At 73.1% G+C, this 55571-nt stretch carries 59 protein-coding genes, 3 pseudogenes and 1 riboswitch (2 of these 63 only partly in view); of the genes and pseudogenes, 26 read left to right on the top strand and 36 right to left on the bottom strand.

The window, feature by feature from the left end; all coding sequences use genetic code 11:
- On the top strand, positions 1 to 16 hold the final stretch of the coding sequence (locus Q5530_RS14920; protein ID WP_415362788.1) for a C39 family peptidase. It extends 839 nt beyond the left edge of the window; 16 of the gene's 855 nt are visible here — the last part of the coding sequence; its start codon lies off the left edge, out of view; it ends in the stop codon at positions 14 to 16.
- On the opposite strand, the gene Q5530_RS14925 is transcribed toward Q5530_RS14920, so the two are convergent.
- The 11 genes and pseudogenes from Q5530_RS14925 to hrcA form a co-directional block, all read right to left on the bottom strand.
- Entirely contained in the window at positions 13 to 345 is a 333-nt protein-coding gene (locus Q5530_RS14925; RefSeq protein WP_380636632.1) for a cytidine deaminase, read from the bottom strand. The genes Q5530_RS14920 and Q5530_RS14925 overlap by 4 nt on opposite strands.
- The gene (locus Q5530_RS14930) at positions 338 to 1636 is read right to left on the bottom strand and encodes a hemolysin family protein (RefSeq protein ID WP_415363063.1); all 1299 of its coding nucleotides are present in this window, start codon (positions 1634 to 1636) and stop codon (positions 338 to 340) included. Before Q5530_RS14930 ends, Q5530_RS14925 begins: the two co-directional genes overlap by 8 nt.
- A gap of 18 nt (positions 1637 to 1654) precedes the next feature.
- Positions 1655 to 2209, bottom strand: coding sequence for an rRNA maturation RNase YbeY (ybeY, locus tag Q5530_RS14935; RefSeq protein ID WP_415362790.1), 555 nt, complete (start codon positions 2207 to 2209; stop codon positions 1655 to 1657).
- Between the two features lie 5 nt (positions 2210 to 2214).
- Positions 2215 to 2580, bottom strand: a pseudogene (locus tag Q5530_RS14940) (PhoH family protein); the annotation flags it as partial.
- Positions 2581 to 2835: 255 nt separating this feature from the next.
- Positions 2836 to 3672: pseudogene (locus Q5530_RS14945) on the bottom strand (LAGLIDADG family homing endonuclease); the annotation flags it as partial.
- Positions 3661 to 4371: pseudogene (locus Q5530_RS14950) on the bottom strand (PhoH family protein); the annotation flags it as partial. The pseudogenes Q5530_RS14945 and Q5530_RS14950, both read right to left, overlap by 12 nt.
- 219 nt (positions 4372 to 4590) lie before the next feature.
- Positions 4591 to 4950, bottom strand: a complete 360-nt coding sequence (locus tag Q5530_RS14955; RefSeq protein WP_415362799.1) for a histidine triad nucleotide-binding protein — start codon at positions 4948 to 4950, stop codon at positions 4591 to 4593.
- A gap of 10 nt (positions 4951 to 4960) precedes the next feature.
- On the bottom strand, positions 4961 to 5563 hold the full coding sequence (locus Q5530_RS14960) for an alpha/beta hydrolase family protein (RefSeq protein ID WP_380636642.1): 603 nt from the start codon (positions 5561 to 5563) through the stop codon (positions 4961 to 4963).
- A 282-nt stretch (positions 5564 to 5845) separates the two neighbouring features.
- Entirely contained in the window at positions 5846 to 6580 is a 735-nt protein-coding gene (locus Q5530_RS14965; RefSeq protein ID WP_415362801.1) for a 16S rRNA (uracil(1498)-N(3))-methyltransferase, read from the bottom strand.
- A complete protein-coding gene (gene dnaJ, locus Q5530_RS14970) occupies positions 6577 to 7725 on the bottom strand; it encodes a molecular chaperone DnaJ (protein WP_415362802.1) in 1149 nt (382 codons plus the stop codon). Before dnaJ ends, Q5530_RS14965 begins: the two co-directional genes overlap by 4 nt.
- Before the next feature lie 82 nt (positions 7726 to 7807).
- Positions 7808 to 8833, bottom strand: coding sequence for a heat-inducible transcriptional repressor HrcA (hrcA, locus tag Q5530_RS14975; RefSeq protein ID WP_380636647.1), 1026 nt, complete (start codon positions 8831 to 8833; stop codon positions 7808 to 7810).
- Between the two features lie 109 nt (positions 8834 to 8942).
- Here hrcA and Q5530_RS14980 point away from each other — a divergent pair, with 109 nt between their 5' ends.
- Positions 8943 to 9677, top strand: a complete 735-nt coding sequence (locus Q5530_RS14980) for a GNAT family N-acetyltransferase (protein ID WP_415362803.1) — start codon at positions 8943 to 8945, stop codon at positions 9675 to 9677.
- Between the two features lie 95 nt (positions 9678 to 9772).
- Positions 9773 to 11107, top strand: coding sequence for a hypothetical protein (locus tag Q5530_RS14985; RefSeq protein WP_415362804.1), 1335 nt, complete (start codon positions 9773 to 9775; stop codon positions 11105 to 11107).
- A gap of 46 nt (positions 11108 to 11153) precedes the next feature.
- On the opposite strand, the gene hemW is transcribed toward Q5530_RS14985, so the two are convergent.
- Positions 11154 to 12368, bottom strand: coding sequence for a radical SAM family heme chaperone HemW (gene hemW / locus Q5530_RS14990; RefSeq protein WP_415362805.1), 1215 nt, complete (start codon positions 12366 to 12368; stop codon positions 11154 to 11156).
- A gap of 302 nt (positions 12369 to 12670) precedes the next feature.
- On the opposite strand from hemW, the gene Q5530_RS14995 reads away from it, so the two are divergent.
- From Q5530_RS14995 to Q5530_RS15035, 9 genes are read left to right on the top strand one after another with little or no spacing between them, the layout of a single operon-like run.
- A complete protein-coding gene (locus Q5530_RS14995) occupies positions 12671 to 14362 on the top strand; it encodes a nitrite/sulfite reductase (RefSeq protein WP_380636659.1) in 1692 nt (563 codons plus the stop codon).
- The gene (locus tag Q5530_RS15000) at positions 14359 to 14520 is read left to right on the top strand and encodes an Insertion element protein (protein ID WP_380636663.1); all 162 of its coding nucleotides are present in this window, start codon (positions 14359 to 14361) and stop codon (positions 14518 to 14520) included. The genes Q5530_RS14995 and Q5530_RS15000 overlap by 4 nt, the downstream gene beginning before the upstream one ends.
- Positions 14517 to 15218 (top strand): phosphoadenylyl-sulfate reductase, encoded by a 702-nt coding sequence (locus Q5530_RS15005; RefSeq protein ID WP_380636667.1) that lies wholly within the window; start codon positions 14517 to 14519, stop codon positions 15216 to 15218. Before Q5530_RS15000 ends, Q5530_RS15005 begins: the two co-directional genes overlap by 4 nt.
- Entirely contained in the window at positions 15215 to 16114 is a 900-nt protein-coding gene (gene cysD, locus Q5530_RS15010; protein WP_380636670.1) for a sulfate adenylyltransferase subunit CysD, read from the top strand. The genes Q5530_RS15005 and cysD overlap by 4 nt, the downstream gene beginning before the upstream one ends.
- Positions 16114 to 17433, top strand: coding sequence for a sulfate adenylyltransferase subunit 1 (locus Q5530_RS15015; protein ID WP_415362807.1), 1320 nt, complete (start codon positions 16114 to 16116; stop codon positions 17431 to 17433). Before cysD ends, Q5530_RS15015 begins: the two co-directional genes overlap by 1 nt.
- A gap of 13 nt (positions 17434 to 17446) precedes the next feature.
- Entirely contained in the window at positions 17447 to 18523 is a 1077-nt protein-coding gene (locus tag Q5530_RS15020) for an ABC transporter substrate-binding protein (RefSeq protein WP_415362808.1), read from the top strand.
- A 23-nt stretch (positions 18524 to 18546) separates the two neighbouring features.
- Positions 18547 to 19335 (top strand): ABC transporter ATP-binding protein, encoded by a 789-nt coding sequence (locus Q5530_RS15025; protein ID WP_415362809.1) that lies wholly within the window; start codon positions 18547 to 18549, stop codon positions 19333 to 19335.
- Positions 19322 to 20194, top strand: a complete 873-nt coding sequence (locus Q5530_RS15030) for an ABC transporter permease (RefSeq protein WP_415362811.1) — start codon at positions 19322 to 19324, stop codon at positions 20192 to 20194. The genes Q5530_RS15025 and Q5530_RS15030 overlap by 14 nt, the downstream gene beginning before the upstream one ends.
- The gene (locus tag Q5530_RS15035; protein ID WP_415362812.1) at positions 20191 to 20919 is read left to right on the top strand and encodes a sirohydrochlorin chelatase; all 729 of its coding nucleotides are present in this window, start codon (positions 20191 to 20193) and stop codon (positions 20917 to 20919) included. The genes Q5530_RS15030 and Q5530_RS15035 overlap by 4 nt, the downstream gene beginning before the upstream one ends.
- Before the next feature lie 110 nt (positions 20920 to 21029).
- On the opposite strand, the gene Q5530_RS15040 is transcribed toward Q5530_RS15035, so the two are convergent.
- Entirely contained in the window at positions 21030 to 21491 is a 462-nt protein-coding gene (locus tag Q5530_RS15040) for a MarR family winged helix-turn-helix transcriptional regulator (protein ID WP_380636677.1), read from the bottom strand.
- Positions 21488 to 22090, bottom strand: coding sequence for a DJ-1/PfpI family protein (locus tag Q5530_RS15045; protein WP_415362814.1), 603 nt, complete (start codon positions 22088 to 22090; stop codon positions 21488 to 21490). The genes Q5530_RS15040 and Q5530_RS15045 overlap by 4 nt, the downstream gene beginning before the upstream one ends.
- Before the next feature lie 61 nt (positions 22091 to 22151).
- Between Q5530_RS15045 and Q5530_RS15050 the strand changes: the two genes are divergently transcribed.
- Positions 22152 to 22928, top strand: a complete 777-nt coding sequence (locus Q5530_RS15050; protein WP_415362815.1) for an enoyl-CoA hydratase-related protein — start codon at positions 22152 to 22154, stop codon at positions 22926 to 22928.
- Here the strand turns inward: Q5530_RS15050 and Q5530_RS15055 are convergent.
- The 3 genes from Q5530_RS15055 to Q5530_RS15065 are packed head-to-tail and all read right to left on the bottom strand — an operon-like array spanning position 22925 to position 23875.
- Positions 22925 to 23224 (bottom strand): barstar family protein, encoded by a 300-nt coding sequence (locus tag Q5530_RS15055; RefSeq protein WP_415362817.1) that lies wholly within the window; start codon positions 23222 to 23224, stop codon positions 22925 to 22927. The two genes, Q5530_RS15050 and Q5530_RS15055, sit on opposite strands and share 4 nt — an antisense overlap.
- Positions 23221 to 23640 (bottom strand): ribonuclease domain-containing protein, encoded by a 420-nt coding sequence (locus Q5530_RS15060; RefSeq protein WP_415362819.1) that lies wholly within the window; start codon positions 23638 to 23640, stop codon positions 23221 to 23223. The genes Q5530_RS15055 and Q5530_RS15060 overlap by 4 nt, the downstream gene beginning before the upstream one ends.
- Before the next feature lie 10 nt (positions 23641 to 23650).
- Complete coding sequence (locus Q5530_RS15065; RefSeq protein WP_380636688.1) at positions 23651 to 23875, bottom strand: hypothetical protein; 225 nt, start codon at positions 23873 to 23875, stop codon at positions 23651 to 23653.
- A 68-nt stretch (positions 23876 to 23943) separates the two neighbouring features.
- Here Q5530_RS15065 and Q5530_RS15070 point away from each other — a divergent pair, with 68 nt between their 5' ends.
- The gene (locus Q5530_RS15070; protein WP_415362821.1) at positions 23944 to 24909 is read left to right on the top strand and encodes a zinc-binding dehydrogenase; all 966 of its coding nucleotides are present in this window, start codon (positions 23944 to 23946) and stop codon (positions 24907 to 24909) included.
- On the opposite strand, the gene Q5530_RS15075 is transcribed toward Q5530_RS15070, so the two are convergent.
- Positions 24899 to 25504: a DsbA family oxidoreductase gene (locus Q5530_RS15075; RefSeq protein ID WP_415362822.1), complete on the bottom strand. Its 606-nt coding sequence runs from the start codon at positions 25502 to 25504 to the stop codon at positions 24899 to 24901. The two genes, Q5530_RS15070 and Q5530_RS15075, sit on opposite strands and share 11 nt — an antisense overlap.
- A gap of 251 nt (positions 25505 to 25755) precedes the next feature.
- On the opposite strand from Q5530_RS15075, the gene Q5530_RS15080 reads away from it, so the two are divergent.
- Positions 25756 to 26439 (top strand): UTRA domain-containing protein, encoded by a 684-nt coding sequence (locus tag Q5530_RS15080; RefSeq protein ID WP_415362823.1) that lies wholly within the window; start codon positions 25756 to 25758, stop codon positions 26437 to 26439.
- Between the two features lie 343 nt (positions 26440 to 26782).
- Positions 26783 to 28222, top strand: a complete 1440-nt coding sequence (locus tag Q5530_RS15085) for an amino acid permease (RefSeq protein ID WP_380636692.1) — start codon at positions 26783 to 26785, stop codon at positions 28220 to 28222.
- Here Q5530_RS15085 and Q5530_RS15090 read toward each other — a convergent pair.
- The 3 genes from Q5530_RS15090 to Q5530_RS15100 all read right to left on the bottom strand — a co-directional run bounded on the left by Q5530_RS15090 (position 28199) and on the right by Q5530_RS15100 (position 32471).
- On the bottom strand, positions 28199 to 29836 hold the full coding sequence (locus Q5530_RS15090) for a DUF885 domain-containing protein (RefSeq protein ID WP_415362824.1): 1638 nt from the start codon (positions 29834 to 29836) through the stop codon (positions 28199 to 28201). The two genes, Q5530_RS15085 and Q5530_RS15090, sit on opposite strands and share 24 nt — an antisense overlap.
- Positions 29837 to 29854: 18 nt before the next feature.
- Positions 29855 to 30892: an NAD(P)H-dependent flavin oxidoreductase gene (locus tag Q5530_RS15095; RefSeq protein WP_380636696.1), complete on the bottom strand. Its 1038-nt coding sequence runs from the start codon at positions 30890 to 30892 to the stop codon at positions 29855 to 29857.
- Positions 30893 to 30992: 100 nt separating this feature from the next.
- A complete protein-coding gene (locus Q5530_RS15100) occupies positions 30993 to 32471 on the bottom strand; it encodes a chitinase (RefSeq protein WP_415363065.1) in 1479 nt (492 codons plus the stop codon).
- A gap of 105 nt (positions 32472 to 32576) precedes the next feature.
- On the opposite strand from Q5530_RS15100, the gene Q5530_RS15105 reads away from it, so the two are divergent.
- Both Q5530_RS15105 and Q5530_RS15110 read left to right on the top strand, forming a co-directional pair.
- A complete protein-coding gene (locus Q5530_RS15105; protein ID WP_415362825.1) occupies positions 32577 to 33008 on the top strand; it encodes an HD domain-containing protein in 432 nt (143 codons plus the stop codon).
- 153 nt (positions 33009 to 33161) lie between these two features.
- The gene (locus Q5530_RS15110; protein WP_415362826.1) at positions 33162 to 33383 is read left to right on the top strand and encodes a hypothetical protein; all 222 of its coding nucleotides are present in this window, start codon (positions 33162 to 33164) and stop codon (positions 33381 to 33383) included.
- 62 nt (positions 33384 to 33445) lie between these two features.
- Here the strand turns inward: Q5530_RS15110 and Q5530_RS15115 are convergent, their stop codons facing one another.
- Both Q5530_RS15115 and lepA read right to left on the bottom strand, forming a co-directional pair.
- Positions 33446 to 34006, bottom strand: a complete 561-nt coding sequence (locus Q5530_RS15115) for a Uma2 family endonuclease (RefSeq protein WP_415362827.1) — start codon at positions 34004 to 34006, stop codon at positions 33446 to 33448.
- A 125-nt stretch (positions 34007 to 34131) separates the two neighbouring features.
- Positions 34132 to 35979, bottom strand: coding sequence for a translation elongation factor 4 (gene lepA, locus Q5530_RS15120; RefSeq protein ID WP_380636707.1), 1848 nt, complete (start codon positions 35977 to 35979; stop codon positions 34132 to 34134).
- A 105-nt stretch (positions 35980 to 36084) separates the two neighbouring features.
- Between lepA and Q5530_RS15125 the strand changes: the two genes are divergently transcribed.
- Together Q5530_RS15125 and Q5530_RS15130 are read left to right on the top strand one after the other, a co-directional pair.
- On the top strand, positions 36085 to 36519 hold the full coding sequence (locus Q5530_RS15125) for a type II toxin-antitoxin system PemK/MazF family toxin (protein WP_415362829.1): 435 nt from the start codon (positions 36085 to 36087) through the stop codon (positions 36517 to 36519).
- A gap of 88 nt (positions 36520 to 36607) precedes the next feature.
- Positions 36608 to 37204 carry a class I SAM-dependent methyltransferase gene (locus Q5530_RS15130; RefSeq protein WP_415362830.1) on the top strand — a complete coding sequence of 199 codons (597 nt, stop codon included), beginning with the start codon at positions 36608 to 36610 and terminating at the stop codon, positions 37202 to 37204.
- On the opposite strand, the gene Q5530_RS15135 is transcribed toward Q5530_RS15130, so the two are convergent.
- Complete coding sequence (locus tag Q5530_RS15135) at positions 37181 to 37549, bottom strand: VOC family protein (RefSeq protein WP_380636714.1); 369 nt, start codon at positions 37547 to 37549, stop codon at positions 37181 to 37183. The genes Q5530_RS15130 and Q5530_RS15135 overlap by 24 nt on opposite strands.
- Before the next feature lie 13 nt (positions 37550 to 37562).
- Entirely contained in the window at positions 37563 to 38093 is a 531-nt protein-coding gene (locus Q5530_RS15140; RefSeq protein WP_415362833.1) for a GNAT family N-acetyltransferase, read from the bottom strand.
- Positions 38094 to 38179: 86 nt separating this feature from the next.
- On the opposite strand from Q5530_RS15140, the gene Q5530_RS15145 reads away from it, so the two are divergent.
- The 3 genes from Q5530_RS15145 to Q5530_RS15155 all read left to right on the top strand — a co-directional run bounded on the left by Q5530_RS15145 (position 38180) and on the right by Q5530_RS15155 (position 40182).
- Complete coding sequence (locus Q5530_RS15145) at positions 38180 to 39103, top strand: SPFH domain-containing protein (RefSeq protein WP_415362834.1); 924 nt, start codon at positions 38180 to 38182, stop codon at positions 39101 to 39103.
- Between the two features lies 1 nt (position 39104).
- Complete coding sequence (locus Q5530_RS15150; RefSeq protein WP_415362836.1) at positions 39105 to 39314, top strand: hypothetical protein; 210 nt, start codon at positions 39105 to 39107, stop codon at positions 39312 to 39314.
- 88 nt (positions 39315 to 39402) lie between these two features.
- The gene (locus Q5530_RS15155; RefSeq protein WP_415362837.1) at positions 39403 to 40182 is read left to right on the top strand and encodes a VOC family protein; all 780 of its coding nucleotides are present in this window, start codon (positions 39403 to 39405) and stop codon (positions 40180 to 40182) included.
- Here Q5530_RS15155 and Q5530_RS15160 read toward each other — a convergent pair.
- The gene (locus Q5530_RS15160) at positions 40151 to 40954 is read right to left on the bottom strand and encodes a sulfite exporter TauE/SafE family protein (protein ID WP_415362839.1); all 804 of its coding nucleotides are present in this window, start codon (positions 40952 to 40954) and stop codon (positions 40151 to 40153) included. The two genes, Q5530_RS15155 and Q5530_RS15160, sit on opposite strands and share 32 nt — an antisense overlap.
- A gap of 139 nt (positions 40955 to 41093) precedes the next feature.
- Between Q5530_RS15160 and Q5530_RS15165 the strand changes: the two genes are divergently transcribed.
- Together Q5530_RS15165 and rpsT are read left to right on the top strand one after the other, a co-directional pair.
- Positions 41094 to 43370: a glycoside hydrolase family 3 N-terminal domain-containing protein gene (locus Q5530_RS15165; RefSeq protein ID WP_415362841.1), complete on the top strand. Its 2277-nt coding sequence runs from the start codon at positions 41094 to 41096 to the stop codon at positions 43368 to 43370.
- Positions 43371 to 43500: 130 nt separating this feature from the next.
- The gene (gene rpsT / locus Q5530_RS15170) at positions 43501 to 43761 is read left to right on the top strand and encodes a 30S ribosomal protein S20 (protein WP_380636728.1); all 261 of its coding nucleotides are present in this window, start codon (positions 43501 to 43503) and stop codon (positions 43759 to 43761) included.
- Positions 43762 to 44055: 294 nt separating this feature from the next.
- Here the strand turns inward: rpsT and holA are convergent, their stop codons facing one another.
- On the bottom strand, positions 44056 to 45039 hold the full coding sequence (holA, locus tag Q5530_RS15175) for a DNA polymerase III subunit delta (RefSeq protein WP_415362843.1): 984 nt from the start codon (positions 45037 to 45039) through the stop codon (positions 44056 to 44058).
- Between the two features lie 100 nt (positions 45040 to 45139).
- Positions 45140 to 45266: riboswitch (SAM riboswitch) on the top strand.
- Positions 45267 to 45277: 11 nt separating this feature from the next.
- On the opposite strand from holA, the gene thrC reads away from it, so the two are divergent.
- Complete coding sequence (gene thrC, locus Q5530_RS15180; protein ID WP_415362844.1) at positions 45278 to 46543, top strand: threonine synthase; 1266 nt, start codon at positions 45278 to 45280, stop codon at positions 46541 to 46543.
- Here thrC and Q5530_RS15185 read toward each other — a convergent pair.
- From Q5530_RS15185 to Q5530_RS15225, 9 genes are all read right to left on the bottom strand, one after another.
- Positions 46470 to 49478: a DNA internalization-related competence protein ComEC/Rec2 gene (locus tag Q5530_RS15185; RefSeq protein ID WP_415362845.1), complete on the bottom strand. Its 3009-nt coding sequence runs from the start codon at positions 49476 to 49478 to the stop codon at positions 46470 to 46472. The genes thrC and Q5530_RS15185 overlap by 74 nt on opposite strands.
- A gap of 731 nt (positions 49479 to 50209) precedes the next feature.
- Positions 50210 to 50941 carry a ComEA family DNA-binding protein gene (locus tag Q5530_RS15190; protein WP_415362847.1) on the bottom strand — a complete coding sequence of 244 codons (732 nt, stop codon included), beginning with the start codon at positions 50939 to 50941 and terminating at the stop codon, positions 50210 to 50212.
- An 85-nt stretch (positions 50942 to 51026) separates the two neighbouring features.
- Positions 51027 to 51869: a DegV family protein gene (locus Q5530_RS15195; RefSeq protein WP_415362848.1), complete on the bottom strand. Its 843-nt coding sequence runs from the start codon at positions 51867 to 51869 to the stop codon at positions 51027 to 51029.
- Positions 51870 to 51880: 11 nt separating this feature from the next.
- Complete coding sequence (gene octT / locus Q5530_RS15200) at positions 51881 to 52612, bottom strand: diglucosylglycerate octanoyltransferase (RefSeq protein WP_415362849.1); 732 nt, start codon at positions 52610 to 52612, stop codon at positions 51881 to 51883.
- Positions 52609 to 53223 (bottom strand): histidine phosphatase family protein, encoded by a 615-nt coding sequence (locus Q5530_RS15205; protein ID WP_380636749.1) that lies wholly within the window; start codon positions 53221 to 53223, stop codon positions 52609 to 52611. The genes octT and Q5530_RS15205 overlap by 4 nt, the downstream gene beginning before the upstream one ends.
- The gene (gene rsfS / locus Q5530_RS15210; RefSeq protein WP_380636752.1) at positions 53220 to 53606 is read right to left on the bottom strand and encodes a ribosome silencing factor; all 387 of its coding nucleotides are present in this window, start codon (positions 53604 to 53606) and stop codon (positions 53220 to 53222) included. Before rsfS ends, Q5530_RS15205 begins: the two co-directional genes overlap by 4 nt.
- 69 nt (positions 53607 to 53675) lie before the next feature.
- Entirely contained in the window at positions 53676 to 54269 is a 594-nt protein-coding gene (nadD, locus tag Q5530_RS15215) for a nicotinate-nucleotide adenylyltransferase (RefSeq protein WP_380636754.1), read from the bottom strand.
- A 109-nt stretch (positions 54270 to 54378) separates the two neighbouring features.
- Entirely contained in the window at positions 54379 to 54600 is a 222-nt protein-coding gene (locus tag Q5530_RS15220; protein ID WP_415362850.1) for a ferredoxin, read from the bottom strand.
- Positions 54601 to 54604: 4 nt separating this feature from the next.
- Positions 54605 to 55571, bottom strand: partial view of a cytochrome P450 gene (locus tag Q5530_RS15225; protein ID WP_415362851.1) — the 3' portion only. Its footprint extends 218 nt past the window's final position; the window shows 967 of its 1185 coding nt (coding positions 219-1185); its start codon lies off the right edge, out of view; the stop codon is at positions 54605 to 54607.

The raw sequence follows: 55571 nt of genomic DNA on the forward strand, positions 1-55571 counted from the left end.
CGGGGTGCTGCTCTAGACGGTCTCCACCAGCGCGCCGGAGGCGTCCGCCCGCAGGACGGGCGCACCGGCCGCCAGGTCCCGCACCGCCGCCACCGAGTCCGCGTCCACCGCGCCCGCCTCCGTCACCACGGCCGCCGCCTCCAGGCCCTCGGCGCCGCTGGACACCGCCGCCGCCACCGCCGCCTGCAACGCGGTCAGCGCCAGCGACGGCAGCGCCACCGTGGTCGCCGCGTACGTCCGCCCGTCGGTGTCGCGCACCGCCGCGCCCTCGGCCGCGCCCGTCCGCGCCCGCGCCGACCGCGCCAGCGTGATGATCTTCAGGTCCTCGGGGTCGAGCTCACTCACCGGGGGTCTCCTCGTCGCCTTCGTCCTCGCGCCCCTGCCGCACCAGCACCGTCGTGATGCGCATCCGCCCGCGCTCGTCCTTGCCGCCCTCGGCCCGCATCCGCAGGCCCGCGATCTCCGCCTCCGTGCCCGGCAGCGGCACCCGCCCCAGCCGCTGCGCCAGCAGCCCGCCGACCGTCTCCACCTCGTGGTCGTCCAGCTCCGTGCCGAACAGCGCGTCCAGGTCGTCCACCGGCAGCCGCGCGCTCACCCGCACCGACCCGTCCGCCAGGTGCTCCACCGGCGGCCGGTCCTCCGTGTCGGACTCGTCGGTGATCTCCCCGACGATCTCCTCCAGGATGTCCTCGATCGTCAGCAGGCCCGCCGTGCCGCCGTACTCGTCCACCACCACCGCCAGGTGGTTGCGCGACAGCTGCATCTCCCGCAGCAGGTCCGCGATCGGCTTCGAGTCCGGGATGAACGAGGCGGGCTTCATCACGTCCGACACCAGCGTGCCGTTCGGGTCCTCCGCCAGCGTCAGCCGCACCAGGTCCTTGAGGTTCACCACGCCCACGATGTCGTCGACGCTCTCCCCGATCACCGGCACCCGCGTGTACCCCGTGCGCAGCGACAGCGCCAGCGCCTGCCGGATCGACTTGACCGACTCGATCCACACGATCTCCGTGCGCGGCACCATCACCTCGCGCGCGATGGTGTCGCCCAGCTCGAAGACCGAGTGGATCATCTCCCGCTCGCCCTCGTCCACGACCCCGCGCTCCTGGGCCATGTCGACCAGCTCGCGCAGCTCCACCTCCGAGGAGAACGGACCCTCCCGGAAGCCCTTGCCCGGCGTGATCGCGTTGCCGACCAGGATCAGCAGCCTGCTCAGCGGCCCCAGCACCCGGCCCAGCACCCGGATCGGCCCCGCCGCGACCAGGCTCACCGCGTACGGGTGCTGCCGGCCGATCGTGCGCGGACCCACGCCCACCAGCACGTACGACACCACCAGCATGCTCAGCCCGGCCACCAGCACCGCCACCCAGCCGGTGTCCACCAGCCGGAAGCACACCACGGTCACCAGCACCGTCGCCGCCAACTCGCAGCCCAGCCGCAGCAACAGCAGCAGGTTGACGTGCCGCGGCCGGTCGGCCAGCAGCGCGATCAGGGGCCCGGTGCCCGACCGGCCCTGCCGCTGCAACGCCTCCACCCGCGCCCTCGACACCGTGCCCAGCGCCGCGTCCGCCGCGGCGAACACACCCGCGCCCAGCACCAGCACCACGGCCAGCACCAGCAGGCTGGTCGACCCCGCCATCCCCATCCCGGATCCGCCTCAGGCCGTCGGGCCGGGCCGGTCCGAGTCCTCCAGCCCCACCGCCCCGAGCAGCTTCGAGTCCGCTTCCCGCTGGGCCGACTGGCGCGCCGCCTCGGCCGTCGCGGTGCGGAAGTCACCCAGGATGCGGTTCTGCAACGTGAACATCTCCCGCTCCTCGGCGGGCTCGGCGTGGTCGTAGCCGAGCAGGTGCAGCACGCCGTGCACGGTCAGCAGGTGCAGCTCGTCCAGCAGGCTGTGCCCGGCCTTCTTGGCCTGGTCGTTGGCGAAGTCCGGGCACAGCACGATGTCGCCCAGCAGCGCCGGCCCCAACCCCGCCGCGTCCGGCCGCCGGGCCGAGTCCAGCTCGTCCATCGGGAACGCCATCACGTCCGTCGGACCCGGCAGGTCCATCCAGCGCTGGTGCAGGTCCGCCATCACGTCCAGCTCCACCAGCAGGACGGACAGCTCGGCCAACGGGCTCACGCCCATCCGGTCCAGGGCGAACCGGGCGGCGGCCACGATGGACGGCTCGTCCACGCCGACGCCCGACTCGTTCGCGATCTCGATGCTCACGACGCCTATCGTCCCCGGCGCTGCCCGCGCGACCTCGCACCGGGTCCGGCGTGGTGCCCGCCACGGTCGCGGGTATCGTCCTCGTCCTGCTCGACCTGCCACTTCTCGTAGGCGTCCACGATGTCCGCGACCAGGCGGTGGCGGACCACGTCGCTGCTGGTCAGGATCGAGAAGTGGACGTCCTCCACGCCGTCGAGGATGTCCCTGACCACCCTCAGGCCGCTGCGCTGCCCACCGGGCAGGTCGACCTGGGTGATGTCGCCGGTCACCACGACCTTCGAGCCGAAGCCGAGGCGGGTGAGGAACATCTTCATCTGCTCGGGCGTGGTGTTCTGCGCCTCGTCGAGGATGATGAAGGCGTCGTTGAGCGTGTTGTGCGTCAGCAGGTGGTCCTCGGTGACGTACAGCGAGTCGGCCGCCGCCACCTGGATGCACACGGCCTCCGCCCGACCCGCGGGCTCGATGCTGTCGATGAACCGCATCGGCCGACCGCCACCGCCGGCCGCCCGGTACCTGTCCCGCTTGCGGGCGAGCCGGAAGGGCTCGACGCCCTCGGGGAGGCGGATGTCGACGACGTGTGCGTCGTTGCGGTGGCCGACCTCGCGGCCGCCGGCCCACCCCGGGGTCCGTCCCTCGGCGGGACGGGTGCGGGTGTAGGCGATCCCGCCCAGCGACCGGACCAGTCCGATCACCTCGTCCCGGAGCCGGGCCGAGGTGGTCGCGTACTGGATGCGGCAGGTCCGCCCGGCCTGGACGACCGGTCCCCCGTCGGAGTCCAACAACCCCTGGAGCAGCGCCAGCCGGACCTCGGACGTGTTGAGCAGGTAGGCGTCCGGGATGAACTTCGTGCCCGAACGGGTGCCCAGCAGGTCCAGCGCCCGCAGCGCCCCGGTCACCGGGTTCTCCAACGTGACGACGTCGCCCCGGGACCTCACCCGGTTCAGGACGTAGTCCACCCGGCTCTTCCGCCGCGCCACCACGCCGGGAAGGGCCGCCTCCAGGGCCACCGCCAACTCGGGGTCGGCGGTGGCGAAGGACGGCGTGGTGGAGCCCGTCAGGCAGCCGTCGCCCAGCAGCAGGCCCAGGGCGTAGGGGTCCATCGGGACCTCCTGCGCCGGGTGGCAGGCAGGCGCGCTGAGCAGGGGGAGCTCGTACCGCCGGGCGTGGGCCGCCCGGAGGTTGCCGATCATCTCCTTGGTCTCCAGCACCCGCCACGGCTTGTCCCGGCGTCGGTCGGACGCGGTCCTGACCGTCCAGAGGTGGTCGCCGCAGCACAGCGTCGAGGCCCCGTCCTGGGCGGTGACGCGGTAGATGTCCTTCTCACCCTGCGGGTACACGCCGAGCACCGGCGTGGGCTCGCCGTTCGAGCCGATGACCAGGTCCCCGACCCGGAGGCTGCCGATCGGGCGGAAGCCCCCCGGCGTGAGCACCTCGGTGAACACCGGCTGCGCCCGACCCCGCATGTAGGCCAGCGGGGCGACCTCGATCGTGCCCGCCTGGGTCAGCCGCGGGATGGACTCGGGGTCCACCATGTCGTGCAGGGCGTCGTACAGGGGGCGCAGGTACGGGTCGATCTTCTCGTACAGCGTGCCGGGCAGGTAGCCGAGCCGCTCGCCAGCCTCGACCGCCGGGCGGGTCAGGACGATGCGGTTGACCTGCTTGGCCTGGAGCGCCTGCACGGCCTTGGCCATGGCCAGGTAGGTCTTGCCGGTGCCGGCGGGGCCGATGCCGAACACGACGGTGTTCTTGTCGATCGCGTCGACGTAGTGCTTCTGGTTGAGCGTCTTGGGCCGGATGGTGCGGCCGCGCCGGGAGATGATGTCGAGGCTGAGCACCTCGGCGGGCGACTCGCTGGTGCCCGCGGACAGCATCGCGACGGTGCGGCGGACCGTGTCCGGGCCGACCTGCTGGCCGCGGCTGGCCAGGGTGACCAGCTCGGTGAAGACGCGTTCGGCGAAGGCCACGTCGGCGGGTTGGCCGGAGAGGGTGATCTCGTTGCCGCGCACGTGCACGTCGGCGTCGAGCAGCTCCTCGACCAGGCGCAGGTTCTCGTCGCGCGAGCCGAGCAGGGCGAGCACCGCCCCGTCGGGCACGGCGAACTTGGACTGGGCATCGGCCGCGTCCCGGCCTGCCTGCGGCGTGTTGTCAGCGGTACCGGCCACGTGGCCTCGGGCCCTCTTCCTGCGCGTTCGTCCTCGCCCGGGGGTGGGCTCGGCTGCTGCGTCGATGCTAGCCGCCCGTACCGACAGTGCGCACCGCAGTTGGGAAGCCGCTGGGCAGGAGGGGTGCGGGCGCCCAGGGGGTCAGGTCCGGGGGACCAGGCCCGGGACCAGGCCCGAAGGTCAGGCCAGGGACCCAGGCCCGGAGGTCAAGCTCGGGGATCAGGCCAGGGGGCCCAGGGCGCGGCCGCCGAGGACGTGCAGGTGGGCGTGGAACACGGTCTGCCCGGCGTCGCGACCGGTGTTGAACAGCAGCCGGTAGCCGCTGTCGGCGATGCCCTCGGTCTTGGCGACCTCGCCCGCGGCCAGGAACAGGTCGTCGAGGACGCCGGGCGCGGCGGCGGCGAGGGCGGCGGCGTTCTCCACGTGGACCTTGGGCACCAGCACGACGTGCGTGGGCGCCTGCGGGGTGATGTCGCGGAAGGCCAGGGTGGTGTCGGTCTCGTGCACCACGGTGCCCGGGACCTCGCGGGCGACGATGCGGCAGAACAGGCAGTCGGACGTGCGCGGCAGGCTGGACATGCGCGGCAGGTTATCGGGCCAGGCGCAGGGCGGCGTCGCGGCAGGCGGCCCACGCCCCGGTCCCGACGGTGATCACGTCCAGGTGCCCGGCGCCGGGCAGCTCGACCAGCTCGGCGCCGGAGGCGCGGGCGAACGCGGCGCTCTGCTCGAAGGGCACGTCCTCGTCGGCGGTGCCGTGGACCAGCACGATCGGCTTGTCGATGGGCAGCAGGGCGGTGGGCGAGGCGTCGGCGTAGCGCTCGGGCACCTCGTCGGGTGTGCCGCCGAGCAGTTCGGCGGCGCGCCGGGTGATGGCGGGGTGGCCGAGGAGATCCAGTACACCGGCCTGGGCGACGGCGCCGACGACGCGGGGGTGGCGGGCGGCGGCCCACACGGCGAGGTGCCCGCCCGCGGAGTGACCGAGAGTGACCACGGGGCCGAGGGCGGGGTCGAGGGCGTCGATCGCGGCGAGGACGTCGTCACCGGTGGCGGGCCAGCCGCCACCGCCTGTTACCCGTCGGTACTCGACGTTGTGGGCGGCGGCGCCGTGGGCGACGAGGTCGGCGGCCAGGGGGCGGCCGAGTTCGAGCCCATAACGCTGGTGCCAGAAACCACCGTGGATTACCACGATCACCGAAAACGATTCACCGGGCGGGGTGGAAAACTCCGCGAACTGGCTGGGGTGCGCCCCGTAGGTGATGCGCAAGGAAAACCTCGTTATCGGAGGAACGCAAAAAGAGGCCGCGTCGTGGTGGGACCTGGGGGTCGTCCCACCACGACGCGGCGGCGCCGGACCGAGGGGGGAGGTGTCCGGCGTGTCCGGGGTTCGGGGACCGCTCCCGGTCGGACCAGGGCGACCCCTCTGGCCAGAAGCGTAACCCCTGTGTCGGCCATTCGCCAGAAGAGGCGGGAACCATTACCGCCAGCGATCGGTCAGCACACCCAGCGCACCCAGGGCCACCGCCGCGGCGGTCGACGCGCGCAGGACGTCAGGGCCCAGTCGCACCGCGTGCGCGCCCGCGGCGGTCAACGCGGACAATTCCTCGTCGGTGATCCCGCCTTCGGGTCCGACCACCAGCAGCACGTCCCCCGAAGCGGGCAGCGGAACCGATCCGAGGGCCGACGAAGAGGATTCGTGCAAAACCAATGCGACCGCGGACGAGGCGGCCAGCCGGGCGAGTTCGGCGGTGGAGGCGGGCGCGGCGACGGACGGCACGCGGGCGCGCCGGGACTGCTTGGCGGCCTCGCGCGCGGTGGCGCGCCAGCGTTCGAGGGCCTTGGCGCCGCGCGGCCCGTCGTCCCACTTGGTCACGCAGCGCGAGGCCCGCCACGGCACGACGGCGTCCACGCCCGCCTCGGTGGCCAGCTCCACGGCCAGTTCGCCGCGGTCGCCCTTGACCAGGGCCTGCGCCAGGACCACGCGCACGGCGGGCTCGGGCACGGTCCGGCGCTCGACGACCTCCAGCGCGAGGGCGTCCCTCAGCACCTCGGTGACCACGCACCGCGCCTGCTCCCCCGAGCCGTCGGAGAGCACCAGCTCCTCACCCGCGCGCAACCGGCGCACGGTGGCCGCGTGCCGCCCCTCCGGCCCGTCGAGCAGCGCTGACGGGCCGGGAGGCAGTGCGGTCACGAGGAAGACCGGCGGGGTCACCGGTGGTTGCGACCGGAGCGCAGCCGGGAGAACAGCCCGCCGCCGCCCTTGCCGTTGTGCGCCAGGGTCGGCTCGTCCTCGCCGCGCACCACGGCCAGCTCGCGCAGCAGCTCGGCCTGCCGGGTGTCGAGCTTGGTGGGCACCACGACCTCCAGGTGGACGTGGAGGTCGCCGTGGCCGTCGATGCGGCCGCTGGAGCGCAGCCGGGGCATACCGCGCCCGGTGAGCACCAGCTCGGTGTTCGGCTGGGTGCCCGGCTCGATCTCCAGCTCCTCCTCGCCGTCCAGGGTCTGGAGCGGCAGCACCGCGCCCAGGGCGGCGGTGGTCATCGGGACGCGCACCGAGCAGTGCAGGTCGGCGCCGTCGCGCTCGAAGACCTCGTGCGGCACCTCCTCGACCTCCACGTACAGGTCGCCGGCCGGTCCGCCGCCGGGTCCGACCTCGCCCTGGCCCGCGAGCCGCACGCGCATCCCCTCGGCCACGCCGGCCGGGATCTGCACCGCGATGGTGCGCCGCGAGCGCACCCGGCCCTCGCCCGCGCACTGCTGGCACGGGTCGGGGATGACCTCGCCGAAGCCCCGGCACACCGGGCACGGGCGCGCGGTGACGACCTGGCCCAGGAAGGACCGCTGCACCGACTGCACCTCGCCGCGGCCGCCGCAGGTGTCGCAGCGCACCGGGGACGAGCCCTCGGCGGTGCCGCTGCCCACGCACCGGTCGCACAGGATCGCGGTGTCCACGGTCAGTTCCCGCGAGGCGCCCGCGGCGCACTCCTCCAGCGTCATCGACAGCCGGATGAGGGCGTCGGAGCCTGGCTGCACGCGGCTGCGCGGCCCGCGGCCGCTGCCGCCGCCCGCGCCGAAGAACGCGTCCATGATGTCGCCCAGCCCGAAGCCCGCGAACGGGTCGCGCATCCCGGCTCCGCCGCCACCCGGTTCCAACGGGTCGCCGCCCAGGTCGACGACCTGCCGCTTCTTGGGGTCCGATAGGACCTCATAGGCGGCGGTCACCTCCTTGAAGCGCGCTTCCTCGTTGGGGTTGACGTCCGGGTGCAGCTGCCGCGCGAGCTTGCGGTAGGCGCGCTTGATCTCCTCGGGTGTCGCGTTCTTGGAGACACCGAGCGTGCCGTAGTAGTCCCTCGCCACCGTGTTTCCTCCTGCGGGCGCGTTCGGGCACGCGCTCGCTCGCTTGCGAAACGTCCTGCGGGACCGCGGTGTTCCCCCGTCGTCACCGCCCGGTCAGGATCTCACCGACGTAGGTGGCGACCGCTCGCACGGCCGCCATCGTGCCCGGGTAGTCCATCCTGGTAGGTCCCACCACTCCCATGCCGCCGAGCAGGTTGTCCCGGCTTCCGTAGCCGATGGACACGACGGAGGTGCTGCGCATCTCCGCCGCTTCGTTCTCCTCGCCGATGCGCACCAGGATCGTGCCGGGGTCGCTGGCGGCGGCCAGCAGCTTGAGCACCACGACCTGCTCCTCCAGCGCCTCCAGCACCTGGCGCAGCGAACCGGGGAAGTCTGCCACGTTCCGGGTGAGGTTCGCCGTGCCACCCAGCACCAGGCGCTCCTCGGGGTGCTCGACCAGCGATTCGATGAGCACGGTGCTGACCCGCGTCATGGCGTCGCGCAGCTCAGCGGGGGCCTGGTCGGGCAGTTCGGCGACCTCCGCGGAGGCGTCGGCCAGCCGCTTGCCGACCATGGCCGAGTTGAGCACCGAGCGCATCCGGGCGACGTTCTCCTCGGTGATCACGTCGCCGAGGTCGACCGAGCGCTGGTCCACCCGGCCGGTGTCGGTGATCAGCACCAGCACCAGCCGCGCCGGTGTGATGGCCAGCACCTCCAGGTGGCGGACGGTGGAGCGGCTGAGCGTCGGGTACTGCACCACCGCGACCTGGCGGGTCAGCTGGGCGAGCAGCCGGACGCTGCGGCGCAGCACGTCGTCGAGGTCGTAGGCGCCTTCCAGGAAGTTGTGGATGGCCTTGCGCTCCGCCGTCGACAGCGGCTTGACCTCGCTCAACCGGTCCACGAACAGGCGGTAGCCCTTGTCCGTGGGCACCCGGCCGGCGCTGGTGTGCGGCTGGGTGATGTAGCCGTCCTCCTCCAGCGCGGCCATGTCGTTGCGCACGGTGGCGCTGGAGACGCCCAGGTTGTGCCGTTCGACGAGCGCCTTGGAACCGACCGGCTCCTGGTTCGACACGTAGTCGGCGACGATCGCGCGCAGCACCTCGAACCTGCGCTCATCGGCGTTCACCACGCGTCACCTCCACACCCGGCCGGACCCTGCACCCAGAGTTTACGGAGGTGGCGGCCATCTTCGTAAAAGTCGTTCGCCCCGGGTCGCCGGGTGTGGGACAACCTGCGGTGTGCTTCCCCGGATCCAGGACAACCTGCGCGAGTCGATTCGGGCGGGCGCGGTGCGCGTCGGGCCGTTCCTCGCCCACTTCGACGCCCACAGCGACAACCCCTTCATGAACTACGCGGTGCCCGACGACGGCGCCGAACCGACCGCCGCCGAGGTGGAAGCCCTGGTCACGGCCTTCCGCAAGCGTTCGCGCACGCCCCGGCTGGAGTACCTGCGGCCCGCACCCCCGGTGGACGCGGCGCTGGCGGCGGCCGGGTTCGAGGTGGACCAGCTGCTGCCGATGATGGCGCTCGACGAGCTGCGGGTGCCCGAGGCGCCGACCGGGCTGGTGCTGGGTCCGGCGACCTCGGACGAGGACCTGCTGGCGGCGTGCGTGGTGCAGAACACGGCGTTCGGGGTCGAGGGGACGGCGGGCGAGCCGGACGTGGCGCGGCAGCGGGAGCTGCTGCGCGAGGGCGGCGTGGTGGTGCTGGCCCGGCTGGGCGGCGAGCCGGTGGGCGCGGGCTCGCACACGGCGCCGCGGGACGGCCTGGCGCAGGTGGCGGGCATCGCGGTGCTGCCGGCGTTCCGGGGGCGGGGTATCGCGTCGGTGGTGTGCGCGGAGCTCACCGCGCGGGTGCTGGCGGCGGGGCTGCGGCCGTTCCTGGAGACCGAGCCGGACGGCAAGGTGACCCGCCTGTACGGGCCGCTGGGGTACCGGACGATCGGGGAGTCGGCGTCGATCTCGCTGAGGTGACCGGCTGCGGGTGACCGGCTGCGGGTGACGGCCCAGGCTCGCCGGACGGGAACCGCCACCCGCACCTCCCCGTGCGGTGATTAGGGTCGCGCTTCGTGGCCTACGTCATCGTCCTGCCCCATTCACCGGGTGCGCTGAACTCGTTCACCAAGAACGTGTCGAAGCAGCTCGGTCGGCCGGAACAGCGCTACCCGCACCTCTGCGCCGTATTCAGCCCCTCGACCAGCGGACGAGAACCCGATTTTTCGCACCTGGGACTCGTGTTCCGCATGGGCGAGGGCACCAGCGACTACGAACGACGGTTATCGGTCCACCACGTTCGCGCGTTGGCCGAGGCAGTGCCACCGCGAAGCTTGATCCCGTTCTTGGAGAAAGCGACTGCCACCCGGGTCGCGGAAGCGTTGGACGCCCGGGAAGCGGTGCTCCCCCAGAGCACCGCCACCGCGCTGCTGGACGCGCTGGTCAAAGCGAGCCCGTCCTCGGCGAGGGTGGTCGAATGGTTCCGCTCGGCCCAGGACGACAGGCGGCTGATCCGCTCGAACCGGGCTGCCATCTGGCAGTACGAGCGCGAGGCGGCGAACCTCGGCCTGGCCATAGCGGGGATCGAATTCAGCTTCGCCGAAAATTGGCACCAGCCAGAGCACGACAAGCCGTTCTTCGCCGGTGTTGAAGGTGCCGAACCGGCCTTGGCGAGGCTCAAGAGGAAGTCCAACGAGTCACACCTCATCGAGCACGACGCCAGCTTGTTCCCGGACTGGCAGGAGGGAGGGCAGTACCAGCAGCACATCCGGACCTTCATCGACGGTCACCGACGGATGGAGGTGATGAACGTCAACGCCGACCCCGTTGAAAGCCTCCTGGGCGTCGATTTGATCTATTATCACGTGAACACCCGCAGCATGATCATGGTGCAGTACAAGAGACTGAACGAAAAACGACGGGTTTACGCGGACGAGCGCTTCCGGTCACAGCTCCTGCGCATGCTCCGGGTCAACAGCCTGAGCAGCTCTTCGAAAAAATCGGCTGATTGGCGTTTCGGCTCGGACGCGTGTTTCTTCAAGCTGGCCAAGGCCACGGACATGGACCCGTTCTCGGACAAACTGGTCGACGGCCTGTACCTGCCGGCTTCATACGCGCAGAGGGTGCTCGGCGAATTGACACCGAAAGATCAGACCGGCGTTTCACTCGGGTACGACAACCTCGACCGCTGGTTGCACAACACGATGTTCCTCGACTTGGCCAAGGAGGGATGGATCGGTACCTCCGGCATCTCGGTCGAGGACGTCGAGAACTTGGCGGCGCAGTCACTCGAAGACCACCACTCCGTGGTCTTCGCCAAAGATCAGACCGATGAGTCCCGGCGGGAACGGCAGCAACGGGCGAGGTCCCGGGCGCCACGTCAGCGGAGAACCGCCGGTCCGGCCCGGTGACGCCGAACGGCCGTCATCGCACGATGGCGACTCGGCGGCGGCCTGCTCAGGTGAGCCTGCGCACCACCGCGTCGGCCAGCAGCCGGCCCCGGTCGGTGAGCACGCACCGCCCCGCGGCCAGCGCCGCCGGGTCGAGCAGGCCGTCCGCCGCGGCCACCTCCGCCTCCGCCCGCCCCTCCGCGTCGAGCACGTCCAGCGGCAGCCCGGCGGCCAGGCGCAGCTCCAGCAGCACCCGCTCCACGCGCCGGTCGTCCCCCGACAGCTCCTCGCGCCCGGCGGCCGGGGACGTGCCCGCCGCGAGCAGCCCCGCGTACTTCGCCGGGTGCTTGACGTTCCACCAGCGCAGGCCGCCGACGTGGCTATGCGCGCCGGGGCCCGCGCCCCACCAGTCGGCGCCCCGCCAGTACAGCAGGTTGTGCCGGCACCCCGCCGCCGCGTCCGCCGCCCAGTTCGACACCTCGTACCAGGTCAGCCCCTGTTCGGTCAGGGCCCGGTCGACCTGCTCGTACTTGTCGGCCAGCACGTCGTCGTCGGGCATCGGCAGTTCGCCGCGCCGCACCCGGCGGGCCAGCGCGGTGCCCTCCTCCACGATCAGCGCGTACGCCGAGACGTGGTCCACGCCCGCACCGCGCACCGCGTCCAGGGAGGCCCGCAGGTCGTCGGCGGTCTCCCCCGGCGTGCCGTAGATCAGGTCCAGGTTGACGTGGTCGAAGCCCGCCTCCCGCGCCTCCCGCGCCGCCGCGACCGGCCGGCCCGGCGTGTGGGACCGGTCGAGCACGGCGAGCACGTGCCGGGCCGCGGACTGCATCCCCAGCGACACCCGGGTGTAACCCGCGTCACGGATGGCCCCGAAGAACGCGGGCGAGGTCGACTCCGGGTTGGCCTCGGTGGTCACCTCCGCGCCCGGCGCCAGGCCCACCGAGGCGCGCACCGCGTCCAGCACGGCGGCCAGCCCGTCGGGTCCGAGCAGGGACGGCGTGCCGCCGCCCACGAACACCGTCTCGGCCGCCGGCGGCGCGCCCAGGACCCGCGCGGCGAGGTCCAGCTCGCGCCGAAGGCCCTCCAGCCACGACTCGGGCGAGGCGGAACTGCCCAGCTCACCGGCTGTGTAGGTGTTGAAGTCGCAGTAGCCGCACCGGGTCGCGCAGAAGGGCACGTGGACGTAGACGCCGAACGGCCGGGAGCCCAGCCCGGCGAGGGCGGTGGCGGGCAGCGAGCCGTCGGGGGGCGCGGGATCACCGGCGGGCAGGGCGGAGGGCATGGCCTCCAGTGTCCCATCTACCAGCCCTTACCAGTCCTGTGGACCCCGTCCCACCATGCGGATGGAGGTGGACCACAACATGGACGCGTGGCACGCTGAGGTCATGACTTCGACCGGAATCCGCCTGGTGGTCCGCCGCCACGTCGACTTCCGGCGCGTCTCCAGCGCGATGTGCCGTCGTTCGGCCTGACCCGCGCTGACCTGTAGTTCCGTCGGCGCCGGGCTGCGCTGACGAGGATCCCACCGCGGCTCGCCCCGGGACTTCGCACGCGCCCAGCGCCCCGAATCCCCGGAGGACGAGGATGGTCCCCCCGACGACCTCGGCGAGCACGACGCCCCGCGCCAAGCAGCGCCGAGGCGAGGGGCAGTGGGCGCTGGGCTACCGCGAGCCGCTGAACCCGAACGAGCGGAGCAAGAAGGACGACAACCCGCTCAACGTGCGCGCGCGGATCGAGAACATCTACGCCCACGGCGGCTTCGACTCCATCGACCCGGCCGACCTGCGCGGCCGGTTCCGCTGGTACGGCCTCTACACCCAGCGCAAGCCCGGCATCGACGGCGGCCGCACCGCCACCCTGGAGCCGGAGGAGCTGGACGACGAGTACTTCATGCTGCGCGTCCGCATCGACGGCGGCCGGCTCACCACGCAGCAGCTCGCGCTGATCGGGGAGCTGTCCCAGACCTACGCGCGCGACACCGCCGACATCACCGACCGGCAGAACGTCCAGTACCACTGGATCCGCGTCGAGGACGTCCCGACGATCTGGCAGAAGCTGGAGGCCGCGGGGCTGACCACGATGGAGGCGTGCGGCGACAGCCCGCGCGTGATCCTCGGCTCCCCGGTCGCGGGCATCGCCGAGGACGAGGTGGTCGACGGCACCCCGGCGATCGAGGAGATCCTGCGCCGCTACATCGGCGACCCGCGCTACTCGAACCTGCCGCGCAAGTTCAAGACCGCGATCTCGGGCCTGCCGGACGTGGCGCACGAGATCCACGACGTGGCGTTCGTCGGCGTGGTCCACCCCGAGCACGGCCCCGGCTTCGACCTGTGGGTCGGCGGCGGCCTGTCCACCAACCCGATGATCGGCAAGCGGCTGGGCGCGTGGGTGCCGCCGGACGAGGTGCCGGACGTGTGGGAGGGCGTGATCGCGGTCTTCCGCGACTACGGCTACCGCCGGCTGCGGCACCGGGCGCGGATCAAGTTCCTGGTCGCCGACTGGGGCCCGGAGAAGTTCCGCGAGGTCCTGGAGACCGAGTACCTGGAGCGGAAGCTGGTCGACGGCCCCGCGCCCGAGGTGCCCGACGTGCCGCGCGACCACATCGGCGTGCACCGGCAGCGGGACGGCCTGTTCTACGTCGGCGCCGCCCCCATCGCCGGCCGGGTGTCCGGGTCGACGCTGGTCGAGGTCGCCAAGGTGGTCGAGCGGGCCGGGTCCGGCCGGGTGCGCCTGACCCCGCAGCAGAAGCTGGTCGTGCTCGACGTGCCGGAGGCCGAGGTCAAGGCCCTCCAGTCCGACCTGGCCAAGCTGGGCCTCCAGACCGAGCCGTCGCCGTGGCGGCGGGGCGTGATGGCGTGCACCGGCATCGAGTTCTGCAAGCTCGCCATCGTCGAGACCAAGGCCCGCGCGGTGGAGCTGGTGACCGCGCTGGAGGCGCGGCTGGCCGACGTCGTGGCCGGGGTCACCGCGCCCGTCTCGGTGCACATCAACGGCTGCCCCAACTCCTGCGCCCGCATCCAGACCGCGGACATCGGGCTCAAGGGCCAGATCGTCACCGACGCCGACGGCAACCAGGTCGAGGGCTTCCAGGTGCACCTGGGCGGCGGCCTGGGCCTGGACGCCGGGTTCGGCCGCAAGCTGCGCGGGCACAAGGTCACCGCCGCCGAGCTGTCGGACTACGTCGAGCGGGTGGTGCGCCACTTCGTCGCCCAGCGGGAGCCCGACGAGCGGTTCGCGCAGTGGGTCGCCCGCGCCGACGAGGACGCCCTCCGATGAGCGAGCGCGCCACCCCGTTCTACTGCCCCTACTGCGGGGACGAGGACCTCCGCCCCGAGGAGGAGCCGGCCCACTCGTGGCTGTGCGCCTCCTGCCGCCGCGTGTTCACGGTCAAGTTCGTGGGTCTCAACCTTCCACAGAAGGAGGTGCAGCGGTGACCGCCCCCACCAGGCTCGACGAGTTGAAGGTGATCGCCGAGGCCGCCTCGGTCGAACTGGCGGACGCCAGTGCCGAGGAGGCGTTGGCCTGGACCGCCCGCACGTTCGGCGACAGCTTCATCGTCGCGTCGAACATGCAGGACGCCGTGCTGATCGACCTGGCCACCAGGGTCAAGCCGGACGTCTCCGTGCTGTTCCTGGAGACCGGCTACCACTTCGCCGAGACCACCGGCGTGCGCGACGCGGTCGAGCTGGTCTACCCGGAGGTGCGGATGGTCAACGCCGCCGCCGAGCAGTCGGTGGCCGACCAGGAGGCGGAGTTCGGCCTGCTGCACCGGACGGACCCCGCCCGGTGCTGCCACCTGCGCAAGGTGGTGCCGCTGCGGCGCGAACTGGCCAAGTACGACGCGTGGGTGACCGGCGTGCGCCGGGTCGACGCGCCGACGCGCGCGGACACCCCGGTCGTCCAGTGGGACGAGCGCAACGGCCTGGTGAAGGTCAACCCGATCGCGCCGTGGTCCGACGACGAGTTCAACGACTACCTCCACCGGCACGGGATCCTGGAGAACCTGCTGGTCCAGCAGGGGTACCCGTCGATCGGCTGCGCCCCGTGCACGGCGAAGCCGCTGCCGGGTCAGGACGCGCGCAGCGGCCGGTGGGCCGGGCTCGCCAAGACGGAATGCGGGTTGCACGGATGACGACAGCCCTGGACACGCTGGACCGCCTGGAGTCCGAGGCGATCCACATCTTCCGCGAGGTCGCGGGCGAGTTCGACCGGCCGGTGATCCTGTTCTCCGGCGGCAAGGACTCCACGCTCCTGCTGCACCTGGCGGTCAAGGCGTTCTGGCCCGCCCCGGTGCCGTTCCCGCTGCTGCACGTGGACACCGGGCACAACTTCGACGAGGTCATCGAGTTCCGCGACCGCGTGGTGGCCCGGCACGGGCTGCGCCTGGAGGTGGCGAAGGTCCAGGACTTCCTGGACGACGGCCGGCTCACCGAGCGCCCGGACGGCACGCGCAACCCGCTCCAGACCGTGCCGCTGCTCGACGCCATCACCACCCACCGGTTCGACGCCGTGTTCGGCGGCGGGCGCCGGGACGAGGAGCGGGCCCGCGCCAAGGAGCGGATCTTCAGCCTGCGCAACGCGTTCGGCCAGTGGGAGCCGCGCCGCCAGCGCCCGGAGCTGTGGAACCTCTACAACGGCCGCCACCGCCCCGGCGAGCACGTGCGCGTGTTCCCGCTGTCCAACTGGACCGAGCTGGACGTGTGGCGCTACATCGCCCGCGAGGGCATCGAGCTGCCGTCGATCTACTACGCCCACCACCGCGAGGTGTACCTGCGGGACGGGATGTGGCTGGCCGAGGGCCCGTGGGGCGGTCCGCGCGAGGGTGAGCGGCTGGTCGGCAAGACCGTCCGCTACCGGACGGTCGGCGACGGGTCGTGCACCGGCGCGGTCGAGTCCGACGCCGCGGACATCGAGGCCGTCATCGCCGAGGTGGCCGCCTCGCGGCTCACCGAGCGCGGCGCGACGCGCGCGGACGACCGGCTGTCCGAGGCCGCCATGGAGGACCGCAAGCGGGAGGGCTACTTCTGATGAGCGACCTGTTGAGGCTCGCCACGGCGGGCAGCGTCGACGACGGCAAGTCCACCCTGGTCGGGCGGCTGCTGTACGACACCAAGTCCGTGCTGGCCGACACCCTGGACGCGGTGCACCGCGCCAGCGCCGACCGCGGCCTGACCACGCCCGACCTGTCCCTGCTGGTCGACGGCCTGCGCTCGGAGCGCGAGCAGGGCATCACCATCGACGTCGCCTACCGCTACTTCGCCACGCCGGCGCGCTCGTTCGTGCTGGCCGACACCCCGGGCCACGTGCAGTACACCCGCAACACGGTGACCGGCGCGTCCACCGCGCAGCTCGGCGTGCTGCTGGTCGACGCGCGCAAGGGCGTGATCGAGCAGACCCGCCGGCACGCGGCCGTGCTCGCGCTGCTGGGCGTGCCGCGCCTGGTGCTCGCGGTGAACAAGATCGACCTGGTCGACTTCGACGAGGTGACCTTCTCGCGCATCGCCAAGGAGTTCACCGCGCACGCCACCGCGCTGGGCTTCCCCGAGGACGCCGTGGTCGGCATCCCGGTCTCGGCGCTGGCGGGCGACAACGTGGTGGAGCGCTCCGCGCGCACCCCCTGGTACGGCGGCCCCACGCTGCTGGAGCACCTGGAGACCGTGCCGGTCGAGCCGGACCCGCACGACGCGCCGTTCCGCTTCCCGGTGCAGTACGTCATCCGGCCGCGCACCGCCGAGCACCCCGACTACCGCGGCTACGCGGGCCTGGTCGCGGCGGGCACCGTGCGGGTGGGCGACGAGGTGGCCGTGCTGCCGAACGGGCTGCGCACGACCGTCACCGGCATCGACACCGCCGACGGCCCGCTGGAGCAGGCCGCCGCCGGCCGGTCGGTGACCCTGCTGCTGGAGCACGACCTGGACATCTCGCGGGGCGACCTGATCTCGGCCGCGGCCGTGCCGCCGACCGTGACCGACGAGCTGGACGCCACCGTGTGCTGGCTGTCGGAGAAGCCGCTGGTGCCCGGCGCGCGCGTGCTGGTCAAGCACGGCACGCGCACCGTCCAGGCGATCGTCACGCGGCTGCGCACCCGGTTCGACGAGCAGCGGCTCGCCCGCACCGACGGGCCCGACTCGCTGGAGCTCAACGAGATCGGCCAGATCGACCTGCGCACGGCCGAGCCCATCCCGGTCGACGACTACGCGCGCCACCGCCGCACCGGCTCGTTCCTGGTCATCGACGCCGCCGACGGCAGCACGCTGGCCGCCGGGCTGGTGGGCGCGCCGCTGCCGGAGCTGGGCGACGACGCCGTGGAGCGGGACAGCCGCGCCCTCGTCTCCCCCGGCCCCTGAGGGGTCCGCGACCGTGAGCACACGACGCCGGTTCCTGGGCACGTCGCTGGCGGCGCTCGTCGCCCTCACCGCGCCGACCGGGTGTTCCCGGATCGACCGCGGCGAGGGCGCGCCGGCGCGGGACCTGGGGCCCGCGGCCGAGGTCCGCCTCGGCTACTTCCCCAACCTCACCCACGCCCCCGCGCTGATCGGCGTGGACCAGGGCCTCTTCGCCCGGGAACTCGGCGGCACCGCGCTCACCACCCAGACCTTCAACGCGGGGCCCGACGCGGTCAACGCGCTGCTGGGCAGCTCGCTGGACGTGGCCTACCTCGGCTCCGGCCCCGCGATCAACGCCTACGCGAAGTCCGGCGGCGAGGCGGTCCGGCTGGTCGCGGGCGCCGTGTCCGGCGGCGCCCAGCTCGTGGTCCGGCCCGGCATCGACGCGCCCGGGGACCTGCGGGGCAGGGTCGTCGCGAGCCCCCAGCTGGGCAACACCCAGGACGTGGCGCTCAAGAGGTGGCTGGTCGACCAGGGCCTGCCCGTCGGCGTGGACCCCGGCCAGGTCGTGGTGACCAACGCGGAGAACCCGAAAGCGCTGGACCTGTTCCGGCGGGGCGACGTGCACGCCGCGTGGGCGCCGGAGCCGTGGTCGTCGCGGCTGGTGCTGGAGGCGGGCGCGGAGGTGCTGCTGGACGAGGCGCGGCTGTGGGAGGGCGGCCGGTTCCCGACCACGGTGGTGCTGGTGCGGACCAGGTTCCTCCGGGAGCACCCGGCGACCGTCCGGGCGCTGCTGCGCGGCCACCTGGCGGCCACCGGGCTCGCGCGGACCGACGGGCCCGCGGCGAAGCGGGTCGTCAACGCCGCGCTGGAGCGCCTCACCGGCAAGGCGCTGAGCGGGCCGGTGCTCGACCGCGCGTTCGACCACGTCGAGCTGACCCCGGACCCGCTGGCCGGGACCTTCCCGCGGCTGGCGCGGGACGCCGTCACCGCGGGGGTGGCGAAGCGGGCCGCGGACGTGGCCGGGCTCGCCGACCTGACGCTGCTGAACGAGGTGCTCGCGGAAGCGGGCGAACCGACCGTGGACACCGCCGGGCTGGACGAGAAGTGACCCGAGGGAAGGCAGGCACCACCATGACCGCCACGCTGGAGAACCCGCCGGCGGCGTCCGATGTGGACGCCGCGGTGACCCTGACCGGGGTGCGCAAGACCTTCGGGCACGGCTCCTCGACCGTCGTCGCGCTCGACGGCGTCGACCTGCGGGTCGCGCCGGGCGAGTTCGTGTGCCTGCTGGGCGCGTCCGGCTGCGGCAAGTCGACCCTGCTGAACCTGGTCGCCGGGCTCGACGCGCCCTCCGCGGGCAGCATCGAGCTGACCACCTCGCGGCCCGCGGTGATGTTCCAGGAGGCCGCGCTGATGCCGTGGCTGACCGCGGCGCGCAACGTGGAGCTGCCGCTGCGGCTGGCGGGCGTCAAGCGCGGCCCGCGCCGCGAGAAGGCCGACGAGCTGCTGTCGCTGGTGCGGCTCGCCGGCGCCGGGCACAAGCGGCCCCACGAGCTGTCCGGCGGGATGCGGCAGCGCGTGGCCCTGGCCCGCGCCCTGGCCTCCACCCTGGGCGGCGCCCGGGACGACCGGGGCGGCCTGCTGCTGATGGACGAGCCGTTCGCGGCGCTGGACGCCATCACCCGCGACGTGCTCCAGGCCGAGCTGGTGCGGGTGTGGCGGGAGACCGGCACGGCGGTCCTGTTCGTCACCCACGACGTGCGCGAGGCCGTGCGCCTGGGCCGGCGGGTGGTGCTGCTGTCCTCGCGGCCGGGCCGCGTGGTGCGCGAGTGGGACACCACCGGCGCCGACGAGGCCGACCTGATCGGGGACATCACCGGCAGGCTGCGCGAGGTGATCAGCGGTCATGCCGCGGCTTGACGCGGACCTCTCGGCCGTCGGCGCCGGCCTGGACGCGCTCGACGCGCCGGCGCGGGAGCGGCGGCCCTCGCTGGGCAGGCGGTTCGTCCGCACCACCCTGCCGCCGCTGATCGCGTTCGGCCTGCTGATCACCGCGTGGCAGGCGCTGTGGGCGCTGGCGCTCTGGCCGGAGTACCAGCTCCCGTCGCCCGGCGCGGTGTGGGGCGAGGTGGTCGAGGCGGTCGAGACCGGCCGCGCGGTCGAGGTGCTGTGGACCTCGGTGCACCGGGCGGTGCTCGGCTTCCTCACCGCCGTGGTGATCGCCACGCCGCTGGGCCTGCTCATCGCCAAGGTGCGCGTGGTGCGGGCGGCCATCGGCTCGCTGCTGACGGGGCTCCAGTCGCTGCCGTCGGTGGCGTGGGTGCCCGCGGGCATCCTGTGGTTCGGCGCCACCCCGACCACCATCTTCTTCGTGGTGCTGATGGGCTCGGTGCCCTCGATCGCCAACGGGCTGGTGTCCGGGGTGGACCAGGTCCCGCCGCTGCTGCCGCGGGTCGGGCAGGCCCTGGGCGCCGGTCGCCTGGCGTCGGCCCGCCACATCCTGCTGCCCGCCGCGCTGCCCGGCTACCTGGCGGGGCTCAAGCAGGGCTGGGCGTTCTCGTGGCGGTCGCTGATGGCGGCGGAGATCATCGCCACCTCGCCGCAGCTGGGCGAGGGCCTGGGGCAGTACCTGCACAACGGCTCGTCGCTCAACGACATCTCGGTGGTGATCGCGGCGATCTTCCTGATCCTGCTGGTCGGCGTGGGGATCGAACTGCTGGTGTTCCGACCGCTGGAGCGGGCCGTGCTGCGGTCGCGCGGGCTGGCGGGCGCGCTGTGACCGCGCTGGTGGCCGTGGCGCACGGCAGCCGGGACCCCCGGTCGGCGGCGACCGTGCGCGAACTGCTGGACGTGGTCCGGGCGCTGCGGCCGTCGCTGGACGTGCGGGCCTCGTTCCTGGACCTGTCGGCGCCGCTGCTGGGCGACGTGCTGCGCGCGGTCCGCGCCGACGGCCACCGCTCGGCCGTGGTGGTGCCGCTGCTGCTGGGCAAGGCGTTCCACGCGCGGGTCGACGTGCCGGGCGCGGTGGCCGAGGCCCGCGCGCCCGGCCTGGACGTGGCGATCGCCGACGTGCTCGGCCCGGACCCGCGGCTGGAGTCGGCCGCCCTGCGGCGGCTGGCATCGGTGGGCGTGCGCTCGGGCGACCGGTCGCTGGGCGTGGTCCTGGCGGGCGCGGGTTCCTCGCACGCCCCGGCCAACGCGCTGGTCTCGTCGATCGCGGCCCGGTGGGCGGCGGGCTCGGGGTGGGCGGGGGTGGAGCCGGCCTTCGCCGCGTCCGCGGCGCCGGACGTGCCGACCGCGGTGGGGCGGCTGCGGGCGCGGGGGGCGCGGCGCGTCGCCGTGGCGTCGTGGTTCCTCGCGCCGGGCCTGCTGCCGGACCGGGTGGCGCGGCTGGCCGGGGAGGACGCGCTGATCGCCCCGCCGCTGGGGTCGGACCCGGAGGTGGCGGAGCTGGTGCTGCACCGCTACGCGAGCGCGCTGGTCCCGCTGGCCCGGACCGCCTGAGGAGCGGGCCGGCCGAGACCCGGACCGGGGCTGAGACCCAGGCCGGCTGGAGAGCGGACCGGCTGGGGAGCGGACCGGCCGAGACCGGGCCGGCGACGACGGGCCGAGGGTCACCCCCGGTCCCGCTCGTCCTCCTCCAGCGCCTCCACCAGCCGCTCCATCACACCCAGCGCCGTGCGCAGGTCGGCCAGGTCCACCCGGGCCGAGATGCGGTTGGTGAACGCGTGCTGCGCCGCGGTCAGCCCGCGCACCGCCGCGTACCCCGCCGCGGTCGGCCGCAGCAGCTTGGCGCGCTTGTGCGCCGGGTTCGGCAGGTACTCGGCCAACCCCCTGTCCACCAGCAGGTCGGCGATGCGCTGCACGCTCTGCCTGGTCAGGCTCATCTCCCGGGCGATGCCGGACACCGGCAGCGGCTCCCGCAGCACCGCGCCGAGCACCTGCCACCACGCCGCGGTCAGGCCGACCGGCGCGGTCATCACCTCGGCGGCCGCGAGGAAGCCGCCGTAGAGGCGGAACGTGCGCATGATGACCTCGGTCAGCACGTCCCCGGCCTCGGTGCGCGGCTCGGTCACGCTCCCACCAGCCTGCCGAACCAGGCCGGGTCGCCCGTGCGGTGCAGGCCGTACCACGCCTCCAGCACCTCGTCCGGGTAGAGGTCCAGCTCGGCGAAGACCTCGCGGGCGAACTCCAGCGGCGACGCGCCACCCGCGGTGATCACGCCCCGGTCCCGCACCGCCCGCTCAGCCCCGAACCGGTCGGCCCCGGCGTAGCCGCCCAGCTCCTCCACCGCGTTGCCGGTGTGCCGCCGGTCGTCCAGCAGACCTTCGGCCGCCAGGCCGGCGACCGCGCCGCAGATGCCGGCCACCGGCACGCCCGCCCCGACCCAGCGCCGGGCGGCCGCGCCGAACGGGACCAGCTCCCCGGTCGACCAGGCGTCCGCGCCGGGCAGGACCAGCATGGCGCTGTCGGCCGGGTCGGCGTCGGCCAGCACGAGGTCCGGCACGATCCGCAGCCCGCCGATCGTGGTCACCGGCTCGGGCCCGGCCCCGACCGCCCGCACCCGGAAGCGGCCGGGCTCCCGCTGGAACGCCGGGTTGTTGACCCCGGCCGCCACGTACCCGAACTCCCAGTCGGCCAGGCCGTCGTACACCGCGAGGTGGATCGTCTTCATGACAGCATCCTGTCAAGTTGACAGCACACTGTCAAGAAATCGCCGTCGTAGAGTGCGGCCCATGGCAGACGAGCTGGTCCACTACGAGGTGCGGCGCGGCATCGCGACGATCACGCTGGACTCCCCCCGCAACCGCAACGCCCTGTCCCGGCAGCTGCGCGCCGAGCTGACCGCGCACCTGGACACCGCGACGGCCGACGACGCCGTGCGGGTGGTCGTGCTGAGCCACACCGGACCGGTGTTCTGCTCGGGCATGGACCTCAGGGAGGCGGGCGGCGCGAGCGCCGACCAGCAGGGGGTCAACGAGTTCCCCGCGATCCTGGAACGGCTGTGGACCAGCCCCAAGCCCGTGGTCGCCCGCCTGGCGGGCCCGGCCCGCGCCGGCGGCGTCGGCCTCGTGGCCGCGTGCGACATCGCGATCGCGGTGGACACCGCCACCTTCGCGTTCAGCGAGGTCCGCATCGGCGTGGTGCCCGCGGTCATCTCGGTGACCGTGCTCCCCCGCCTGCTCCCCCGCGCCGCGCACGAGCTGTTCCTGACCGGCGAGACGTTCGCCGCCCCGCGCGCCGCGGCCATCGGGCTGATCAACTCGGCGGTGCCGGCGGAGGGGCTGGACGACGAGGTGACCCGCTACACCGACATGCTCGCGCTGGGCGCGCCCGGCGCCCTGGCCGCCACCAAGCGGGTGCTGCGCGAGCCGCGGGCGGAGGACCTGGGCGTGGCGTTCGCCGACATGCTGGAGCTGTCCGCGCGGCACTTCGGCGGTCCCGAGGGGCAGGAGGGCATCGCCGCGTTCGTGGCCAAGCGCCCGCCGTCCTGGGTGCCGTCGGGCGACTAGGACGCGGGTCGGCCACCACCCGGTCGGCGATCGCGGACGACGGTCAGCCTGCGGTCGCCGACCTCCCGGGTCCGCGCCTCGGCGTCGGCCAGCACCGCCTCGACCGCCGCGTCACCGCCCTCCCACACCAGCACGTGCTCGCCGGGCGGCAGCCAGGACAGGTCGGTGAGGCAGTCGTAGAGGGCGTCGAGGTTGTGGCCGAACCAGTCGGGGAAGTCCAGCGCGTCCGCGACGGCGGCGAGGACCTCCGCCCGCGTGCGGGCGCCCGCACGGACCCGGTGCCGGTGGGTGCTCACCGGGTCACGTCCACCACGACGAACGACGCGTAGTGGTCACCGGTGTAGAACACCTCGTCGGCCGCGCCCGTCACCAGGCGACGCGCGCCGCGGTCGTCGCTGCCGGGGGTGGGCACGGTGTACTCCCGGTAGTGGTCGCGGGCCTGCTGGGGCAGCCGCTTCTCGCGGTTCTGGAACGTCACGCCGTCGTTGCGCGGGTACGGGAACGGCCCGCCGCGCCCGATCAGCTCCCAGGTCTCGCGGACCTGCTCGGGCAGGTCCGACAGCTCCTCCACCGGCAGCCCCGAGGACGCGCCCGGCACCGGCGCCGAGGTCGGCCCCTGGGCCGTGCCGGTCACGTCCTTGGCGAAGTAGCCGACCACGACCAGCGCGATCAGGCCCAGCAGTGCGACGGTCAGGCGGCGAGCGGGAGTCACGTCCGCGAGCCTACGAACCGCTGCCCGCGTCCGTCTCGCCGGGCTGGGCGGGCGGCACCTTGGGCACCGGGTTGAACCTGGTCGAGGCGTTGTCCACGACCCGGTCGATCAGCCGGGCCGCGCCCAGGCACAGCGGCAGCAGCACACCCATGAGCAGCGCGAACTGGAACGGGAAGGCCAGCTGCGCCATCCACAGCTCGACCCCGTCCCACCACTGCTGGAAGGCGTCCACCACGGCACCGAGCCTAGTCGGGTGACGCGCTTCACCGCACGCGGATCGCTACCAGTCGGTAAGTTGCCCGCATGTTCGCCGTCTACGCAGCCGAGCCGAGCCCGCAAGACCCGATCGCCGCCCTGCGCGTGGGCGAACGGCCGGAGCCGGAGGTCCCGCCGGGCTGGGTGAAGGTGGCGGTCAGGGCGGCCAGCCTGAACATGCACGACCTGTGGACGCTGCGCGGCGTCGGCATCAAGGCCGACCGGTTCCCGATGACCCTGGGCTGCGACGGCGCGGGCGTGCTGGAGGACGGCTCCGAGGTCGTGCTGCACTCGGTGATCGGCGACCCGGCCTGGTCCGGCGACGAGACCCTCGACCCCGGCCGCACCCTGCTGACCGAGAAGCACCAGGGCACCTTCGCCGACCACGTCGTCGTCCCGGCCCGCAACGCCCTGCCCAAGCCGGCCGGGCTGAGCTTCGCCGAGGCCGCGTGCATGGGCACGGCGTGGCTGACCGCGTACCGGATGCTGTTCGTGAAGTCCGGCCTGCGCCCCGGTCAGACCATGCTCGTGCAGGGCGCCTCGGGCGGCGTGTCCACGGCGCTGGTCCAGCTCGGCCGCGCGGCGGGCTTCCGGGTGTGGGTGACCGGCCGCACCGAGGAGAAGCGGGCGCTGGCCGAGAGCCTGGGCGCGCACGCGACCTTCGAGTCCGGCGCCCGCCTGCCCGAGCGGGTGGACGCCGTGTTCGAGACCGTCGGCAAGGCCACCTGGTCGCACTCGATGAAGTCGCTCAAGCCCGGCGGGATCATCGTCATCTCGGGCGCGACCAGTGGCGACGCCACGGCCGCCGAACTCCAGCGGCTGTTCTTCCTCCAGCTGCGCGTGGTCGGCTCGACCATGGGCACCCGGGAGGAGCTGGCCGACCTGCTGGCGTTCTGCGAGTTGAACGGCCTGCGACCGCAGATCGGCGCGGAGCTGCCGTTCGAACGCGCCGAGGAGGGCTTCCGCGCCATGCTCGACGGCGAGACCGCGGGCAAGATCGTGTTCAGCCGCTAGACCGCAGCAGGTCCAGCAGCACCTCGGGGTCCTGCGCGCCGGCGACCCCGCGCCGGCCCACCACGAACGTGGGCACCGACCGCACGCCGATCGCGACGCCCTCGGCCAGCTCCTCGTTCAGGCGCTCGGCCAGGGCGTCGTCGGCGAGCAGGTCCTCGGCGCCGGTCAGACCCGCCTCACCGGCCAGCGCCACCAGCACCCCGCGGTCGCCGACGTCCGCGCCCTCGGTGAAGTGGGCGCGGAAGAACCGCTCGCCCACCGCGGCCTGCACCCCCTGGTCGCGCGCCGCGAGCAGGAGCCGGTGGGCGTCGAACGTGTTCGCCTCGACCTGCCGGTCCAGCTCGTAGTCGAGCCCCACGGCGGCGGCCACCGCCGTCACCCGGCGCTGCGCCTCCCGCGCGCCCTGCTCGCCCAGCTTCCCGGCCAGCACCTCGACCATCGGCCGGCCGCTGCTCGTGGCGTCCGGCTGGAGCTGGAACGGCCGCCACACCACGGTCACCGGCTCGCCGTCCCACGCCTCCAGCGCGCGTTCCAGCTTGCGCTTGCCGATGTAGCACCAGGGACACACCACGTCCGACCACACGTCGAGTTGCACGCCCCCTCCCAACCCGGCCGAACGCTCCCCTATTCCGGTCCTCGACGAACGGACCGGGGCCAAGCCGACCGGCGGCGGCTCATCGGCTACCGGCTTCCGCGAATTCGCGCATCTGCCCCGCCAAGCACCCGAGCACCATCCGAGACCCCTAGGGGCGTCCATCGCGTTCTCCAGCAGCCGCCGTGCCATCTCCTGAAAGACGTCGGTTTCCCTCGGATCGTCGAGGAGCAGGCTGTAAGCCGGGTCTCCACGTGCGCCACCGGCCGGAAATTCGGCGAGGTCATCAACGTGAACGCGGTGTCCTCCCAAGGACCCGCCTTCGCGTCCTGACCGATGACCCGAACGCCGGCCTTGCCGGTGTCGGTCAACCAGAGCAACAGCGCCGCCTGCAACGACGGTCCCGCGGCCGCTACGGCAGCGCCCGTGGGCACCAGCAGCTCCTGACCCACCACCTGCGCCACGAGATCGTGTTCGCCGGACGCGGCCCGGTCCCCTCCCACATCGCGGAGGCCAGGGGCATCGACCCCGGCACCGAGGTCGTCATCCGCAGGCGGCACCTGTTCGACAAGGACACCGACCGCCCCGAGGAGATCGGTGCCAGCTACCTCCCGGTCGACGTGGCCGGCGGGAGCTTCCTCGAACAACCCGAACTGGTGCCCAAAGCCCTGTTCCTCTGCGTCGAGGACCTCACCGGCCGCCACTACACCCGTGCCCGGGACCAGTGGATCGCGCGCATGCCCACCGGCGAGGAGAGCGGCACCCTCGAACTGCCGACCGGCGCCCCGGTCATGCACGTGGTCCACGTGGCCCGCGATGAAGACGGCGACGTGCTGGAGGTCTCGGAGTCGATCTGGCCGGCCGACCGTGTGATCGTGATCGACGACTGCCCCGTCGAGCAGGAACCGGAGCAGCCCACCGCAGCCGGTGAGCTGTGAACCGGAAGGCGGTAATGCCCCAATACGCCGAACAGCTCGTCGACCACTGGTACTGGCGTGCACATCACCATGCAGGGCGTCGGCTTCACGGACGAAATCCCGAAGGATCATCGACGCGGTAAGCACACGCCCATGCGTGGAACGACGTAGCCGCCGTGCGGTTGAGCCGGCCAACCACACACCGAGTTACATGAATCGGACAATACGAGCGAAACATCGCTTTTCCCGGTTCAACCATCCACCCGAACAAGCAACCCGCCTTCCGGTAGTGCGATCGAACAAACCCGAGGACAGTCGACGCGCGTACGGTTCCGCTCGCACACGACCACCGAGGGAGCTGGTAATGACGGTGCCGCAGGGCAGGGAAGGCTTCGGGCGGGGCAGCGGCGTGTTCCGCCGCAAGCCCATCGAGCAGATAGGCGAGGAGAAGACCGGCCTGACCCGCACGCTGGGTCTGTGGCAGCTCACCGCGATCGGCATCGGCGGCATCATCGGGGCGGGCATCTTCTCGCTCGCCGGCGCCGTGGCCAACCAGACGGCGGGACCCGCCGTGCTGGTCTCGTTCCTCGTCGCGGGCATCGCGAGCGCCGCCGCCGCGTTCTCCTACGCCGAGTTCGCGGGCCTGATCCCCCGGGCCGGTTCCGCCTACACCTACGGCTACGCCGTGCTCGGCGAGATCGTGGGCTGGTTCATCGGCTGGGACCTGCTGCTGGAGTACACCGCGATCGTGGCCGTGGTGGCGATCGGCATCAGCGGCTACTTCAACGAGCTGCTGGACCTGCTCGGCGTCGACCTGCCGGTGTGGCTGCTCGGCGCGCCGGGCACGGAGCCCGACGGCGTGGCGGCCGGCAGCTACCAGGTCAACCTGTTCGCCGTGCTGCTGTGCCTGCTGATCGCGTTCGTGCTGAACACCGGCATGAAGAACGCGGCCCGCTTCGAGACCACCCTGGTGTACCTGAAGGTCGCCGTGGTGCTGCTGGTGATCGTGGTCGGCGCGTTCCACATCAACACCGACAACTACAACCCGTTCTTCCCCTTCGGCCTGTCCGGCGCGTTCACCGGCGCGGCCACCGTGTTCTTCGCCGTGTTCGGCTACGACGCGATGAGCACGGCCGCCGAGGAGTCCAAGGACTCGCAGCGGCACATGCCCAGGGCCATCATCTACTCGCTGGCCATCTCCATGGTGCTCTACGTGCTGGCGTGCCTGGTGCTGACCGGCATGGTGAACTTCAAGGACGTCGACGCCGAGAGCGCGTTCGCCTCCGCGTTCGCCGACATCGGCCTGCCCGCGCTGGGCATCGTCATCTCCGTCGGCGCGGTGCTGGGCATCACCACCGTGCTGTTCACCTTCCTGATGGGCGCGGCGCGCGTGGGCTACTCGATGTCCCGCGACGGACTGCTGCCCGGGTGGTTCGCCAAGACCCACCCGGTCAAGCACGTGCCGACGCGGGTCACGTGGGTGCTGGGCATCGCGTCCGCGGCCATCGCCGGCTTCCTGCCCATCGGCGAGGCCGCGGAGCTGACCAACATCGGCATCCTGCTGGCGTTCGTGGTGGTGTGCGTCGCGGTGGTCGTGCTGCGGTACCGGCAGCCCGACCTGCCGCGCACGTTCAAGACGCCCGGGATGCCGGTCGTGCCGATCGTCGGCGTGGTGTTCTCGCTGTGGCTGATCACCTTCCTGGCGCCGGAGACGTGGCTGCGGTTCGGGATCTGGTTCGCGATCGGCCTGGTCGTCTACTTCGCCTACAGCAGGCGGAAGTCAGTCCTGAACCGACAGGACTGACGCGCACCACGAGTCGACCACGTCGGCGAGCACGGCCATCGGCAGCGGGCCGCCCCGCAGCACCTGGTCGTGGAAGGCCCGGATGTCGAAGCGGTCGCCCAGGCGCCGCTCGGCCTCACCGCGCAGGCGCTGGATCTCCAGCCGCCCCACCATGTAGGACAGCGCCTGCGCGGGGTTCTCGGTGTACCGGTCGACCTCGGAGAAGATGTCGACGTCCGGCATGACCGCGTTGGCGCGCAGGTAGTCCACGGCCTGCTGCCGGGACCAGCCCAGCGCGTGCAGGCCGGTGTCCACCACCAGGCGGGCGGCGCGCAGCGAGTCGCCCGACAGCATCCCCAGCCGGGCCACGTCGTCGCTGTAGAGGCCCATCTCGTCGGCCAGGCGCTCGGTGTAGAGCGCCCAGCCCTCCAGGTACGCCTCGATGGACGCGAAGCGGCGCAGCAGCGGCAGGTCCTCCAGCTGCTGCGCCAGCGCGATCTGGAAGTGGTGGCCGGGCACGCCCTCGTGGAACGCGGTGGACTCGGCGCTGAACCGGTCGCGCTGCTCGGCGAGGTGGGTGTTGACGAAGTAGGTGCCCGGCCGGGAGCCGTCCAGCGCCGGGTCCATGTAGTAGGCCAGCGGCGCGTTGGGCGCCTCGGCCTCCGGGACCTCCTCCACCTCGCACCGCGTGCCGGGCAGCGTGCCGAACCAGTCGGCGGCGACCTCCTCGGCGCGGGCGATGGTCCGCCTGGCCAGGGTGAGCATGTCCGCGGCGCTGCGCCAGCGCAGGTCCGGGTCCGCGAGCAGGCGGGCCCGCACCTCGGCGGCGCTCACCGGGCCGAACACGCGCGCGCCGATCTCCTCGTACTCCCGGTCCAGCGCCTCGATCAGCTCCCGGCCGATCCGGTGCAGCTCCTCGGGGGTGTGGTCGGTCGTGGTGCAGGCGCGGACCAGGTTCGGGTAGAGGCGGTCGCCGTCGGGCAGCCAGCACAGGCCGGGCCGGTCCTCGTCGCGGCCCCGGCCGAGGACCTCGGCGGCCAGGAAGTCGCGGTAGCGGGCGAAGGCGGGGCGCACGGCGCCCGCGAGCAGCTCGGCGCACTCGTCGGCCAGCGGCGTGCCCGCCACCGGCGCGCCCAGCGGGTCGACGCGCTCGGCCAGGTAGCGGTCGACGCGGGCGATGGCGGAGGCCACCAGGTGCCGGACCGGGCGGCGGGCGGACCCGCGCTGCCGGTGGGCCAGGGCGTCGAGGTAGCCGGGCAGCGCGGCCAGCCGGGCCAGGTAGGCGCGGCGGGCGGCATCGTCGCCGGGCAGGACCAGGGGTAACGCGCCGAGCAGCAGCACCACCGGGGCGTTGAGGCCCTCGGCGTGGGTGTGCTCGACCAGGTTCGCGTCGAGGAGGTGCACCAGGCTCCACGCCTGCTGCGCGACCACCGCCCGGGTCACCGGGTCGTCGCCGGCGGTGTCCGCGCGGCGGGCGATGGCCTCGGCGCGGTCGCGCAGCGCGCGCTCGCCCTCGGCGCTCGGGTCCGGCAGCCGGTCGTCCCAGCCGGGCAGGCCGCGCAGGGTCGCCGTCACGGGATCGGCGTCCAGCACCAGGGTCAGCAGCTCGTCGGCGAGTTCGCGCGCGGTGTTCACGCCGGACATTCTCCGGTGCTACCCCGGCGGGATGCGCGCGTTCGCGGCGGAAAGGGCCTGGCGCGCCTCGGCGAGCAGCCGGGCCACGACCTCGGCGGCCGGCGCGGGCCGGACGAGGGGGTAGGTCTGCCCGGCCCACAGCGACATCAGCTCCGGGTCGCCGGACGCCCGGACGGGCCTGGTCAGGTGGTGGACCTCCGGGTAGGCGGCGGGCGCGTGGCCGGAGTTCTCGGTGAGGAAGCGGTTGACCAGACCGCGTGCCGGGCGGCCGCTGAAGGCCCTGGTCAACGCGGTGCGCCGGGTGCCCTCGGCGAGGGCCTGGCGGTGGGCGGGCGAGGTGCCCGCCTCCGGGGTGGGCAGGAACGCGGTGCCGAGCTGGGCGGCCACCGCGCCCGCGGTGATCACCGCGGCCACGTCCGCGCCGTGCACCAGGCCGCCGGTGGCGATCAGCGGGAGGTTCACCCGGTCGCGGACCAGGCGCAGCGCGGCCAGCACGCCGAACAGCTCGCCGCCGCCGGGCGAGACGCCGTCGTCGGCGAACGTGCCGCGGTGGCCGCCCGCGTCGCTGCCCTGCACGCACAGGGCGTCGGCGCCGATCCGGGCGGCCTGCTCGGCTTCCCGGGGCGTGGTGACGGTGACCACGACGGTGGTGCCCGCGGCGTGCAGGCGGTGGACGTCGGCGGCGGTGGGCAGGCCGAAGGTGAACGAGACGGCCGGCACCCGCAGCGCCATCAGCAGTTCGAGCTTGGCGGCGTAGGAGTCGTCGTCCCAGCGGGGTTCGCCCGGCTCGGTCGGCGACTGCGCGCGGACCCGCTCGCGGTAGCCGGCGAGGTCGACCTTGGCCCGCGGCCCGGGGACGAACAGGTTGACGCCGAAGGGCCGGTCGGTGAGCGCGGTGGTGGCGTCGACCTGCTCGGCGACCGCCTCGACGGACTGGTAGCCGGCGGCCAGGAACCCCATCCCGCCCGCGCGGCCGACCTCGGCCACGAGCCGCGGTGTGGACGCCCCGCCGGCCATCGGCGCGGCGATGACGGGGACTTCCAGTCGGTCGAACATGAGCCACCCTAACCCCGGTCGCGCCGGGTGGCCCGGCAGGACCGGGGCCCCGCCGGACGGTCGCCCCTCCCGCGGTGCGGCGGGAGGGGCGACCCCCGCGTCAGGGCAGGGTGTCCAGGTGCGGGGCCACCGTGTTGGCGAACTGCCAGTTGTTGGAGGCGTCCCAGTTGATCGACCAGGTCATCGCGCCGCGGATGCCGGGCCACGTCTGCGAGGGCTTGAACGAACCGCAGTTCGTGCCCTTGGCCAGGCAGTTGAGCGCCGCGTTGACGTTGGCCGGCGACTGGTACCCGCCGCCCGCGCCCGACGGCGAGGCGGGCAGGCCCAGGCCGACCTGGTCGGGCCGCAGGCCGTTCTGGAGCTGGACGCAGGCCAGCGCGACCAGGAAGTCCACCGTGCCCTGGGCGTAGACCTTCTGGTCGCAGCCGAGCATGCTGCCGGAGTTGTAGAACTGCATGTTGACCACCGTGAGGATGTCCTTCACGGCCAGCGCCAGCTTGAAGTACTCCTGGCCGGTGGACTGCATGTCGATGGTCTGCGGCGCCATCGCGATGACCTTGCCGCCGGCCGCGTGGATGCTGCGCAGCGCCGGGGCCATGTAGGTGGCGTTGACGCCGTTCTCCAGGTCGATGTCCACGCCGTCGAACCCGTACTCGGAGATCAGCGACCTGACGCTGGTGGCGAAGGCGTTGGACGCGGCGGAGTCGCCGACCCAGATGCTGCCCTTCTCGCCGCCGACGGAGATGATCACCTTCTGGCCGCGGGACTGGAGGGTGCGGACGTCGGCCTTGAACTGGGCGTCGGTGTAGCCGCCGAGCTTGCTCGACAGGGTCGGGTCCAGGGTGAAGTCGACCGCGCCGCGCGTCGCGGGCACGGCGTCGGCGAACGCGACGGCCACCACGTCGTAGGTGCGGGGCACGTCGGCCAGCTTGAGCAGCCGCGAGCCGTTGTCGAAGTTGTGCCAGTACCCGGTGAGGATGTGCTTGGGCAGCGACGGGTCCGGGTTGCCGGGCGTCGTGGTGGTGGTCGTCGTGGTGGTCGTGGTCGTCGTCGTGGTGCTGGTGGTGGTGCTGGTCGGCGGGGTGCCCGGCCCGTCCAGGCTGATGTCGTCGGCGTAGAAGGTCGGCTGGCCGTACCAGCCGTGCACGTAGATGGTGACGCTGGTGCTCGCGCCGGTGGTGAAGTCCAGGCTCAGCTGGCCGAAGCCGGTCGAGCCGGGGGTCCAGGTGCTCTTGTCGCCGCTGCCGGTGCCGGTCACGCCGAGGTAGACGTAGCTGCCCTGCACCCACGCGCTCAGCTTGTAGGCGGTGTTGGCCCGCACGGTGATCGTCTGCGAGCAGCGGGCCTGGTCCGTGCCCGCCGGGCTCCCCGCGAGCGCGTGCGACCCGCTGCGCTTGGTCGTGGACACCACGCTCGTCGCGCTACTGCACGTCCAGCCGCTCTTGTCGCCGCTGTCGAAGCCGGGGTTGGCGACCAGGTTGGCCGCCGACGCGCTGCCCGCGACCACCAGGGTCAGGCCGGCGACCGCCAGCACGCCCGCCAGCACCGCGCCCAGCGCGCGTCTCGTCCTCGAAGCCACGTCCACCTCCACGTTCTCTCCGGCGGCCTTGCCCAGCCAGGTGACGCGGGCCACTCGAAAATGGACTAGACCATTGGTTCTTGTCAAGGGTGTGACGATGGTCGGATGAGTTTCACCGTCGACGACGCGATCCACCTCGCCCGCACCGCCCACGAGGGTCAGGTCGACAAATCGGGCCACCCCTACATCGGCCACCCGCTGCGCGTGATGGGCCGGGTGTCCGGCGAGCACGCGCGCGTGGCGGCCGTCCTGCACGACGTCGTCGAGGACACTTCCGTCACGGCGGACGACCTGCTGGCCGCCGGGTGCCCGCCCGAGGTGGTGCGGACCGTGCTGGCGCTGACCCACGAGGAGGGCGAACCCCAGGAGCAGTACCTGGCGCGGGTGCTGACCGACCCGGTGGCGGTCGCGGTCAAGCGCGCGGACATCGCCGACAACACCTCGCCGCACCGGCTGGCGGCGCTCGACCGGGCCACCCAGGACCGCCTGCGGGCCAAGTACGCCAGGGCGCTGGAGATCCTGGACCGGGACGGGTGACCCCGATTCAACCTGGTGGTCACCTGCGCTCCGGAATCAACCCCCTGCCGGTAACAGTTGCGGCGGAGGTCACGTCAAAATTCGCTGCGCGAGGCCCTGACGTGCGGCATCATAGAGGTGAACCGATACAGATAGATCGACCTGAAAGGTGACATGACGAACCCCCTGAGTACCGTTCGCACGTACTTCGCCACGCGGCGCGCGATCCGGGAGCGGGAAGCCCGGATCGAGCGCGAGATGGCCGCCTACAACACCCCCAGCGCCCGGATGGACCTGGAGGCGATCCTCGCCCGCCACTCCACCCACGAGGCCAGGGAGCTGGAGGAGATCCTCCGCCGCCACATCCCGGCCGGTGTGCTCCGCTACCACGGCTGAGCGACCGCGTTCCTTTCGAGGGCCTTCAGGACAGGGACGTCCTGGAGGTCCTTTCGTCATCTTCAGGCCCGGCCCAACCAGGTGCCGAGGAGCGTCGCGGGTACGATCCGCACCGGGAACGGCAGCGTCGCCTCGAACGCGTCCTCGCCCTTGACCTCGGCCACCAGCTCGTAGCACCCGCGGACGTCGAGTTCGAACACGATCAGCTTCAGCTCGTGCGGGTCGACGACCCAGTAGCCGGGCACACCCATCCGCTCGTAAGCGGCCTTCTTGTTGTTGAGGTCGTTCAACGCCGTGCTCGGCGACAGCACCTCGACGGCCAACAGCGGGGCCACGGGCAGGTCCTTCTCGGTCAGGTCCTCGTCGCGGGCCACCAGGACGTCGGGCTGCAACTCCGTGGAGGGCGAGGGCCGGAGGGCGAACGGCGCCATGAGCACGTGCATGGTCTCCGGGCACGCCGCGTCGAGTTGACCCACGAGCTTGACGACGACCTTCTGGTGCCGGAAGCCGGGTGCCGGGCCCACGATCAGCACCCCGTCGATGAGCTCGTACCGGTGACCGTCATCAGGCATGCCCTCCAGGTCTTCGACCGTGTAGGGACGTCCGTATGCCTTATGCGTCATAGCGGTTATGGTCCCCTCCTTCCAGTTGATGCGCCAACCATGCCGGAGGAACCCACCGAAAACGACGATCCCCGCCGACCGGTCACCCGAAGGTGCCCTGATCAGCGGGGACGTGACCGCCGGTCCTACTTCTTGCCCTTGTCCTTGCCGCCGGAGTCGTCGGTGGACAGCGCGGCGACGAAGGCTTCCTGGGGCACCTCGACCCGCCCCACCATCTTCATCCGCTTCTTGCCCTCCTTCTGCTTCTCCAGCAGCTTGCGCTTGCGGGTGATGTCACCGCCGTAGCACTTGGCGAGCACGTCCTTGCGGATCGCGCGGATCGTCTCGCGGGCGATCACCCGCGACCCGATGGCCGCCTGGATCGGCACCTCGAACTGCTGGCGCGGGATCAGCTCGCGCAGCTTCGTGGCCATCCTGGTGCCGTAGCCGTAGGCGTGGTCCTTGTGCACGATCGCGCTGAACGCGTCCACCGGCTCGCCCTGGAGCAGGATGTCCACCTTGACCAGCTCGGCGTCCTGCTCGCCCGACTCCTCGTAGTCCAGCGAGGCGTACCCGCGCGTGCGCGACTTCAGCGCGTCGAAGAAGTCGAAGATGATCTCGCCGAGCGGCATCGTGTAGCGCAGCTCGACGCGGTCCTCGGACAGGTAGTCCATGCCGCCCAGCTGGCCGCGCTTGGCCTGGCACAGCTCCATGATCGCGCCGATGTAGTCGCTGGGCGCGATGATCGTGCACCTGGTGACGGGCTCGTACACCTCGGCCCGCTTGCCGTCGGGCCAGTCGGACGGGTTGGTCACCACGTGCTCTGCGCCGTCCTCCATGACCACGCGGTAGACCACGTTCGGCGCGGTGGAGATCAGGTCGAGCCCGAACTCGCGCTCCAACCGGTCGCGGGTGATCTCCAGGTGCAGCAGGCCGAGGAAGCCGCAGCGGAAGCCGAAGCCCAGGGCCGCCGAGGTCTCCGGCTCGAACGTCAGCGCGGCGTCGTTGAGCTGGAGCTTCTCCAGCGCCTCGCGCAGGATGGGGTAGTCCGAGCCGTCGACCGGGTAGAGGCCGGAGTACACCATCGGCCGCGGCTCGCGGTAGCCCGCCAGCGGCTCGGTGGCGCCCTTCTTCTCCGCCGTCACGGTGTCGCCGACCTTCGACTGGCGCACGTCCTTCACGCCGGTGATCAGGTAGCCCACCTCGCCGACGCCCAGGCCGACGCTCGGCTTCGGCTCGGGCGAGATGATGCCGACCTCCAGCAGCTCGTGGGTCGCGTTGGTCGACATCATCCGGATGCGCTGGCGCGGGGTGATCTTGCCGTCGACCACGCGGATGTAGGTGACCACGCCGCGGTAGGTGTCGTAGACCGAGTCGAAGATCATCGCGCGGGGCGGGGCGTCCGCGTCGCCGACCGGGGCCGGCACCCGCTTCACGACCTCGTCCAGCAGCGCCCCGACGCCCAGGCCGGTCTTGGCCGAGACGCGCAGCACCTCCTCGGGCTCGCAGCCGACGATGTGGGCGAGCTCCTTGGCGTACTTGTCGGGGTCCGCGGCGGGCAGGTCGATCTTGTTGAGCACCGGGATGATGGTGAGGTCGTTCTCCATCGCCAGGTACAGGTTGGCCAGCGTCTGCGCCTCGATGCCCTGCGCGGCGTCGACCAGCAGGACCGTCCCCTCGCACGCCTCCAGCGCGCGGGACACCTCGTAGGTGAAGTCGACGTGGCCCGGGGTGTCGATCATGTGCAGCACGTGGTCCTGCCCGGCGACCTGCCAGGGCAGCCGGACGTTCTGGGCCTTGATCGTGATGCCGCGTTCGCGCTCGATGTCCATGCGGTCGAGGTACTGCGCTCGCATCGCACGGGCGTCGACCACGCCGGTGAGCTGCAACATGCGGTCGGCCAGGGTCGACTTGCCGTGGTCGATGTGCGCGATGATGCAGAAGTTCCGGATCAGCTCCGGAGGCGTGAACGTCTGGTCGGCGAACGTGGTCACTCAGGGTCCTCGCACGTGAAAGACGGAGGGGATCACCCCATTCTCTCATGCCACGACGTCGCCCCGACCCGCGCGGGCGCGACCGGGGACATAGGCTCCCCGGTCGTGTACGCGAACGGTGAGGACCCGCGCCCGGTGAAGGGCGCGGTGCGGGAGGTCCACCCGGCCGCCGCGGCGGCGACCCTGGAGTACTCCCCCGACCTGGACGGCCTGGCCGACCCGGGCGAGGTCGTGTGGGCGTGGGTGCCCTTCGAGGAGGACGCGAGCCGGGGCAAGGACCGGCCGCTGCTGGTCGTGGGGCGCCGGCGGCGGGCCCTGCTGGCGCTGATGCTGACCAGCCGGCCGCCGGGCGGACCCGGGCAGGACGACTGCCTCGACCTGGGCGTGGGCCGCTGGGACCGCGACGGCAGGCGCTCCTACCTGCGCCTGGACCGGGTGTTCGAGCTGGCCGAGGACGACATCCGGCGCGAGGGCTCGGTGCTGGAGCCGGAGCGGTTCTCGCTGGTGGTGGACGCGCTGCGGCGGCTGGGCTGGCGCTAGACCCCCGACCGGGGTCGGGGGGACGTCCCGGGCCCGCTCAGGGCGATCCCCGATGCCGCGCCGGCGCCCGCCGGGAACCCTGGGGTCCATGGCGAGCAACCTGATGAAGGCGTTGGACGCGGCGTTCGGCCACCCCCGGGGCAAGGTGGGCGAGCTGGGCGGCCGGGTGATGGCCAGGGTGAACGCGAAGGTCGAGGAGCACGTCGTCGAGTTGGCGCGCCCCGCGGCCGACGAGGTCGTCCTGGTGCTCGGCCCCGGTCCGGGCGTGGGTCTGAGGCTGGTCGGCGAGCGCGCGCTCAAGGCGATCGGCGTCGACCCCTCGCAGGTCATGCTGGACGAGGCGCGCAACCGGTGCGCGGAGCTGATCGTGGCCGGCCGGGTGGAGCTGCGCGAGGGCGCGGCCACCCGCACCGGGCAGCCCGGGGCGTCCGTGGACGTGGTGATCTCGGTGAACAACCTCCAGCTGTGGGACAACCGGCCGGCCGCGTTCCACGAGCTGCGGCGGGTGCTGCGGCCGGGCGGGCGGCTGGTGGTGTCGGTGCACCGGATGGCGCTGGACACCTCCGAGTACGACCTGATCCGGGAGGCGGAGCAGGCCGGGTTCGCCGGGGTGCGCACGTCGCTGCACCAGTACGGCGGCGTGGTGCCGCCCGCCGTGCAGCTACTGGCGGACGTCCCGGCGTAGCGGGTGCTCGGCCGGGATCTCGACGAACGCGATCAGCCGGCCGTCCGGGTCCGCCACCCACATCTCGTCCAGGCCCCACGGTTCCCGCCGCGGGGGCCGGACGACGTGCTCGGCCAGCCGCGCGGCGGCGTCGTCGAGGTCGCGCACCTGGAGCCACAGCCGGGTGGCCCCGGTGGGCTCCTCCGCCGCGGTGCCGGACACCTCCAGGAACCCGCCGCCGAGGAAGAACACCGTGCCGCCGGGGAACTCCCGGTGCACGGCCAGGCCGAGGACGTCCCGGTAGAACGCGCGGGCCCGCTCGGGGTCCGCGGACCGGATCAGGACGCGGCTGCTCAGGATCTCCACGCCGTCCAGGGCATCACAGGTCCAGGTCGCGCGCCATCCGCACGTGCGCGTCCCCGTCGTGGCCGACCTCGCGCCAGCCGTGCGCGAGGTAGAAGCGCCGGGCGCGCCGGTTCTCCGCGAACACGTCCAGGTGCGCGGTCCCCACCCCGGCGGCGCGCAGCTCGGCGAGCGCCGCCTCGTGCAGCGCGTGGCCCACGCCCCGGCCCCAGTGCGCCGGGTCGACCTGGAGCTGCTTCAGCTCGCCGTCCGGCTGGACCAGGGCGAACCCGGCGAACGTGTTGTCCAGCTCGGCGCACAGCCACACCCGGCCCGGTCGGGTGAGGTCGTAGCCGTTCGCTCGCGCACCCCGCTCCCACTCGGCCAGCTCGCTCTCCGGCAGGTGCCCCTCGTAGTAGCTGCGCCGGGCCCTGACGTGGACGTCGACCAGCGGCCACCTGTCCTCCGCGCGCGGCGGTCGCACCGTGATGGTCCCCATGTGGTCACTGACGCGCGGCGGCCGGTCGGGTTGCCGGGGCACGGCGTCCCGCGCCCGTGCGATCGACATCGCGGACAACTTCCGCCCTCGTTGCGCGCCCACCAGGAAAAGTGATATCACTTTGCTAAGCAAGAGATATGACCTGAGGGGTGCACATGGACACAGCTGCTGACGTCGCGGTGCGGATGCCGAGTCCCGTCGTGCGGGAGCGCGAGGCGAAGCACGTGTCGGGGTGGGGGGTGCTGGCCGTCGCGGTGGTGCTGATCGCGGCGGGCACGGCGCTGGTCGTGCTGGGCGCGATCCCGGGGGACGACGGGCCGAGCGTGCCCGCGATCGTGGGGGGCTCGCTGCTCGTCACGGTCGGCGGCATCGCGGGCGGCGGCCTGTTCACCGTCGCGCCGGGCGAGGTGCGGGTGCTCCAGTTCGCCGGCAGCTACATCGGCACGGTGCGGCGGGACGGCCTGCGCTGGGCCAACCCGTTCGCCACCAAGGTGAAGGTGTCGACCAGGATCCGCAACCACGAGACCGCGGCGCTCAAGGTCAACGACGCCGACGGCAACCCGATCGACATCGCCGCCGTGGTGGTGTGGCAGGTCGAGGACACCGCGCGGGCCATGTTCGAGGTCGACGACTTCGTCCGGTTCGTGGGCATCCAGACCGAGACCGCGGTGCGGCACATCGCCACCAGCTACCCGTACGACAACCACGAGGAGTCCGGGCTGTCGCTGCGGGAGAACGCCGACGAGATCACCGAGACGCTGTCGCTGGAGATCGCGGCGCGCGTGCAGTCGGCCGGGGTGAAGGTGATCGAGTCGCGCCTGACGCACCTGGCCTACGCTCCGGAGATCGCGCAGGCGATGCTCCAGCGCCAGCAGGCGGGCGCGGTGGTCGCGGCGCGGACGCGGATCGTGGAGGGGGCGGTCGGCATGGTCGAGCTGGCGCTGGCCAAGCTCGCCGAGCAGAACGTGGTGGAACTGGACGAGGAGCGCAAGGCGGCGATGGTGTCGAACCTGCTGGTCGTGCTGTGCGGCGAACGGTCAACGCAACCGATCGTCAACGCCGGATCGCTGTACCACTGAGTTGGCCGAGCGCAAGAGCGTCCTGCTGCGCCTTGACCCGGCGGTGCACGACGCCCTGGTCAGGTGGGCGAACGACGAGTTGCGCAGCACCAACGCGCAGATCGAGTTCCTGCTGCGCCGCGCGCTCGCCGAAGCCGGCCGCCTGCCCTCCGGGACGGCGGCCCAACCCCGACGCGGTCGGCCGCGCAAGTCCGAGGAGGACGACGGCTGACCGGTGGGCGTCGCCGGCGCGGGGAGCGCCCGCGACGCCCGCGTTGATCGACTCGCGGGTGACCCGGCCCGGTGCGAACGTGGAGCGCGTGACCGACGTCAACGCCCCGTACGCACCGGGCACACCCGCGTGGGTGGACATGATGACCACCGACCGGGACGCCACGGCGGAGTTCTACGGCGGGCTGTTCGGCTGGGAGTTCGAGGTCGGCGGACCGGAGACCGGCCACTACACCAACGCCCTGGTGCGCGGGCGGCCCGTGGCCGGGTTCGGCGAGATGCCGCCGGACGTGATGTTCCCCGTGGTGTGGACGACCTACCTGGCCACCGACGACCTCGACGAGTCGCTGGAGGCCGTGGTCGCGGCCGGCGGCAAGGTGCTCGTGCCGGTGTTCGACACCGGCGGGCCGGGGCGCGGCGCGGTCGCGGTGGACCCGACCGGCGCGGCGTTCGGGCTGTGGGAGGCGGGCACGCACATCGGCGCGTACGCGGTGGGCGAGCCGGGCGCGGTGGTGTGGAACGAGCTGGCCACCCGCGACCCGTTCGGCGCGGCCGAGTTCTACCAGCGGGTGTTCGGCGTGGGCCTCGACCCGCTGCCCGACTTCCCGTACACGCAACTGCGGGTGGAGGGGCGCGTGGTGGCCGGGCTGTTCGGGATGGCCAACGAGATCCCGGCCGAGATCCCCGCGCACTGGATGACCTACTTCGCGGTGTCCGACGCGGAGCTGGCGGCCCGGCGGGCGCGCGAGCTGGGCGGTGTGGTGGTCGGCGACGTGGTCGACACGCGGTTCGGCCGGTTCACCACGGTCGGCGACCCGATGGGCGCGACGTTCCGGGTCATCCAACCGCCGCCTTCCACCCCAGACTGACCACCAGCGCCACCACGACGGTGAGGAACACCCGGCGCACGAACGACGACCCGCGCCGGACGGCGAGCTTCGCCCCGAGCACCGCGCCGGTGACGTTGCACACCGCGAGCACCAGGCCCAGGCCCCACAGCACCTTCCCGGCCGGGATGAAGTACAGCAGGGCGCCCAGGTTGGTGGCCACGTTGACGACCTTCGCCGTGGCCGAGGCACGCAGGAACGCGAAGCCCACCAGGCCCACCAGCAGGAACACCAGGAACGCGCCGGTGCCCGGCCCGGCCAGGCCGTCGTAGAAGCCGATCAGCGCGCCGCCGACCGCCATCACGCCGACCTGGGCGGCGCGCGCGAACCGCGGCGTCTCCGCCGCGCCCAGCTCGGGCTTGCGCCACGTGTAGAGGCCGACGCCGACCAGCGCGACGAGCACCACGCCGTTGAGCACGCCGGGGGCCAGCGCGCCCGCGAACGCCGCGCCGCCCACCGCGCCGCCGAACGCGGCCAGCGCCATGGGCAGCGCCGTCCACCAGTCGATCGTGGTCTCCCGGGCGTAGGTGCGCATCGCGGCGGCCGTCCCGACCACGGAGGCGATCTTGTTGGTGGCCAGCGCGTACAGCGGCTGCCCGCCGGGGGCGATCAGCAGCAGCGCGGGCAGCTGGACCAGCCCGCCACCGCCGACCACGGCGTCGACCGCGCCCGCGAGGGCGGCGGCCGCGCAGAGGAACAGCAGGGCGGCGAGCGAGATCTGCCCGAAGCCGGGCCAGTCGAGTGCGGCGGTCACCCGATCAGCTTAACCGGACAGGCGTACTGCTTGTTCTTCCTACCTGGGAGCGTTCCCAATGCGCCCGTTCAGCTCTGTCCCGGGCCCGGTCGCCCAGCCAGGGTTGGTCGGGGCGACCTGATCAACCAGGAGGTTCTCGATGCGGAGATCCCGAAAGCGCGCCGCGGCCGGCGTGCTCACCGCGTTCGCCGTCCTCGTCGGCGGATCGCAGGCCACCGGCGCCGGGGAACCGCGCGGACCGCACTACCAGGACGCCCGCGCGCCGGTCGAGCGCCGCGTCGACGACCTCCTGCGGCGCATGACGCTGGAGGAGAAGGTCGGCCAGATGACCCAGATCCGGCTGGGGAAGCTGCGCGGCAACTGCGAGTGGAACGCCGGCCCGCTGCGCGAGGACTGCCTGAAGGCGGTGCTGGAGGACGCGAAGGTCGGCTCGGTCCTGTCCGGCGGCGGTGACGCGCCGAACCCGAACACGCCGCGGGCGTGGGCCGAGATGACCAACGAGATCCAGCGGTACGCGCTGGACCACAGCCGCCTGCGCATCCCGCTGATCTACGGCGCGGACGGCGTGCACGGCCACTCGAACGTGCTCTCCGCCACCATGTTCCCGCACCAGGTGGGCCTGGGCGCGACGTGGAACCCCGATCTGGTGGAGGACCTGGGCGAGTCCACCGGTCGGGCCATGCGCGCCACCGGCGTGTTCTGGAACTTCGCGCCGGTCTCCGACCTGGCCCGCGACACCCGGTGGGGCCGCTACTACGAGACCTACGGCGAGGACCCGGTGCTGGCGGGCTCGCTGGCCGCGGCGAACGTGCGCGGTCAGCAGCGCGAGGCCGACGGCACCGCGTCGCTGGCCGCCACCGCCAAGCACTTCGCCGGGTACTCGGAGCCGTTCAACGGCCACGACCGCGCGCCCGCGCAGCTGCCGATCCGGCACCTCCAGGACACCGTGCTGCCGCCGTTCCAGGCGCAGTTCGACGCCGGCGTGCGGACCGTGATGATCAACTCGGGCGCGGTGAACGGCGTGCCGGCGCACGCGTCGAAGTACCTGCTCACCGAGCAGCTGCGCGACCGGATGGGCTTCCGCGGGGTGGCGATCAGCGACTGGGAGGACATCCGGTACCTGGTGGACCGCTACCACGTGGCGGCGGACTACCCGGAGGCCATCGCGATGGCGGTGAACGCCGGGGTGGACATGGCGATGGAGCCGTCGAACGCGGCCGAGTTCACCAAGGGCCTGCTGGCGGGCGTGCGCGGCGGCGCCATCAGCGGCAAGCGGATCGACCAGGCCGTGCGGCGCGTGCTGACGCTCAAGTTCGAGCTGGGCCTGTTCGAGAAGCCGTTCGTGGACCCGGCCGCGGCCGACGGGGTCGTCAACGACGCCGACCGGCCGCTGGCGCGGCGGGCCGCCGCCGAGGGCGTGGTGCTGCTGCGCAACGAGGGCGTGCTGCCGCTGTCCACCGGGGCCCGCAAGCTCGTGGTGACCGGCGACGCGGCCGACTCGGTGGCCCGCCAGCTCGGCGGCTGGACCGTCGGCTGGCAGGGCGTGCCGGCGGGCTCGCCGCTGCCCCCGACCACCACCGTGCTCCAGGGCATCCGGGCCGCCGCGCCGGGGGCGGACGTGGTCGGCGCCACCACCCGGGCCGACGCCGTGGCCCAGTCGGCTGATGCCGACGCCGTGGTGGTCGTGCTCGGCGAGGACCCGGGCGCCGAGGGCGAGGCCGACACCGAGTCCCCCGCGCTCACCGCCGAGCAGCAGGGCCTGGTCGACGCCGTGCGCGCGACCGGAAAACCGGTGGTCGTGGTCCTGCTGACCGGGCGGCCGCAGGTGCTGGGCACGGTCGCCGGGGCGCCCGCGCTGCTGGCCGGCTGGCTGCCGGGCTCCGAGGGCGGCGCCGCCGTCGCCGACGTGCTGTTCGGCGCGGTCAACCCCAGCGGGAAGCTGCCGGTGTCGTGGCCCAAGACCATCGGTGACCAGCCGTTCTCCTACGACCAGCCGCGCGGCGCGAACACGGGCGAGAGCTCGAACTACGACCCGCAGTTCGCCTTCGGCCACGGCCTGTCCTACACCAGCTTCACCACGTCCGCGCCGGTCCTGAAGTCCGCCGAGGTCCGCCGCGACGGCAAGGTCGAGGTCTCGGTCACGGTCGCCAACACCGGCGGCCGCGACGGCGCCCTGGTGGTGCCGGTGTACGTGCACCAGCCGGTCAGCAGGGTCCTGACCCCGGACCGCCGCCTGGTGGCCTTCACCCGGGTGGAGCTGAAGGCGGGCGAGCAGCGCGCGGTCCGGGTGACCTTCGACGCGACCCGCCTGGCCACGACCGCGGGCGACATGGACGCCACCGGCAGGCCCGAGGTGGCGAAGGGCCGGTACGAGGTGCTGGTCGGCGAGGGGAGGGTGGGGTTCACGGTGCGGTGAGCAGCCCTGATATCGTGGTTGGTCGTACCGCGCGGCATTCCGCAGTGGAGGAAGACCGCCCTGGGTTCGGGGTGGAGCCGATCGACGAGCGCGGTACGACTCCGAGACCGAGGAAAAGGGTGGCTTTCGCGTGGCGAACATCAAGTCCCAGCTGAAGCGGATCAAGACGAACGAGAAGGCGCGCCTGCGCAACAAGGCCGTCAAGTCGTCGCTGAAGACCGCGATCCGCAAGTTCCGTGAGGCCGCCGAGGCCGGTGACAAGGAGAAGGCCGTCGCGCTGGCGCAGGAGGCTTCCCGCAAGCTCGACAAGGCCGTCACCAAGGGCGTGATCCACGCCAACCAGGCCGCCAACAAGAAGTCGGCGCTGGCCAGGCGCGCCAACCAGGTCTGACCCTGGTCCACGGCACCCAGCAGCACAGCACCCAGCACCACAGCACCGGAGCGCCGCTCTCCCCTCGCGGGGCGGGCGGCGCTCCTGCTTTTCCGGCCGCCGGGCACTTGTTTCGAGCTTTTCCGGCCGCCGAGCAGTCATCCCTGCTTTCCGGCCATCGGGCACTCATCCCCAGCTTTCCCGCCGCCGGCCGCCGGGCACCCGTCGCACGCCGACCGGCGGCGTCTCGGCATTCAGCAGCCCGGCATTCAGCAGCCCGGGTTCAACCAGCCCGGCGTTCAACCAGCCTGGCCTTCACCGCCGACCGCGGGCGGCGACGATCTTCAAGACCGCTCGCTCCAAGGCGTACCCGGAGTCGGCGGCGGCGCCCTTCACATCCGCGTTGAGGTCGGCGACCACCGACATGGCCGACGCCAACCCCCACTCCTCCCACCCACGCGACTGCCCCTGGGCCTTCTTCACCTTCCACGGCGGCATACCCAGCTCACCCGCCAGCTTGAACGGGTCCCCCCGACCGACCGCCGACACGCGCGCGACCGTGCGCACCGCGTCCGCCAGCGCGTCGGCCACCAGCACGTGCGGCACACCGAGCTGGATCGCCCAGCGCAGCGCCTCCAGCGCACCGGCCCGGTCACCCATCACGGCCTTCTCCGCGACCGCGAACCCGGTCACCTCCGCCCGCCCGCGGTGGTAGCGGCGGACCGCCTCGGCGTCGACCTTCCCACCGGTGTCGGCGACCAGTTGCGACGCCGCCGCGGCCAACTCCCGCAGGTCGGAGCCGACCGCGTCGATCAGCGCGGCCACGGCCTCCGGGTCCGCCTTGCCGCCGCCGGCCGCCCGGATCTCGTTGCGCACGAACGCCTCGCGGTCCGTGGCCTTGGTGACCTTGGGGCACTCGGTCACCCCGGCGCCCGCCTTGCGCAGCGCGGCGGGCAGCTCCTTGGCCGCCTTGCTGCGTCCGCCACCGCTGTGCACGACGACCAGCGTCACCCCGTCGGCGGGCGCCTTGGCGTAGGCGATCACGGCGTCGGCGATCTCCTTGCCCACCTCCTGCGCGGCTTCGAGCGCGATCACGCGACCCTCAGCGAACAGCGACGGGCTCACCAGTTCAGCCAGCTCGGGAGGGGTGAGCTCGGTCACCCGGACGCGCGTCAAGTCGGCCTGCGGGTCGATCTTCCGCGCGAGGTCCAGCGCGCCGCGCACCGCGCGTTCGACCAGCAACTCCTCCTCGCCGATGACCAGGTGGACGGCATCGGGCGTGTCAGCGGGCGCACTCACGCGCGCGATCCTCCCACGCCCCGTTCGCCGTCCGGATGGTGGACGTCACTGGCTACGGGTCGGGATCGTGTCGTAGGTTGACGTCACCACAACTGAATACCGCTCATCCAGAGGGGCAGAGGGATCGGCCCGAAGAAGCCCCGGCAACCCGTCGTTCAGCGTGCGCGTCCAGCGCCCGCCGGCGATCACGGTGCCAATTCCGACCCGCGACGCGGGAAAGATGAGGAGACACCTCGCGATGACTGCTGTCAGTGCGCCCTCGGCGACCACCACCTCCTTCGACCTCGGTCCGGCTCGTGCCCTGTCCTGTCGGGAGTGCGGGCACGAGACGCCGCTCGCACCGGAATACGCCTGCCTGGAGTGTTTCGGGCCGCTGGAAGTGGCCTACGACTTCGGCCGGGTCCGCCGTGAGGACATCGAAGCCGGCCCCCGGTCGATCTGGCGCTACCGCGGCCTGCTCCCCGTGCCCTCCACGGTCGAGTCGCACCCCAACACCAACCCCGGCGGCACCCGCCTGGTGGAGGCCGACCGCCTCGCCAAGGCCCTGGGCGTCCGCAAGGTCTGGGTCAAGGACGACACCGGCAACCCCACCCACTCCTTCAAGGACCGCGTCGTCGGCGTCGCCCTCGCCGCGGCCCGCGAGCTGGGCTTCAAGGTCCTGGCCTGCCCGTCCACCGGCAACCTCGCCAACGCCGTCGCCGCCGCCGCGGCCCGCGCCGGCTGGCAGTCGGTGGTCCTGGTGCCCTCCACCCTGGAGCAGGCGAAGATCCTCATGACCGCCGTCTACGGCGGCAACCTGATCACCGTCGACGGCAACTACGACGACGTGAACCGGCTGGCCCAGGAACTGGCCGCCGAGCACGAGGACTGGGCGTTCGTCAACGTCAACGTCCGCCCCTACTACGCCGAGGGCTCCAAGACGCTGGGCTACGAGGTCGCCGAACAGCTCGGCTGGCGCCTGCCCGACCAGATCGTGGTGCCCATCGCGTCCGGCTCCCAGTTGACCAAGGTCGACAAAGCCTTCCGCGAGCTGGGCGAACTCGACCTGGTCGAGCAGACCCCGTACCGGGTGTTCGGCGCCCAGGCCACCGGCTGCTCCCCCGTCTCCGCCGCCTTCAAGGCCGGCCACGACGTGGTCTCCCCGGTGCGCCCGGACACCATCGCCCGCTCACTGGCGATCGGCGCCCCCGCCGACGGTCCCTACGTGCTGGACGCCGTGCGCCGCACCAACGGCGCGATCGAGGACGTCACCGACGAGGAGGTCATCGAGGGCATCCGGCTGCTGGCCCGCACCGAGGGCATCTTCGCGGAGACCGCCGGCGGCGTGACCGTCGCCACCGCGAAGAAGCTCATCGAGTCCGGACAGCTCGACCCGGACGGCGAAACCGTCCTGCTCATCACCGGCGACGGCCTCAAGACCCTCGACGCCCTCAGCGACCGCATCGGCCCCCGGGCGAACGTGCCGCCGTCGGCGGAGGCCGTGCTGAAGGCCCTCCAGAACTGACACCGCCACCCGGACCACCGGACACATCGGAGCCACAAGCCGTACCGGCGCCACCGGCCGCTCCGGAGCCACCGGCAACACCGGAGGCATCGGCCGAGCCGGAGCCACCAACCGGGCCGGGTTCGGTGCCCACCGAACCCGGTGCGGTGCCCACCAAACCCGGTGCGGCGGTCACAGCGCGACCCCCGAGGTGCGCAGCCAACCCGTGCGCGGGAAGGCGGCCAGCTCGGGGAGCACGCGCGGCTCCACCGGTTCGGTGACCACGCGCCACGCGGTCAGCAGCTGCGGCCACGGCCGTTTCGCCTTTTCCTGGTTGTAGCGCTCGGCGTGCCACTCCTCCGGCGGTATCGCGAGGTCGTCGTCGAACAGGGTGTCGGCGACCAGGCGGTACGCGGCGTCGGCGGAAGCCACCTCGGCCGTGTGCACCACCCCGGTGGCGGTGGCCCGCGCGACGATGCCGCGTTCCCCGCCGAGCCGGTCCTCGCACACGTAGTAGGTGAAGCTCGCCCGCAGTTCGTCGCGCGGCCAGGGCCGAGCGGTGTAGCCCGGCTGCCACAACGCCCACCCCAGGGCCCGGTGGTCGCCGGGCCGCTGCCACCCCGCGTTGAGCCTGATCCACCTGTCGTTCCTCATCTTCGTTCCCCTTCGCCTCGTCGAGCGGACCGCCCCGGCGGACGATCCGCGGCCCTTCCGGGCCGGTGAGGACGGCGGTGTCGCCGTCCCGGTCGGTGCGCAGCACCAGCGCGCCCTGCTTCACCAGCGCGTCGACCACCACCCCGCTGGGGTGGCCGTAGCGGTTGCCCGCGCCGACGCTCACCAGCGCGATCCGCGGCCGCACGGCCGCGAGGAACGCCGGTGACGAGTACCGCGACCCGTGGTGCGGCACCTTGAGCACGTCGGCCCGCAGGTCGACGTGCCCGTCGAGCAGGTCGGCCTGTCCGGCCAGCTCGACGTCGCCGGTCAACAACACCCGCCCGGCCGCGGTCGATGCCCGCAGCACCAGCGACGCGTCGTTGACCGCCGTGTTCGTCTCACCCACCGGGCCCGCACGCGGACCCAGCACGTCGAGTCCCAGCCCCGGCCAACCCAACCGCTGCCCGGCACTCAGCTCGACCACGCGGACCCCTGCCGCCCGCGCCCGTTCGCGCACCTCCTCCCACGCCCACCCCGGCCGGCGCGCGGGCCCCACGGCCACCGCGCCCACCTCTCGTTCCGCCAGCACGGCGGCCAGTCCGCCGACGTGGTCGGCGTGCAGGTGGCTCAGCACCACCAGCGGGATGCGCCGCACCCCCAACCGCCGCAGGCACGACAGCACCGGCACCGGGTCGGGCCCGGTGTCGACCAGCACCGCCCGGTCGCGCTCGGCGGTGGCCAGGACGACCGCGTCCCCCTGACCCACGTCGCACGCCACCACCGACCAGCCCTGGACGGGCCAGCGCGGCGAGACCACCTCCAGCGGCACGAGGACCACCACCGCCCCGGCCGCCGCGGCCACGACCAGCACCCGCAACCGCCGCAGCCGGAGAACCACCCAGCCGAGCACCAGCACCCCGGCCAGCAGCACCCCGCCGAGCCAGCCCTCGGGCCACCCGACCGCCGCACCCGGCACCGCCGCCGCGTGCCGCCCCACGGTGATCAGCCAGCTCACCGCCGGTCCGGCCACCTCGACGACCAGGCGCGCCACCGGCTCGTGGACCGGTGCCAGCACCGCGGCCGACACACCGAGCACCGTGGCCGGCGCCACCACCGGCCCGACCAGCAGGTTCGCCACCACCGCGACCAAGCTGACCTGCCCCGAGATGCCCGCGACCAGTGGTGCGGTCGCCAGGTTCGCGGCCACCGGCACCGCCAGCGCCTCCGCGAGCCCGACCGGCACACCGCGTTCCCTCATCGCGGCGGACCACCTCGGCGCGAGCAGCACCAGTGCCGCGGTGGCCACCACCGACAGGCCGAACCCCGAGTCGGTGGCCAATTCCGGGTCGTAGAGGACCAGGACCACCACCGCGGCCGCGAGCGCCGGCACCGCCGACCGCTCCCGTCCCAGCACCAGCGCGAGCAACGCCACCGCACCCATCACCGCGGCCCGCAGCACGCTCGGCTCCGGCCCGGCGAGCACGACGAACCCGACCAGCGCGGCCATCGCACCCGCCGCGCACCCGCGAGGACCGAGGCGGAACAGCCGCAGCACCAACAGCACCGCGCCGCACAGGATCGCCAGGTTCGCCCCGCTGACCGCCAGGACGTGGGCGAGCCCCGCGGTGCGGAACTCCTCCACCACCCTGGGCGCGAGGCGCGAGGTGTCACCGACCACCAGGGCCGGCAGCAGCCCGGCGGGTTCCGGGTCGAGAGCGGTGCTCGCGTCCCGGAGTCCGGCCCGCAGGTCCTCGGCCACCCGCTGCCACACCGGTGCCTCGGTCTCCACGCGCGGCGGTCCGCGGACCCGGAGGACGGCGACCGTCAGCTCACCGCCCCGGGGTGGGGCGAGCGTGCCCTTCGCCTCGACCCGCCGGCCCGGCAGCAGCTCCAACCACCCGGTGGCCGGGGCCAGGACCACCACCCGGCCGCCGTCGTCGAGGGTCGCGCGGACCAGGACCAGGTCGACACCGCCCGCTCGTGACCCGAAGCCGCTGGTGCGCAAGCCGTGCGGTCGGCTGTCGAGTTCGAGGTGGAGGGTGGTGGGCATCCCTCGTTCGGCGGCGGCGCGCAGCGGGTGGTGGGCCGACGCGTGGGCTTGGGCGCCGATCCAGCACGCCGCCACCGGTCCCGCGACCGCGATGGCGACCGCCGCCGGGCGCCAGGGCCGCAGCGCCAGGCCACCGATGAGCGTCAGGGTCAGGCCGACCACGGGAGCGGCCCACCAGGTCCACAGGAGACCGGCGAGGGCGGTGGCCCAGACGGTGAGGGCGGCCGGGACGAGATGCGCGCGGGGGTTCACGACCACACCCACCCGAGGCTGGTGACCGCGAGGCGTGGGCGGTGGTTGCCGGTGGGGCGGTGCTCGTCGGTGAGGCGGTCACCGAACGTGCGGCGGGGCAAGCGGTCGAGCAGTCGTCGCAGCCGGCGGCGGAGGTGGTGGTGGGAGGCGATGGTCAGGAGGAGGCGGTGCGGAGCCGGGGTGGAGCGGACCGGGTGGGCTGGACGGGCGGGGCGGACGGGCCGGGCGGGGCGGAGGACGAGGTGGTCGAGCGTTTGACGGAGGCGGGCGTGCAGGCGGGGGCAGGGGCGGCTGCCCGTGGTGGGGGTTCGGCGGGTCCCCGGTTGGTGGTTGGTTGATCGGCGGGTGGTCGAGCGGTCGTGAGCCGGGTCGTGGGTGGTCGGGTGGGCAGCCGGGTCGTGGGCGGCGTCGTGGGTGGCCGGGTCGTGGGCGGCGTCATGGGCAGTCGGCTCGTGGATGGCCGGGTGGACGGTGGGGCCAGGGGCGGTTGGGCGACGGGCAGTGGGGCGGCGGGCGGCCAGGCGGCGGGTGGGCGGTTCGGGTGCGCGGCGGTCGACGTCCCAGGTGGACGCGCGGCACCTGGGGAACTTCGAGCAGGTGGCGGTTTCCGGTGTGGGCGCCTTGAACCGGGCGCGGGCGGTCGCGGCGGAGGTGGGTTTGTTCGGACAGGGACAGGCGGGGCTCATCAGAGGGCTCCTGGTGGTCGTGAGGGGTTGAGTGGTCGTGAAGGGCTAGAGGCGGACCAGCTCGCCGAGCTTGGCCAACTTCGCGTCGCCGATGCCCTCGATCTCGCCCAGCTGTTCGAGCGAGGTGAACGGGCCCTGCTTCTGGCGGCGGTCGACGATGCGCTGGGCGGTCACCGGGCCGACCCCGGGCAGGGTGTCGAGCTGTTCCTTCGTCGCGGCGTTGAGGTTCAGCGGTTGGCTCGCCGCGTCGGCCGGCTGCGGCACGGGAACGCCCACGGCGATCTGCTCGCCGTCGGTGACCCTGCGGGCCAGGTTGAGCGCGGTCAGGTCGGCGCCCGGGTTGGGGCCGCCTGCGGCGCGCACGGCATCGGCCACCCTGGCGCCGCTGGGCACCGTCACCAGGCCCGGTGTCGGCACCTGGCCGACGACGTTGACGACGAGCTGCTGCTCGGCCTGCGCGACGGCGGCGGGTTCGGCCACCCTGAGGTCGGGCGGGCTCTCGGGCACCGGCCGCTGCCACCACAGGGCCAGGGCGACCGCGAGCCCCACGCCCACCATGACGCTCGCGAACAGGACCGTGCGGCGGCGCGGGAGGGCCGGTTCGGGCAGCCAGCGGCGCAGCAGGCGCCCGAGCTTGCCGGGTGGCTGCGCGCCCTCGCCCTCGGTCTGGACGAAGACCAGCTTCTCGTCGGCCTCGGCCGCTCGGTGCCTGCCCCGTTCCTGGGAGATCAGCGCTCGCAGGCGGGCTTTCGTGGTTTCCGGGTTCGTGTCGAACATGTGATCGACGCTAGGCCGGTTGGAGCAGTCGCGGGAGGGGCGATCCGGGATCTGTGGACAACTTCCCGGTGATGGATAAAGCGGGCTAGGAAACCCCGCCCGGCAGCACCACGACACCCAGCACCCCGGGACCCGTGTGCGCCCCGATCACGGCTCCCACCTCGGAGATCAGGCAGCCGGTCGAGCCGGGGACGCGCTCGTCGAGCAGCGTCGCGAGTTCCGCGGCGCGCTGCGGGGCGGCCAGGTGGTGGACGGCCAGCCCGACCCGACCGGGACCGGCCGCCGTCGCGGCCAGGTCGACCAGGCGGCCGATCGCGCGCCCCATCGTGCGGACCTTCTCCAACGGCACGATGCGGCCGTCGTCGACGTGCAGCAGGGGCTTGACCGCCAGGGCCGTGCCGAGCAGGGCAGCCGTGGGGCTGATGCGCCCGCCCCGCCGCAGGTGGTCCAGGGTTTCCACGCAGAAGAACATCTTGACGCGCGCCGCCGCGTCGGCCGCCGCCCGCTCGGCGTCCGCACCGTCCTCGGCCGCGGCGCAGGCGGCCAGCACGGCGAAGCCCAGCCCCATGCCCGTGGCGCGCGAGTCGACCACCCTGATCCGGGTCGGGTCGACCTCCTCGGCGGCCAGCCGCGCGGCCTCCCACGTGCCCGACAGCTCCCGGGACAGGTGCACCGACACGATGGACCCGGCGCCCTCGTCGAGCGCCGACCGGTACACCTCGGCCAGCTCCCCCGGCGTGGGCCGGGACGTGGTCACCCGGCGGTGCTCCCCCAGCGCCGCGGCCAGCTCCGCCGGACCGAAGTCCACCACGTCCAGCCTGCCGCGACCGTCCACCGCCACGTGCAGCGGGACGACCCGGATGCCGTGCCGCTCGGCGAACCCCTCGGGCAGGTACGCCGTGGAGTCGGTGACGATCGTGGTGGACACGAGTGCCGAGACTACGGCTCCGCCCCTCCCGGGTGACCGACCGCCACGGTGCGGACCAGTTCGGCCATCGCGGCGCCGACCAGCTCGTGCGCCTCCCAGCCCCAGTGCATCCCGTCCGGGTTGCCGAGCCGTGACCGCACGTGCCCGCCCACCAGCGCGGGCACGTCCAGCAGCGGCACGCCGACCCGCTCGGCCCACCCGCGCACCGCGCGCTCCGCCGCCTCGCGCCCGGTGTGCACCCCGCCGTACGCCGGGGACCGGTGCACCGACGGCGTCATGCCCACCACCCGGATCCCCGGTTCGAGGGCGTGCACCGCGCGCACCGAGTCGTCCAGGTACCGCACGGTCAGGTGCGGCGGCAACGCCACCGGGCGCCCGCGCGACAGCCTCGACAGCGCCGGTTGGAGCGCCAGGTACGCCGCCCGCGCCCGCCGCCGCACCCGGTCCGGCCGCAGGTAGCGCAGCCCCTGCCGCCAGAACGTGGGCAGCGGCGAGGGCAGCGTGTCCATGTGCCCCACGGCCAGCACCAGCACGTCCGTGCGCGGCAGCAGCGACCACACCCTCGGGTCGCCGGTCAGCGACCACCAGGCGTCCCGGGCCGTCCAGCCGAACCCCGCCGCCAGCTCCGCGTGCCCGCCCAGGGCCGCCGCGCAGACGTTCGGCCACAACCGCGGGTGGTCCGCGGGCAGCGGCCCCTCCGGGCCGTGGAACGTCAGCGAGTCGCCGAGGACGAGCAGTCTCACCTGGTGGTTCCGGCGTTGTACGACGACAGCCGCCACCGGCCGTCACCGCCCGGACGCCGCGCGAACACCGTCCAGTGGCAGTTGCCGATGCCGCCGAGCAGACCCCAGCGGTCCACCGGCAGCTCCAGCAACCGCCCGGTCAACGCGCTGATCAGCCCGCCGTGCGCGCACAGCATGACCGTCCCGGAGAACTCCCGGTCCACCTCGTCGACCACGGCGAGGGCGCGCTCGGAGACCTCCACGCGCGTCTCGCCCTCGGGCGGCGACAGGGTGCCGTCGCCGCGCCACAGCTCCAGCATCCCGGGCCACTCCACCTCGATCTCCGTGGTGGTGAGGCCCTGCCACTTGCCCAGGTGCGTCTCGCGCAACCGCTCGTCGATCCGCAGCGGGACCCCCGTCGCCTCGGTGAACACCGACGCGGTGTCCCGCGCGCGGTGCAGGTCCGAGGCGACCACCAGCTCGGGCGCGAACCCGGCGAGCACCGGCACCGCGAACCGAGCCTGGTTCCACCCGGTCTCGGTCAACGCCGAGTCCAGGTGGCCCTGCATCCGGCTGGTCGCGTTGTAGTCGGTCTCACCGTGCCGCCACAGCACGAGCCGGGTGAGGGTCATGCGTCGGCGACCTCGTCGGTCACGGGCCCGGCGTCGAACTCGATGCGCGGGCAGTCCTTCCACAGCCGCTCCAGGCCGTAGAAGCTCCGCTCCTCCACGTGCTGGACGTGCACCACGACGTCCACGAAGTCCAGCAGGACCCAGCGGCCCTCGCGCGCGCCCTCACGGCGGACCGGCTTGCGACCGGCCTCGCGCAGCTTCTCCTCGACGTTGTCCACGATCGCGCCGACCTGCCGCTCGTTGGGCGCGGAGGCGATCACGAACGCGTCGGTGATCACCAGCTGGTCGGACACGTCGAGCACGATCACGTCGTGCGCCTTCTTGTCGGCCGCCGCGTTCGCGGCGACCAGCGCCAACCGTCGTGCCTCGTCCGTGGCTGCCACTTCTCTCCTCATCGCCTCGGCGGGCGCCGATAGGCCCGCACGAGTTACCGAGGGTACCGGCGCCCGGTATCAGTCCGGCACCGAGTAGAGCCGGCGCTTCGATATGTACTGGACCACGCCGTCGGGCACCAGGTACCACACCGGCAGGCCGGCGGCCGTGCGGGCGCGCACGTCGGTGGACGAGATGGCCAGCGCGGGCACCTCGACCAGGGACACCGCGCCGGGCGGCAGGTGGGTGTCGTCCAGCTCGTACCCGGGCCGCGTGACGCCGATGAAGTGCGCCAGGTCGAACACGTCGTCCGCGCGCCGCCAGGACAGGATCTGCTCCAGCGCGTCCGCGCCGGTGATGAAGAACAGGTCCGCGCCGGGGTGCGCGGCGCCGAGGTCGCTGAGCGTGTCGACGGTGTAGGTGGGCCCGTCCCGGTCGATGTCGACCCTGGACACCGAGAAGCGGGGGTTGGACGCCGTGGCGACGACCGTCATCAGGTAGCGGTCCTCGGCCGCGCTGACCTGGCGTTCGACCTTCTGCCAGGGCTGCCCGGTGGGCACGAAGACGACCTCGTCGAGGTCGAAGCGGGCCTGGACCTCGCTGGCCGCGACGAGGTGGCCGTGGTGCACCGGGTCGAAGGTGCCACCCATGACGCCGATCCGGCGGTTGGACATGGGAGGTGAGCCTAGTTCGGTTGGCGCGCGGGCGGCCGGTGGCGTCCCGGGGAGTGGACCGCGTCCGCGGGTCGCCGTGACGCGATCGGCGCGGTCCTCCGGCGGTCGGCTACTCCTGCGGGGCGAGCACCGTGCCGTCGGCGTCGCGCACCAGGATCGCCTCCACCGGGCACGACTCGGCCGCGTCCACGACCGCGTCGGCGGGCTCGACGGAGGGGTTGACCGGGGTCGCGGTGCCGTCTTCGAGCCGGAAGTGGTCCGGCGCGATGGACGAGCACATGCCCGTGCCCATGCACCTGCTCCGGTCGACCGCCACGGTCCAGCGCGTCACGGGCTCACCACCTGACCGGGAGGGCCTGCGGGCCCCGGATCAGCCTGCCCTTCTTGAACGCGACGTCACCGTCCAGCCGGAGCGACGGGAACCTCTTGAGCAGGGTGCCGATGGCCACCTGGAGCTCCATCCGGGCCAGGGACGCGCCGACGCAGTGGTGCGCGCCGTGGCCGAACGTGAGGTGCGGGTTGTGCTCGCGGTGGAAGTCCACCTCGTCCGGGCGGTCGAACACCGACGGGTCGCGGTTGGCCGCGAGGTTGTTGACGAACACCGCCTCGCCGGCGGCGATCCTCACGCCGGACAGCTCCACGTCGGCCGTGGCGATCCGGGGGAAGCCCGCCGAGCTGCCCAGCGGGGTGAACCGCAGCAGCTCCTCCACCGCGGCGGGCACCAGCGACGGGTCGTCGCGCAGCTCCGCGAGCCGGTCGGGAGCGCGCAGCAGCAGGTAGGTGAAGTTGCCGATCTGGTTGGCCGTGGTCTCGTGGCCCGCGACCAGCAGCGCCACCCCGAACGACACCAGCTCCCGCTCGGTGAGCCGGTCCTCGTCGTCGTGCGCCGCGACCAGTTCGGACAGCACGTCGTCGGCGGGGTCGGCGCGCTTGGCCACGACCAGCCCGGCGATGTAGTCGCGCAGCGCGTCGTTCGCCGCGACGATCTCCTCGGGCCGGAACGCGGTGATCGCCATGGCGGCGTCCGACCAGGCCCGGAACCGCCCTCGGTCCTCGAACGGCACGCCCAGCATCTCGCAGATGATCGTGATGGGCAGCGGCATCGCCAGCGCCTCGACGAGGTCGGCGGGCGGGCCCTGCTGCTCCACCGCGTCCAGCAGGCCGTCCACGACCTCCTGGGCGCGTTCGCGCAGCCGCTCGGTGCGGCGCAGCGTGAACCCCTTGGCCACCAGCTTGCGCAGCCGCGTGTGGTCCGGCGGGTCCATGCTGAGGATGTTCGCCTCGGTCGGCATGTCCGGCAGC

The sequence above is a fragment of the Saccharothrix sp. BKS2 genome, assembly GCF_047689505.1.
Classification (GTDB): Bacteria; Actinomycetota; Actinomycetes; order Mycobacteriales; family Pseudonocardiaceae; genus Actinosynnema; species Actinosynnema lopnurensis.

What these genes read in the sequence shown, in the direction of transcription:
- Q5530_RS14930 (WP_415363063.1), bottom strand. Translation starts at nt 1,636, where the DNA reads ATGGCGGGGTCGACCAGCCTGCTGGTGCTGGCCGTGGTGCTGGTGCTG.
- Q5530_RS14955 (WP_415362799.1), bottom strand. Translation starts at nt 4,950, where the DNA reads ATGTCCAGCCTGCCGCGCACGTCCGACTGCCTGTTCTGCCGCATCGTC.
- hemW (WP_415362805.1), bottom strand. Translation starts at nt 12,368, where the DNA reads ATGCCCTCCGCCCTGCCCGCCGGTGATCCCGCGCCCCCCGACGGCTCG.
- Q5530_RS14995 (WP_380636659.1), top strand. Translation starts at nt 12,671, where the DNA reads ATGGTCCCCCCGACGACCTCGGCGAGCACGACGCCCCGCGCCAAGCAG.
- Q5530_RS15000 (WP_380636663.1), top strand. Translation starts at nt 14,359, where the DNA reads ATGAGCGAGCGCGCCACCCCGTTCTACTGCCCCTACTGCGGGGACGAG.
- cysD (WP_380636670.1), top strand. Translation starts at nt 15,215, where the DNA reads ATGACGACAGCCCTGGACACGCTGGACCGCCTGGAGTCCGAGGCGATC.
- Q5530_RS15015 (WP_415362807.1), top strand. Translation starts at nt 16,114, where the DNA reads ATGAGCGACCTGTTGAGGCTCGCCACGGCGGGCAGCGTCGACGACGGC.
- Q5530_RS15025 (WP_415362809.1), top strand. Translation starts at nt 18,547, where the DNA reads ATGACCGCCACGCTGGAGAACCCGCCGGCGGCGTCCGATGTGGACGCC.
- Q5530_RS15030 (WP_415362811.1), top strand. Translation starts at nt 19,322, where the DNA reads ATGCCGCGGCTTGACGCGGACCTCTCGGCCGTCGGCGCCGGCCTGGAC.
- Q5530_RS15045 (WP_415362814.1), bottom strand. Translation starts at nt 22,090, where the DNA reads ATGAAGACGATCCACCTCGCGGTGTACGACGGCCTGGCCGACTGGGAG.
- Q5530_RS15050 (WP_415362815.1), top strand. Translation starts at nt 22,152, where the DNA reads ATGGCAGACGAGCTGGTCCACTACGAGGTGCGGCGCGGCATCGCGACG.
- Q5530_RS15070 (WP_415362821.1), top strand. Translation starts at nt 23,944, where the DNA reads ATGTTCGCCGTCTACGCAGCCGAGCCGAGCCCGCAAGACCCGATCGCC.
- Q5530_RS15085 (WP_380636692.1), top strand. Translation starts at nt 26,783, where the DNA reads ATGACGGTGCCGCAGGGCAGGGAAGGCTTCGGGCGGGGCAGCGGCGTG.
- Q5530_RS15095 (WP_380636696.1), bottom strand. Translation starts at nt 30,892, where the DNA reads ATGTTCGACCGACTGGAAGTCCCCGTCATCGCCGCGCCGATGGCCGGC.
- Q5530_RS15105 (WP_415362825.1), top strand. Translation starts at nt 32,577, where the DNA reads ATGAGTTTCACCGTCGACGACGCGATCCACCTCGCCCGCACCGCCCAC.
- Q5530_RS15110 (WP_415362826.1), top strand. Translation starts at nt 33,162, where the DNA reads ATGACGAACCCCCTGAGTACCGTTCGCACGTACTTCGCCACGCGGCGC.
- Q5530_RS15115 (WP_415362827.1), bottom strand. Translation starts at nt 34,006, where the DNA reads ATGACGCATAAGGCATACGGACGTCCCTACACGGTCGAAGACCTGGAG.
- Q5530_RS15130 (WP_415362830.1), top strand. Translation starts at nt 36,608, where the DNA reads ATGGCGAGCAACCTGATGAAGGCGTTGGACGCGGCGTTCGGCCACCCC.
- Q5530_RS15140 (WP_415362833.1), bottom strand. Translation starts at nt 38,093, where the DNA reads ATGTCGATCGCACGGGCGCGGGACGCCGTGCCCCGGCAACCCGACCGG.
- Q5530_RS15145 (WP_415362834.1), top strand. Translation starts at nt 38,180, where the DNA reads ATGGACACAGCTGCTGACGTCGCGGTGCGGATGCCGAGTCCCGTCGTG.
- Q5530_RS15165 (WP_415362841.1), top strand. Translation starts at nt 41,094, where the DNA reads ATGCGGAGATCCCGAAAGCGCGCCGCGGCCGGCGTGCTCACCGCGTTC.
- thrC (WP_415362844.1), top strand. Translation starts at nt 45,278, where the DNA reads ATGACTGCTGTCAGTGCGCCCTCGGCGACCACCACCTCCTTCGACCTC.
- Q5530_RS15190 (WP_415362847.1), bottom strand. Translation starts at nt 50,941, where the DNA reads ATGTTCGACACGAACCCGGAAACCACGAAAGCCCGCCTGCGAGCGCTG.
- Q5530_RS15205 (WP_380636749.1), bottom strand. Translation starts at nt 53,223, where the DNA reads ATGACCCTCACCCGGCTCGTGCTGTGGCGGCACGGTGAGACCGACTAC.
- nadD (WP_380636754.1), bottom strand. Translation starts at nt 54,269, where the DNA reads ATGTCCAACCGCCGGATCGGCGTCATGGGTGGCACCTTCGACCCGGTG.